The sequence below is a fragment of the Pseudomonas sp. IT-347P genome (assembly GCF_949768005.1).
Classification (GTDB): Bacteria; Pseudomonadota; Gammaproteobacteria; order Pseudomonadales; family Pseudomonadaceae; genus Aquipseudomonas.
This window is the reverse complement of record NZ_CATKPQ010000055.1, coordinates 230,687-287,944: the sequence shown is the minus strand read 5'-3', so window position 1 is coordinate 287,944 and position 57,258 is coordinate 230,687. Positions and strand designations below refer to the sequence as shown.

The 57,258-nt window shown below is 60.3% G+C and carries 53 protein-coding genes and 2 pseudogenes (2 of these 55 only partly in view); 25 read left to right on the top strand and 30 right to left on the bottom strand.

Annotation, left to right across the window (positions count from 1 at the left end; translation table 11 throughout):
* Positions 1–1,563 carry the 3' portion of a penicillin-binding protein 1A gene (locus ACM6IV_RS20955; protein WP_414871692.1) on the top strand. 882 nt of this gene lie to the left of the window's left edge, so the window shows 1,563 of its 2,445 coding nt (coding positions 883–2,445); the start codon falls outside the window, past its left edge; its stop codon occupies positions 1,561–1,563.
* A 320-nt stretch (positions 1,564–1,883) separates the two neighbouring features.
* On the opposite strand, the gene ACM6IV_RS20950 is transcribed toward ACM6IV_RS20955, so the two are convergent.
* The 3 genes from ACM6IV_RS20950 to rpmE form a co-directional block, all read right to left on the bottom strand.
* Entirely contained in the window at positions 1,884–3,152 is a 1,269-nt protein-coding gene (locus ACM6IV_RS20950; RefSeq protein ID WP_129998265.1) for a malic enzyme-like NAD(P)-binding protein, read from the bottom strand.
* A gap of 183 nt (positions 3,153–3,335) precedes the next feature.
* Positions 3,336–4,118 (bottom strand): thermonuclease family protein, encoded by a 783-nt coding sequence (locus ACM6IV_RS20945; RefSeq protein ID WP_414871691.1) that lies wholly within the window; start codon positions 4,116–4,118, stop codon positions 3,336–3,338.
* A gap of 41 nt (positions 4,119–4,159) precedes the next feature.
* The gene (rpmE, locus tag ACM6IV_RS20940; RefSeq protein WP_064585593.1) at positions 4,160–4,381 is read right to left on the bottom strand and encodes a 50S ribosomal protein L31; all 222 of its coding nucleotides are present in this window, start codon (positions 4,379–4,381) and stop codon (positions 4,160–4,162) included.
* A 286-nt stretch (positions 4,382–4,667) separates the two neighbouring features.
* Here rpmE and ACM6IV_RS20935 point away from each other — a divergent pair, with 286 nt between their 5' ends.
* Positions 4,668–6,887: a primosomal protein N' gene (locus tag ACM6IV_RS20935; protein ID WP_414871458.1), complete on the top strand. Its 2,220-nt coding sequence runs from the start codon at positions 4,668–4,670 to the stop codon at positions 6,885–6,887.
* Positions 6,888–6,977: 90 nt separating this feature from the next.
* Here the strand turns inward: ACM6IV_RS20935 and ACM6IV_RS20930 are convergent, their stop codons facing one another.
* Entirely contained in the window at positions 6,978–7,100 is a 123-nt protein-coding gene (locus ACM6IV_RS20930) for a hypothetical protein (protein ID WP_256579857.1), read from the bottom strand.
* Here ACM6IV_RS20930 and argS point away from each other — a divergent pair.
* The 9 genes from argS to ACM6IV_RS20885 all read left to right on the top strand — a co-directional run bounded on the left by argS (position 7,099) and on the right by ACM6IV_RS20885 (position 17,641).
* Positions 7,099–8,835 carry an arginine--tRNA ligase gene (argS, locus tag ACM6IV_RS20925; protein WP_414871457.1) on the top strand — a complete coding sequence of 579 codons (1,737 nt, stop codon included), beginning with the start codon at positions 7,099–7,101 and terminating at the stop codon, positions 8,833–8,835. The genes ACM6IV_RS20930 and argS overlap by 2 nt on opposite strands.
* 1 nt (position 8,836) lies before the next feature.
* The gene (locus ACM6IV_RS20920) at positions 8,837–9,553 is read left to right on the top strand and encodes an SPOR domain-containing protein (protein WP_007909385.1); all 717 of its coding nucleotides are present in this window, start codon (positions 8,837–8,839) and stop codon (positions 9,551–9,553) included.
* Positions 9,554–9,786: 233 nt separating this feature from the next.
* Complete coding sequence (gene hslV / locus ACM6IV_RS20915) at positions 9,787–10,317, top strand: ATP-dependent protease subunit HslV (RefSeq protein ID WP_003186641.1); 531 nt, start codon at positions 9,787–9,789, stop codon at positions 10,315–10,317.
* Between the two features lie 55 nt (positions 10,318–10,372).
* Complete coding sequence (hslU, locus tag ACM6IV_RS20910; protein ID WP_414871456.1) at positions 10,373–11,710, top strand: ATP-dependent protease ATPase subunit HslU; 1,338 nt, start codon at positions 10,373–10,375, stop codon at positions 11,708–11,710.
* A 153-nt stretch (positions 11,711–11,863) separates the two neighbouring features.
* Positions 11,864–12,241, top strand: coding sequence for a gamma-butyrobetaine hydroxylase-like domain-containing protein (locus tag ACM6IV_RS20905; protein ID WP_414871455.1), 378 nt, complete (start codon positions 11,864–11,866; stop codon positions 12,239–12,241).
* Between the two features lie 258 nt (positions 12,242–12,499).
* Positions 12,500–14,179, top strand: coding sequence for a class II poly(R)-hydroxyalkanoic acid synthase (gene phaC / locus ACM6IV_RS20900; RefSeq protein WP_414871454.1), 1,680 nt, complete (start codon positions 12,500–12,502; stop codon positions 14,177–14,179).
* A 137-nt stretch (positions 14,180–14,316) separates the two neighbouring features.
* Entirely contained in the window at positions 14,317–15,171 is an 855-nt protein-coding gene (phaZ, locus tag ACM6IV_RS20895) for a poly(3-hydroxyalkanoate) depolymerase (RefSeq protein WP_034152967.1), read from the top strand.
* 136 nt (positions 15,172–15,307) lie between these two features.
* Positions 15,308–16,990: a class II poly(R)-hydroxyalkanoic acid synthase gene (phaC, locus tag ACM6IV_RS20890; protein WP_414871453.1), complete on the top strand. Its 1,683-nt coding sequence runs from the start codon at positions 15,308–15,310 to the stop codon at positions 16,988–16,990.
* A gap of 30 nt (positions 16,991–17,020) precedes the next feature.
* The gene (locus tag ACM6IV_RS20885; protein ID WP_095187463.1) at positions 17,021–17,641 is read left to right on the top strand and encodes a TetR/AcrR family transcriptional regulator; all 621 of its coding nucleotides are present in this window, start codon (positions 17,021–17,023) and stop codon (positions 17,639–17,641) included.
* 253 nt (positions 17,642–17,894) lie between these two features.
* Here ACM6IV_RS20885 and ACM6IV_RS20880 read toward each other — a convergent pair whose 3' ends face one another.
* The 3 genes from ACM6IV_RS20880 to ACM6IV_RS20870 all read right to left on the bottom strand — a co-directional run bounded on the left by ACM6IV_RS20880 (position 17,895) and on the right by ACM6IV_RS20870 (position 19,755).
* The gene (locus ACM6IV_RS20880) at positions 17,895–18,803 is read right to left on the bottom strand and encodes a phasin family protein (RefSeq protein WP_414871452.1); all 909 of its coding nucleotides are present in this window, start codon (positions 18,801–18,803) and stop codon (positions 17,895–17,897) included.
* Between the two features lie 10 nt (positions 18,804–18,813).
* Positions 18,814–19,236: a phasin family protein gene (locus tag ACM6IV_RS20875; RefSeq protein WP_041074948.1), complete on the bottom strand. Its 423-nt coding sequence runs from the start codon at positions 19,234–19,236 to the stop codon at positions 18,814–18,816.
* Between the two features lie 243 nt (positions 19,237–19,479).
* Complete coding sequence (locus ACM6IV_RS20870) at positions 19,480–19,755, bottom strand: polyhydroxyalkanoic acid system family protein (protein WP_038360037.1); 276 nt, start codon at positions 19,753–19,755, stop codon at positions 19,480–19,482.
* A 154-nt stretch (positions 19,756–19,909) separates the two neighbouring features.
* Between ACM6IV_RS20870 and ubiE the strand changes: the two genes are divergently transcribed.
* The 11 genes and pseudogenes from ubiE to ACM6IV_RS20815 all read left to right on the top strand — a co-directional run bounded on the left by ubiE (position 19,910) and on the right by ACM6IV_RS20815 (position 28,002).
* A complete protein-coding gene (ubiE, locus tag ACM6IV_RS20865; protein ID WP_008080626.1) occupies positions 19,910–20,680 on the top strand; it encodes a bifunctional demethylmenaquinone methyltransferase/2-methoxy-6-polyprenyl-1,4-benzoquinol methylase UbiE in 771 nt (256 codons plus the stop codon).
* Complete coding sequence (locus ACM6IV_RS20860) at positions 20,680–21,303, top strand: SCP2 domain-containing protein (RefSeq protein ID WP_007909360.1); 624 nt, start codon at positions 20,680–20,682, stop codon at positions 21,301–21,303. Before ubiE ends, ACM6IV_RS20860 begins: the two co-directional genes overlap by 1 nt.
* Entirely contained in the window at positions 21,300–22,904 is a 1,605-nt protein-coding gene (ubiB, locus tag ACM6IV_RS20855) for a ubiquinone biosynthesis regulatory protein kinase UbiB (protein WP_414871451.1), read from the top strand. Before ACM6IV_RS20860 ends, ubiB begins: the two co-directional genes overlap by 4 nt.
* Before the next feature lie 81 nt (positions 22,905–22,985).
* The gene (hisI, locus tag ACM6IV_RS20850) at positions 22,986–23,387 is read left to right on the top strand and encodes a phosphoribosyl-AMP cyclohydrolase (RefSeq protein ID WP_414871450.1); all 402 of its coding nucleotides are present in this window, start codon (positions 22,986–22,988) and stop codon (positions 23,385–23,387) included.
* Positions 23,380–23,712 (top strand): phosphoribosyl-ATP diphosphatase, encoded by a 333-nt coding sequence (locus ACM6IV_RS20845; RefSeq protein ID WP_007909355.1) that lies wholly within the window; start codon positions 23,380–23,382, stop codon positions 23,710–23,712. Before hisI ends, ACM6IV_RS20845 begins: the two co-directional genes overlap by 8 nt.
* Positions 23,713–23,737: 25 nt before the next feature.
* Positions 23,738–24,019 carry a twin-arginine translocase TatA/TatE family subunit gene (locus ACM6IV_RS20840; RefSeq protein WP_003220847.1) on the top strand — a complete coding sequence of 94 codons (282 nt, stop codon included), beginning with the start codon at positions 23,738–23,740 and terminating at the stop codon, positions 24,017–24,019.
* 10 nt (positions 24,020–24,029) lie between these two features.
* Complete coding sequence (tatB, locus tag ACM6IV_RS20835) at positions 24,030–24,500, top strand: Sec-independent protein translocase protein TatB (protein WP_414871449.1); 471 nt, start codon at positions 24,030–24,032, stop codon at positions 24,498–24,500.
* A complete protein-coding gene (tatC, locus tag ACM6IV_RS20830) occupies positions 24,497–25,288 on the top strand; it encodes a twin-arginine translocase subunit TatC (protein ID WP_007909342.1) in 792 nt (263 codons plus the stop codon). Before tatB ends, tatC begins: the two co-directional genes overlap by 4 nt.
* Entirely contained in the window at positions 25,285–25,992 is a 708-nt protein-coding gene (locus tag ACM6IV_RS20825) for a 16S rRNA (uracil(1498)-N(3))-methyltransferase (RefSeq protein WP_414871448.1), read from the top strand. Before tatC ends, ACM6IV_RS20825 begins: the two co-directional genes overlap by 4 nt.
* A gap of 93 nt (positions 25,993–26,085) precedes the next feature.
* Positions 26,086–27,147 (top strand): annotated as a pseudogene (locus ACM6IV_RS20820) (methyl-accepting chemotaxis protein); the annotation flags it as partial.
* A complete protein-coding gene (locus tag ACM6IV_RS20815; protein ID WP_371748299.1) occupies positions 27,130–28,002 on the top strand; it encodes a methyl-accepting chemotaxis protein in 873 nt (290 codons plus the stop codon). The pseudogene ACM6IV_RS20820 and the gene ACM6IV_RS20815, both read left to right, overlap by 18 nt.
* A 147-nt stretch (positions 28,003–28,149) precedes the next feature.
* Here ACM6IV_RS20815 and ACM6IV_RS20810 read toward each other — a convergent pair whose 3' ends face one another.
* From ACM6IV_RS20810 to hutC, 19 genes are all read right to left on the bottom strand, one after another.
* The gene (locus ACM6IV_RS20810) at positions 28,150–28,884 is read right to left on the bottom strand and encodes an amino acid ABC transporter ATP-binding protein (protein ID WP_414871447.1); all 735 of its coding nucleotides are present in this window, start codon (positions 28,882–28,884) and stop codon (positions 28,150–28,152) included.
* The gene (locus tag ACM6IV_RS20805) at positions 28,877–29,836 is read right to left on the bottom strand and encodes an amino acid ABC transporter permease (RefSeq protein WP_414871446.1); all 960 of its coding nucleotides are present in this window, start codon (positions 29,834–29,836) and stop codon (positions 28,877–28,879) included. The genes ACM6IV_RS20810 and ACM6IV_RS20805 overlap by 8 nt, the downstream gene beginning before the upstream one ends.
* A gap of 129 nt (positions 29,837–29,965) precedes the next feature.
* On the bottom strand, positions 29,966–30,763 hold the full coding sequence (locus ACM6IV_RS20800) for a transporter substrate-binding domain-containing protein (protein ID WP_414871445.1): 798 nt from the start codon (positions 30,761–30,763) through the stop codon (positions 29,966–29,968).
* 358 nt (positions 30,764–31,121) lie between these two features.
* Positions 31,122–33,692, bottom strand: a complete 2,571-nt coding sequence (gene mdoH / locus ACM6IV_RS20795) for a glucans biosynthesis glucosyltransferase MdoH (protein ID WP_414871444.1) — start codon at positions 33,690–33,692, stop codon at positions 31,122–31,124.
* Positions 33,685–35,466 carry a glucan biosynthesis protein G gene (locus ACM6IV_RS20790; protein ID WP_414871443.1) on the bottom strand — a complete coding sequence of 594 codons (1,782 nt, stop codon included), beginning with the start codon at positions 35,464–35,466 and terminating at the stop codon, positions 33,685–33,687. Before ACM6IV_RS20790 ends, mdoH begins: the two co-directional genes overlap by 8 nt.
* Before the next feature lie 351 nt (positions 35,467–35,817).
* Positions 35,818–36,255, bottom strand: a complete 438-nt coding sequence (gene dtd / locus ACM6IV_RS20785; RefSeq protein WP_007909321.1) for a D-aminoacyl-tRNA deacylase — start codon at positions 36,253–36,255, stop codon at positions 35,818–35,820.
* Entirely contained in the window at positions 36,252–37,223 is a 972-nt protein-coding gene (gene pip / locus ACM6IV_RS20780) for a prolyl aminopeptidase (protein WP_414871442.1), read from the bottom strand. Before pip ends, dtd begins: the two co-directional genes overlap by 4 nt.
* A gap of 209 nt (positions 37,224–37,432) precedes the next feature.
* Positions 37,433–37,900 carry a DUF3757 domain-containing protein gene (locus ACM6IV_RS20775; protein ID WP_414871441.1) on the bottom strand — a complete coding sequence of 156 codons (468 nt, stop codon included), beginning with the start codon at positions 37,898–37,900 and terminating at the stop codon, positions 37,433–37,435.
* Between the two features lie 169 nt (positions 37,901–38,069).
* Complete coding sequence (hutG, locus tag ACM6IV_RS20770) at positions 38,070–38,867, bottom strand: N-formylglutamate deformylase (RefSeq protein WP_414871440.1); 798 nt, start codon at positions 38,865–38,867, stop codon at positions 38,070–38,072.
* Between the two features lie 10 nt (positions 38,868–38,877).
* Entirely contained in the window at positions 38,878–40,083 is a 1,206-nt protein-coding gene (hutI, locus tag ACM6IV_RS20765) for an imidazolonepropionase (protein ID WP_414871439.1), read from the bottom strand.
* 362 nt (positions 40,084–40,445) lie between these two features.
* Entirely contained in the window at positions 40,446–41,978 is a 1,533-nt protein-coding gene (gene hutH / locus ACM6IV_RS20760; RefSeq protein ID WP_414871438.1) for a histidine ammonia-lyase, read from the bottom strand.
* 118 nt (positions 41,979–42,096) lie between these two features.
* On the bottom strand, positions 42,097–43,620 hold the full coding sequence (gene hutH / locus ACM6IV_RS20755) for a histidine ammonia-lyase (protein ID WP_414871437.1): 1,524 nt from the start codon (positions 43,618–43,620) through the stop codon (positions 42,097–42,099).
* A 133-nt stretch (positions 43,621–43,753) separates the two neighbouring features.
* Positions 43,754–44,584: a quaternary amine ABC transporter ATP-binding protein gene (locus ACM6IV_RS20750; RefSeq protein WP_052178219.1), complete on the bottom strand. Its 831-nt coding sequence runs from the start codon at positions 44,582–44,584 to the stop codon at positions 43,754–43,756.
* On the bottom strand, positions 44,581–45,432 hold the full coding sequence (locus ACM6IV_RS20745; RefSeq protein ID WP_007949591.1) for an ABC transporter permease: 852 nt from the start codon (positions 45,430–45,432) through the stop codon (positions 44,581–44,583). Before ACM6IV_RS20745 ends, ACM6IV_RS20750 begins: the two co-directional genes overlap by 4 nt.
* Positions 45,433–45,515: 83 nt before the next feature.
* Positions 45,516–46,484 carry an ABC transporter substrate-binding protein gene (locus ACM6IV_RS20740; RefSeq protein ID WP_414871436.1) on the bottom strand — a complete coding sequence of 323 codons (969 nt, stop codon included), beginning with the start codon at positions 46,482–46,484 and terminating at the stop codon, positions 45,516–45,518.
* Between the two features lie 69 nt (positions 46,485–46,553).
* On the bottom strand, positions 46,554–48,026 hold the full coding sequence (locus ACM6IV_RS20735) for a purine-cytosine permease family protein (protein ID WP_414871435.1): 1,473 nt from the start codon (positions 48,024–48,026) through the stop codon (positions 46,554–46,556).
* A gap of 149 nt (positions 48,027–48,175) precedes the next feature.
* Positions 48,176–49,858 (bottom strand): urocanate hydratase, encoded by a 1,683-nt coding sequence (gene hutU, locus ACM6IV_RS20730; protein ID WP_414871434.1) that lies wholly within the window; start codon positions 49,856–49,858, stop codon positions 48,176–48,178.
* 448 nt (positions 49,859–50,306) lie between these two features.
* Positions 50,307–50,876: a HutD family protein gene (locus ACM6IV_RS20725; protein WP_414871433.1), complete on the bottom strand. Its 570-nt coding sequence runs from the start codon at positions 50,874–50,876 to the stop codon at positions 50,307–50,309.
* A complete protein-coding gene (gene hutC, locus ACM6IV_RS20720; protein ID WP_163013658.1) occupies positions 50,873–51,583 on the bottom strand; it encodes a histidine utilization repressor in 711 nt (236 codons plus the stop codon). The genes ACM6IV_RS20725 and hutC overlap by 4 nt, the downstream gene beginning before the upstream one ends.
* Positions 51,584–51,728: 145 nt before the next feature.
* Here hutC and ACM6IV_RS20715 point away from each other — a divergent pair, with 145 nt between their 5' ends.
* Positions 51,729–53,099 carry a formimidoylglutamate deiminase gene (locus ACM6IV_RS20715; RefSeq protein WP_414871432.1) on the top strand — a complete coding sequence of 457 codons (1,371 nt, stop codon included), beginning with the start codon at positions 51,729–51,731 and terminating at the stop codon, positions 53,097–53,099.
* Between the two features lie 112 nt (positions 53,100–53,211).
* Here ACM6IV_RS20715 and ACM6IV_RS20710 read toward each other — a convergent pair whose 3' ends face one another.
* Positions 53,212–53,781, bottom strand: coding sequence for a lipocalin family protein (locus ACM6IV_RS20710; protein WP_414871431.1), 570 nt, complete (start codon positions 53,779–53,781; stop codon positions 53,212–53,214).
* A 30-nt stretch (positions 53,782–53,811) separates the two neighbouring features.
* Entirely contained in the window at positions 53,812–54,066 is a 255-nt protein-coding gene (locus ACM6IV_RS20705; RefSeq protein WP_003220802.1) for a hypothetical protein, read from the bottom strand.
* A 281-nt stretch (positions 54,067–54,347) separates the two neighbouring features.
* Between ACM6IV_RS20705 and ACM6IV_RS20700 the strand changes: the two are divergent.
* Together ACM6IV_RS20700 and ACM6IV_RS20695 are read left to right on the top strand one after the other, a co-directional pair.
* Positions 54,348–55,382 (top strand): annotated as a pseudogene (locus tag ACM6IV_RS20700) (cache domain-containing protein); the annotation flags it as partial.
* A 93-nt stretch (positions 55,383–55,475) separates the two neighbouring features.
* Positions 55,476–56,240, top strand: a complete 765-nt coding sequence (locus tag ACM6IV_RS20695; RefSeq protein ID WP_371920137.1) for a methyl-accepting chemotaxis protein — start codon at positions 55,476–55,478, stop codon at positions 56,238–56,240.
* Between the two features lie 184 nt (positions 56,241–56,424).
* Here ACM6IV_RS20695 and ACM6IV_RS20690 read toward each other — a convergent pair whose 3' ends face one another.
* Positions 56,425–57,027 carry a DUF924 family protein gene (locus tag ACM6IV_RS20690; RefSeq protein ID WP_414871430.1) on the bottom strand — a complete coding sequence of 201 codons (603 nt, stop codon included), beginning with the start codon at positions 57,025–57,027 and terminating at the stop codon, positions 56,425–56,427.
* A gap of 3 nt (positions 57,028–57,030) precedes the next feature.
* On the bottom strand, positions 57,031–57,258 hold the 3' end of the coding sequence (locus ACM6IV_RS20685; protein WP_039756611.1) for a class 1 fructose-bisphosphatase. The gene runs 783 nt beyond the window's last position; only the last 228 of its 1,011 coding nucleotides appear in the window; the start codon falls outside the window, past its right edge — the gene reads right to left on this strand; the stop codon is at positions 57,031–57,033.

The window sequence follows — 57,258 nt, the reverse complement described above, 5'->3', positions numbered from 1 at the left end:
CTGCAGGAAATGGCCAATACCGCGCTGCACGAAGGCTTGATGACCTACGACCAGCGTCACGGCTACCGTGGTCCCGAATCGCGCCTGCCGGGCAAGACCCGTGAGGCCTGGGCCAACGAACTGACCAAGCAGCGCACCATCAGCAGCCTTGAGCCGGCCATCGTCACTCAGGTCGACAAGAGCGGCCTGCAAGTACTTACCCGCACCGGCGAGGAGCACGTCGCCTGGGACACGATGAAATGGGCGCGACCGTTCCTCAACACCAACAGCATGGGCGCCAACCCGCGCCAGCCGTCGGATGTGGCGCAGGTCGGCGATCTGATCCGCGTGCAGCGTCAGAAAGACAATTCACTGAAATTCAGCCAGATCCCGCAGGCACAAGGTGCGCTGGTGTCGCTGGATCCGCAGAACGGTGCGATTCGCTCGCTGGTCGGCGGTTTCGCCTTCGAGCAGAGCAATTACAACCGCGCCATGCAGGCCAAGCGTCAGCCGGGTTCGAGCTTCAAGCCGTTCGTCTACAGCGCCGCGCTGGATAGCGGTTACACCGCTGCCACGCTGGTCAATGACGCGCCGATCGTGTTCGTCGACGAGTATCTGGACAAGGTCTGGCGTCCGAAGAACGACACCAACACCTTCCTCGGCCCGATCCGCTTGCGTGAAGCGCTGTACAAGTCGCGTAACCTTGTGTCGATCCGCCTGCTGCAAGCCATGGGCGTGGGCAAGACCATCGACTACATCACCCGTTTCGGCTTCAACAAGCAGGATCTGCCGCCTAACCTGTCGCTGGCGCTGGGCACTGCAACGCTGACACCAATGGAGATTGCCACCGGTTGGAGTACGTTCGCCAACGGCGGCTACAAGATCACCCCGTACATCATCGACAAGATCGAAAGCCGTAATGGCGACACGCTGTTCGTCGCCAATCCGCCAACCGTGCCTCAGGGCGGCTCGGCGACGGACGGTATCGCCGCGCCGCACACTGATTCGTTTACGGTCAACGCCACACCGGTTGCAGGCGAAGTGCCGGGCGGCGCGGCCGTGCCGCAAGCACCGGCAGTCGCTGAGCGTATTGTCGATGGTCGCACCACGTACATCCTCAACAGCATGCTGCAGGACGTGATCAAGCTCGGCACCGGACGTCGTGCGCTGGCTATGGGCCGCAGCGATATTGCTGGTAAAACCGGTACCACCAACGAATCGAAAGATGCCTGGTTCTCCGGTTACAACGCCGATTACGTGACCACCGTATGGACTGGCTTCGACCAGCCGGAAAGCCTTGGTCGCCGTGAGTTCGGCGGCACTGTGGCGCTGCCGATCTGGATGAACTACATGTCGGCTGCCCTCAAGGACAAACCGCCACATGTTCAGCCTGAGCCTGAAGGTTTGCTGAGCCTGCGCGTCGATCCGGTCAGCGGCCGTGCCGCGACACCGAGCACGCCGGGCGCGTACTTCGAGCTGTTCAAGTCTGAGGACACGCCGCCGTCGGTGAATGAGCTGGGCAACGGCGCAGTGCCAGGCAGCCCGCTGCCAGCGGATGAGCAAGCGCCGATCGATCTGTTCTGATCCAACGGTATTGAAAAGCCCCGCCTTCGAGAGGAGAGCGGGGCTTTTTATCGGCTGAAGATCAAGGGCCCCTCACCCTAGCCCTCTCCCGGAGGGAGAGGGGACTGATTGGGGGATGCTGGTGAGGGATGCCGACCTGAACGTGCTGTGTTGAATCCATAGGCGCTAATGCACTTTCAGGTCGGTGTATCTCGCGAATATCCCACGGTCAGTCCCCTCTCCCTCTGGGAGAGGGCTAGGGTGAGGGGCTCTTGATCTTCAGCCACAAAAAAGCCCCGACTCTCACGAGCCGGGGCTTTTGTTTGCAGCGCTACAACGACTTAGCCGTTGAACACGTCATCCACGCTTTTCAGCGGGTAGTTCTTCGGATACGGCAGGGTCGCCACACCCGTCTCGATCGCGGCCTTGGCCACAGCGTCGGAGATCAGGGTGATCAGGCGCTTGTCCATTGGCTTCGGAATGATGTACTCACGGCCGAATTCCAGCGGAGCACCGCCGTAGGCATCGCACACGTCCTGCGGAACCGGCAGCTTGGCCAGTTCACGCAGGGCGTTGGCGGCGGCCACTTTCATTTCTTCGTTGATACGCTTGGCGCGAACGTCCAGAGCACCACGGAAGATGAACGGGAAGCCCAGTACGTTGTTGACCTGGTTCGGGTAGTCCGAACGGCCGGTGGCCATGATCACGTCGCTACGGGTGGCGTGCGCCAGCTCCGGGGAGATTTCCGGATCCGGGTTCGAGCAGGCGAACACGATCGGGTTGGCCGCCATCGACAGCAGGCCTTCAGCGCTCAGCAGGTTCGGGCCGGACAGACCGACGAACACGTCAGCGCCTGCCAGTGCGTCAGCCAGAGTGCGCTTGTCGGTGGCGTGAGCGAACACGGCTTTGTATTGGTTCAGGTCGTCACGGCCGGAGTGGATCACGCCGGTACGGTCGACCATGAAGATGTTTTCGATGCGTGCGCCCATGCTCACCAGCAGTTTCATGCAGGAGATGGCGGCAGCGCCAGCGCCCAGGCAGACGATCTTCGCTTCCGGCAAGGTTTTGCCAGCGATTTCCAGGGCGTTGATCATGCCCGCAGCGGTCACGATCGCGGTGCCGTGCTGGTCATCGTGGAACACCGGAATGTCGCACTGCTCGATCAGAGCACGTTCGATCTCAAAGCACTCTGGCGCCTTGATGTCTTCCAGGTTGATGCCACCGAAGGTGATGGAGATACGCTTGACGGTGTCGATGAAGGCTTGCGGGCTTTCCGAGTCGACTTCGATGTCGAAAACGTCGATACCGGCGAAGCGCTTGAACAGTACGCCTTTACCTTCCATGACCGGCTTGGAAGCCAACGGGCCGAGGTTGCCCAGGCCGAGAATCGCGGTGCCATCGGAAATGACTGCAACCAGGTTGCCCTTGCCGGTGTATTTGTAGGCCAGTTCAGGATCGCGAGCGATCTCACGCACTGGTTCAGCTACGCCGGGGCTGTAGGCCAGCGACAAGTCGCGAGCGGTAGCAGTGGCCTTGGTGAGCTCGACACTCAGCTTCCCTGGACGAGGATTGGCATGATATTCGAGAGCGGCAGTTTTCAGATCAGACATTTTGGCATTCCGCTTTTTACTGTTGGACAGACTGGTCAGCGAGGATACGCGCCTCGCAAAGTCCCCACAAGACTGAGCGGTCACCCCTGTCAAGCGCCCTGCCCTACGACTTTGGGCCAAGAGCCACGGCGCACAAGGGCTGGACTGTTCACAATCGACAGAAAAAATGTCTACAATTTTTCTTCAAGGCAGCGTTTGCAACATTGAACGATCCGTCAGCGGTAGCAGCCAACGCGACTGACCGGATTGCAGCCCCCCGCGCCGCGAACGATCGACGATCCAGCCGCGAGCCTCGATCTGCTTGCCTTTCAGGGCCTGCAAACGGGCATTGTCGAATTGTCCGACCAGATTGGGTGCAACGCGCAATACAAGCGTGTCCTGCAACTCGATCCAGATTCCGCCGCGATTGCGCTGAACCTTGCTCACACGCCCACTGATCACGGCAAAACCCGAGCGCTGGATCTGCTCCGCTTTCAGTACAGGCGATTGCCGCCAGAGACCCAGTCCAGCCTTGCGCGCACTGCGTTCGGCAGCTTGCTGGCAGGCGACTAGATCGACATTCGGCGCGACCGCGACCTGGAAACCAAGGCCATCGGCAAGCATTTGCGCTTCGAGATTGGCGCCGCTGGCACTGTAAACATGCGCAAGCGTACGCCCGTACTGGTCTTTGGCTTGCTTGCCGGGCAGCAAACCGACGCGTCCGCCGCAGGCATCGACCAGCGCCTGCAGGCGCTTGCGTGCTGCCACCGCAAAAGGTTCGTCGCTGCGGCCCTGCTTGCCCAGTTCAGGCGTGTTGAGACCGATCATGCGTACGCTGCGACCATCGCCCAGGCGCAGGGTGTCGCCATCGACCACGCGCTGCACGGCGACGCTGGTCAGTCCCGCAGGCGCCGGGCAAAAGGCCTGCGCGCCGGACAGCCAAATTGCAGACACAAAAAAGGCGCCCGCAAGGGACGCCTTTTTCATCAGTCTGGAGAAGTCGACACGACCTTCCAAAATGATCAGCCTCAGGCTTTTTTGCCGACGCCGAAAGTAGCGAAACGGTCTGCGAACTTCTGCACGCGGCCGCCGGTGTCCAGAGTCTTCTGCTTACCGGTGTAGAACGGGTGGCATTCGTTGCAAACGTCGATCGCCAGGGCTTTGCCGAAGGTCGAACGAGTTTCGAACTTGTTACCGCACGAGCAGGTAACAGCGATTTCTGGGTAATTCGGGTGGATATCGGCTTTCATGGTGTATTCCTCAGGCTAGCGTGCCGCCACCCAACACTATTGTTGAATACCGCACGTAATTAGGCCGCGGATTCTACCAGACCTTTTCAATCACGCAAGCTGTCACCGAGACCGACCGTCTGCTAGGCTCCCGGCCCGATACGCGATTCCCTTGTAGGAGTGAGCCTGCTCGCGATAGTGGTATTTCAGACGACATAATGTTGAATGACAGACCGCTATCGCGAGCAGGCTCACTCCTACAAGGTTATGCCCTAGCCATACCGCCCGTTTATAGAGATCCCCCCGCGTGCCCGATGCCATTCTGCGCCTCGCCCTGCCTTCGCCCTTGCGCCGCCTGTTCGACTATCGGGCGCCGGCCGGTGTGCTGCGCGAGCAGTTGCAGCCGGGCATGCGCCTGCGGGTGCCGTTCGGTCGACGCGAGATGATCGGAATTCTGGTCGAGGTCACCGACACCAGCGAAGTGCCGGTGGAGAAACTCAAGCCGGCGCTGGCTCTGCTCGATACTACAGCGCCGCTGCCACCGGCGCTGTTCAAGCTGTGCCTGTGGACGTCGCAGTATTATCAGCACAGCCTCGGCGACACTTTGAGCTGGGCGTTGCCAGTGCTGCTGCGCCAGGGCGAACTGGCTGAAGCCCGGCAAGAACGCTTCTGGTCCGCCGTCCCCGGCGCCAGCCTTGAAGATCCACGCATCGCCCGCGCGCCGCGCCAGCGTGAAGCATTGGCGACGCTGGCCCAGCACCCGCACGGCGTCGCCCATCAGTTGCTGAGCAAACTGATGCTGAGCAAGGACAGTCTCGATTTGCTGCTGGCCAAAGGACTGGTGCAAGTCGAGATCCGCCGTCACGCACCCGGCGCGCGCCACGAACACTGGCTGGCGCAACCGGAGTTGCCGCTGAACACCGAACAGCGTGCCGCCTACGAAGCGATCCGCGCCGGGTTCGACAGTTATCACGCGTTCTTGCTGGCCGGCGTCACCGGCAGCGGCAAGACCGAAGTCTATTTACAGCTGATCCGCGAAACCCTCGAAGCCGGCAAACAGGCGCTGGTGCTGATCCCGGAGATCAACCTCGGCCCGCAGACCCTGGCGCGCTTCGAGCAACGCTTCAATGCGCGCATCGCCCTGCTGCACTCGGCGGTCAATGACCGCGAGCGCCTCGACGCCTGGCTCGCCGCTCGCGATGGCGAGGCCGACATTATTATCGGCACCCGCTCGGCGCTGTTCACGCCGATGAAAAACCCCGGGCTGATCATCATCGATGAAGAGCACGACGGCTCTTATAAACAGCAGGAAGGTTTGCGCTACCACGCCCGCGATCTGGCGCTGGTGCGTGCGCGGCAGGAAAACATCCCGATCGTCCTCGGCTCCGCCACTCCATCACTGGAAAGCCTGCACAATGCCTACACCGGCCGCTACGGCCTGCTGCGCCTGAATGAACGAGCAGGCGGTGCCAAGCAACCACGCTTCCTGCGGCTGGATGTGAAAAGCCGTCCATTGGACAGCGGAATCTCCGGGCCGATGCAGCAAGCCATCGGCCAGACCCTCGCCAACGGCCAGCAGGTGCTGGTGTTCCTCAACCGGCGCGGCTTCGCGCCGACGTTGCTGTGCCACGATTGCGGCTGGATGTCCGAATGCTCGCGCTGCGACGCACGGATGACCGTGCACCAGCGCTACGGCGAACTGCGCTGCCACCACTGTGGCTACGTCGAGCGCACCCCGCGCCAGTGCCCGAAGTGCAACAAGGTCGATCTGCGCCCGGTCGGCGCCGGCACCGAGCGCGCCGAGGAACGCCTGGCGATTCTGTTCCCCGATTACCCGGTGCTGCGTGTCGACCGCGACAGCACTTCGCGCAAGGACGCGATGAATCAACTGTTCGCGACCATCCAGAAAGGCCAGCCGTGCATTCTGGTCGGCACACAGATGTTGGCCAAAGGGCACCATTTTCCGCGAGTGACGCTGGTGTCGATTCTGGATGCCGACGGCGGCCTGTTCTCCGGCGACTTCCGCGCCAGCGAACGGATGGCGCAATTGATCGTGCAAGTCGCTGGCCGTGCCGGGCGGGCGGAAGAGCCGGGCAAAGTGATCATCCAGACCCACCTCGCCGACCATCCTTTATTGGTACAACTCACCGAACAGGGCTATTTCGCCTTCGCCGAACAGGCCTTGAGCGAGCGTCGCGCCGCCGGGCTGCCGCCGTTTGCCCATCTGGCGCTGTTGCGCGCCGAAGCGCACAAGCCGGGGCAGGCGGAAGGTTTTCTCGATGAGGCGTGCAGCGAGGCTGAACGTTTGCTGGCTGAGCAGAATCTGAGCGGGATTGAATTGCTCGGGCCCGTGCCGGCGCCGATGGAGCGCCGCGCCGGGCGGTATCGCGCGCAGTTGTTGTTGCAAGCGACGGCGCGGGCACCGTTGCATCGGTTGCTGGCGAGTTGGTTGCTGGTACTGGAGCAGATGCCGAGTGGGCGGGCGGTGCGCTGGTCGCTGGATGTCGATCCCGTCGATTTGTATTGATAGATAGATCGCCTTCGCGAGCAAGCTCGCTCCCACAGGGACTGCGCTGTACCTGTGGGAGCGAGCCTGCTCGCGAAAACGCTCTATTTGTCACCACATATCCATAAGCTGCCTGCTAAGGTTGGCAAGCCCGTCTTCGCAACGGATAATGCCCAGTTTTTCCACCCGCGCATCGATGCGCCCGCCGCGCTTGCGGTCGAAAGAGAAGACCATGAAAGACACCATTCGCCAGCTGATCCAACAAGCCCTCACCCAACTCGTCAACGAAGGTGTGTTGCCTGAAGGCCTGTCGCCGGCGATTCAGGTGGAGAACGCCCGTGACAAGACTCACGGCGACTTCGCCAGCAACATCGCGATGATGCTGGCCAAGCCTGCGGGCATGAAGCCGCGCGATCTGGCGGAAAAAATCATCGCCGCACTGCCGGCTGACGAGAACGTCACCAAGGCCGAAATCGCTGGCCCGGGCTTCATCAACTTCTTCCAGAACACCCAGGCTTTGGCCTCGCGTCTCGACGCTGCATTGGCTGATGCCCATGTTGGCGTACGCAAGGCCGGCCCGGCGCAACGCACCGTGGTCGACCTGTCGGCACCGAACCTGGCCAAAGAGATGCATGTCGGCCACTTGCGCTCGACCATCATCGGCGACGGCGTGGCCCGCGTACTCGAATTCCTCGGCGACGAAGTGATCCGTCAGAACCACGTGGGCGACTGGGGCACCCAGTTCGGCATGCTGATGGCGTATCTGCAGGAAAACCCGATCACCAGCGACGAGCTGTCCGACCTGGAAAACTTCTACCGCGCCGCCAAGCAACGTTTCGACGAGTCCGCAGAGTTTGCCGACCGCGCCCGTGGCCTGGTGGTCAAGTTGCAGGCCGGCGATGCCGAGTGCCTGGCGCTGTGGACCCGGTTCAAGGACATCTCGCTGTCGCACTGCCAGAAGATCTACGAACTGCTCAACGTCAAACTGACCATGGCCGACGTGATGGGCGAAAGCGCCTACAACGACGACCTGATCAACGTGGTCAACGACCTCAAAGCGGCGGGCATGCTGGTCGAGAGCAACGGCGCCCAGTGCGTGTTCTTCGACGAGTTCAAGAACGCCGACGGCGACCCGCTGCCGGTGATCATCGTCAAGGCTGATGGCGGCTACCTGTACGCCACCACTGACCTCGCCGCCGTGCGCTATCGCAGCGGCAAGCTGAAAGCCGATCGCGCGCTGTACTTCGTCGACCAGCGTCAGGCCCTGCACTTCCAGCAAGTGTTTGCCGTGGCGCGCAAGGCCGGTTTCGTGACCCATCCGATGGAAATGGAGCACATGGGCTTCGGCACCATGAACGGCGCCGATGGCCGTCCGTTCAAGACCCGTGACGGCGGCACCGTGAAGCTGATCGACCTGCTGACCGAAGCGCAGGAGCGCGCCTATAACCTGGTGAAAGAAAAGAACCCGGAACTGGCCGAAGACGAACTGCGCAACATCGCCAAAGTCGTCGGCATCGGCGCAGTGAAATACGCTGACCTGTCGAAGCACCGCACCAGCGACTACAGCTTCAACTTCGACCTGATGCTGAACTTCGAAGGCAACACCGCGCCATACCTGCTCTACGCCTATACCCGTGTCGCCGGTGTGTTCCGCAAACTGGGCAAGGACTTCAGCGAAGTCGATGGCCAGATCGTGCTGGAAGCTGCGCACGAGCAAGAGCTGGCGGCGAAACTGGCGCAGTTCGGCGAAGTGCTGAACAACGTAGCCGACAAAGGCACGCCGCACATTCTCTGCACCTATCTGTATGACGTTGCCGGTCTGTTCTCCAGCTTCTACGAGAACTGCCCGATCCTCGCCGCCGAAACCCCGGCCCGGATGCAGAGCCGTCTGCGCCTGGCCGCACTGACCGGTCGCACCCTCAAGCAAGGCCTGGAGCTGTTGGGTCTGGAAACTCTGGAGCGTATGTAAGTTGGCCGCCAAGAAAAAACCTGCACCCAAGCGTGGCGCCAGCCGTTACCAAGCTCCTGCGAAGCAACCGATTCCGGGCTGGCTGTGGATGGCCATCGGCCTGACGGTCGGCGCGTTCATCGTGTTCCTGATGAAGCTGGAGCCGGGCAAGGGCAGCGACACGGTCAAGCGTGAGAAGGTCGAACAGGCGCAACAGCAGAAAGCGTCGAAGATCGCCGAGGCCAACAAGACCCCGCCGAGCCCGACGCAACCGGTGAAGCCGAAGTACGATTTCTACACCCTGCTGCCGGAATCGGAAGTGATCGTGCCGCCGGACGCGGTGCCGGAGAAGACTCTACCGACGCCACAAGTGCCGGCCATCCCGACCACGCCAGTGACACCGGCAGAAGCGGCGAAGATCGACACCGCGCGCGCGCAGGCCGCGCTGGCCGGGATTACCCCGCCGCCAGCACCACCAGTGAGCAAAGCCGCGCCGGTGACCAAGTTCTTCTTGCAGGCTGGCTCGTTCCGCAAGGAAACCGATGCCGACAAGGTGCGTGCGCAGATCATTCTGCTTGGTCAGGCGGTAGCGGTTGAATCAGGCACGGTGAAAGATGAAACCTGGTATCGCGTTTTGGTTGGTCCGTTCAGCAACCGCGAACAGCTGACCACGGCACAGAAACAACTGGCCGGCGCCGGCTTCAGCAACCTGTTGTTACAACAACGCCAGAGCCGCTGATTTTGTCAGTAGCACCGCGTCATCGTTCTTCGCGAGCAAGCTCGCTCCCACAGGGTCTGCGCTAATCCTGTGGGAGCGAGCTTGCTCGCGAAAGCGTCATTTCCAACTCCACATAGCCCGAACCTATCACCCGCCGTTCGTCCCTCCGCACCCTCCCCGGTTGAAATCCTCTCCAGCACCCCCATATGAATGGGCATAAGGCACTTTCGCCCCGCTGTGTGGAGACTCTTCCCTTGACCACCATCGTTTCAGTCCGCCGTCACGGCAAAGTCGTCATGGGCGGCGACGGCCAGGTTTCTCTCGGCAATACCGTGATGAAAGGCAACGCGAAAAAAGTCCGTCGCCTGTACCACGGTCAGGTCATCGCCGGTTTTGCCGGTGCCACCGCCGACGCCTTTACCCTCTTCGAACGTTTCGAAGGCCAGCTCGAGAAACACCAGGGCCACCTGGTGCGCGCCGCTGTCGAACTCGCCAAAGAATGGCGCACCGACCGTTCCCTGAGCCGCCTCGAAGCGATGCTCGCGGTTGCCAACAAAGACGCTTCCTTGATCATCACCGGCAACGGTGACGTGGTCGAACCCGAAGATGGCCTGATCGCCATGGGTTCCGGCGGCGCCTACGCGCAAGCCGCGGCCAGCGCGCTGCTGAAAAAGACCGACCTGTCGGCCCGTGAAATCGTCGAAACCGCCCTCGGTATCGCCGGCGACATCTGCGTATTCACCAACCACACCCAGACCATTGAGGAGCAGGATCTCGCTGAATAAGCCTGACGCGGCCCCTGTGCCACGGCTTGTTTCTGCTTGAGGACCGTCAATTACTATGTCCATGACTCCCCGCGAAATCGTCCACGAACTCAACCGCCATATCATCGGCCAGGACGATGCCAAGCGCGCCGTCGCGATTGCCCTGCGCAACCGCTGGCGCCGCATGCAGCTGCCTGAAGAGCTGCGCGTTGAGGTGACCCCGAAGAACATCCTGATGATCGGCCCGACCGGTGTCGGTAAAACCGAGATCGCCCGACGCCTGGCAAAACTGGCCAACGCGCCGTTCATCAAGGTCGAAGCGACCAAGTTCACCGAAGTCGGCTACGTTGGCCGTGACGTCGAATCGATCATCCGTGATCTCGCTGACGCTGCGATCAAGATGCTCCGCGAGCAGGAAATGACCCGCGTTCGCCATCGCGCCGAAGACGCTGCCGAGGATCGTATCCTCGACGCGCTGCTGCCGCCGGCGCGCATGGGCTTCAGCAATGAAGAAACGCCAAGCTCCGATTCCAACACCCGTCAGCTGTTCCGCAAGCGCCTGCGCGAAGGTCAGCTGGATGACAAGGAAATCGAGATCGAAGTCGCCGAAGTGTCCGGTATCGAAATCGCCACGCCACCCGGCATGGAAGAGATGACCAACCAGTTGCAGTCGCTGTTTGCCAACATGGGCAAGGGCAAGAAGAAGGCGCGCAAGCTCAAGGTCAAAGAAGCGCTGAAACTCGTGCGCGACGAGGAAGCCGGGCGTCTGGTCAACGAAGAAGAGCTGAAAGCCAAGGCACTGGAAGCCGTTGAACAGCACGGCATCGTGTTCATCGACGAGATCGACAAAGTCGCCAAGCGCGGTAACGTCGGCGGCGCCGATGTGTCCCGCGAAGGCGTGCAGCGCGATCTGCTGCCGTTGATCGAAGGCTGCACCGTCAACACCAAACTGGGCATGGTCAAGACTGATCACATCCTGTTCATTGCATCCGGTGCTTTCCACTTGAGCAAGCCGAGCGATCTGGTGCCGGAGCTGCAAGGTCGTCTGCCGATCCGCGTCGAACTCAAGGCGCTGAGCCCGGAAGACTTCGAGCGCATCCTCAGCGAACCGCACGCTTCGCTCACCGAGCAATACTGCGCGCTGCTGAAAACCGAAGGCCTGAACATCCAGTTCCAGCCGGAAGGCATCAAGCGTCTGGCGGAGATCGCCTGGCAGGTCAACGAGAAGACCGAGAACATCGGCGCCCGTCGCCTGCACACACTCCTTGAGCGTCTGCTTGAAGAGGTGTCGTTCAGCGCCGGCGATCTGGCCAGTACTCACGATGAGAAGCCGATCCTGATCGACGCCGAATACGTCGACAGCCACCTCGGCGAATTGGCGCAGAACGAAGACCTGTCCCGTTATATTCTGTAAGCCATACTTACAGCGGTAGCGGACCCTGTGGGAGCGGGCTTGCTCGCGAAGAGGCCGTGTCAGTCGACATCATTGTTGTCTGATACACCGCTTTCGCGAGCAAGCCCGCTCCCACATTTGAATCAGGGTCACCCACACAACGGACGCCAGGCCATGACCTCAATTCCCACCGACATCAAACTGCACAAAGCCTCGAAAACCCTGACGCTCACCTACGCGTCCGGCGAGGAATACACCCTGCCCGCCGAATTCCTGCGCGTGCATTCCCCCTCCGCCGAGGTCCAGGGCCACGGCAAACCGATCCTGCAATTCGGCAAGCTCCACGTCGGATTGAGCAAGCTGGAACCGGCCGGAAACTATGCACTGAAACTGACCTTCGACGACGGTCACGACAGCGGCTTGTTTACCTGGGACTATCTCTACGAACTCGGCAAACGCCAGAACGAACTCTGGGACGATTATCTGACCGAGCTGCGCGCCGCGGGAAAATCCCGCGACCCGAACGAGTCGTTCGTCAAGCTGATGCTCTAGTCCGTGCGTCTTGCTCTTTAGAGGGCATTTTCTAAATTCATCTGTTTGAATGCTCTGCTGTGTGGCCGAGGATCGGCCTGCTTGCGAAAAAAATTAAACTCGGGTAACCAATGGAGCTGGCAAGTTCCCTGCAATGCTCTACGACTGTAAAGCAGCTATGCAGAATTAACGGTCACCCGAGCAGTAGTACCTGGCATTGGCTGTGGAACTGCACAGCAGAAAACCGGGTACTCGTCTCAGGACAATGGAGCGTCGTAGATGAGTAACAAGAATAACGATGACCTGAAGTACCAAGCCTCGGAAAACACCCTGGGGCTTAATCCCGTCGTTGGGCTGCGCGGAAAGGATCTGCTGGCCTCTGCTCGTATGGTGCTGAAACAGGCCATCAAACAACCGATCCATAGCGTTAAACACGTCACCCATTTCGGCCTCGAACTGAAGAACGTGTTGTTTGGCAAATCCGAACTGCAACCGGCTGGCGATGACCGTCGCTTCGCCGATCCTGCGTGGAGCCAGAACCCGCTCTACAAACGTTATCTGCAAACCTATCTGGCGTGGCGCAAGGAACTTCATGCCTGGATCGACGACAGCAGCCTGTCACCGAAAGACATCGCGCGCGGCCACTTCGTGATCAACCTGATGACCGAAGCCATGGCCCCGACCAACACCGCCGCCAACCCGGCCGCGGTCAAACGCTTCTTCGAAACCGGCGGCAAAAGTCTGCTCGATGGCCTCTCGCATCTGGCCAAGGATCTGGTGCACAACGGCGGCATGCCGAGCCAGGTCAACATGGGCGCGTTCGAAGTCGGCAAGAGCCTCGGCGTCACCGAAGGCGCGGTGGTGTTTCGTAACGACGTGCTGGAACTGATCCAGTACAAGCCGATCACCGAGCAAGTCCACGAACGTCCACTGCTGGTGGTGCCGCCGCAGATCAACAAGTTCTACGTCTTCGATTTAAGCCCGGACAAGAGTCTGGCGCGCTTCTGCCTGCGCAATAACGTGCAGACGTTCATCGTCAGTTGGCGCAACCCGACCAAGGCCCAACGCGAATGGGGCCTGTCGACCTACATCGACGCGCTGAAGGAAGCCGTCGACGTGGTCACCGCAATTACCGGCAGCAAAGACGTGAACATGCTTGGCGCCTGCTCCGGCGGCATCACCTGCACCGCCCTGCTCGGCCACTACGCGGCGATCGGCGAGAAGAAGGTCAATGCCCTCACGTTGCTGGTCAGCGTGCTCGACACGACGCTGGACAGCGACGTCGCCCTGTTCGTCGACGAGCAGACTCTGGAAACCGCCAAGCGTCACTCGTATCAGGCCGGCGTGCTCGAAGGCAAGGACATGGCCAAGGTCTTCGCCTGGATGCGCCCCAATGACCTGATCTGGAACTACTGGGTCAACAACTACCTGCTCGGCAACGAGCCGCCGGTGTTCGACATCCTGTTCTGGAACAACGACACCACACGGTTGCCCGCCGCGTTCCACGGCGACCTGATCGAGATGTTCAAAAACAATCCACTGATCCGCCCGAATGCACTGGAAGTGTGCGGCACGCCAATCGACCTCAAGCAGGTCACGGCCGACATCTTCTCGCTGGCCGGCACCAACGACCACATCACGCCGTGGAAGTCCTGCTACAAGTCGGCGCAGTTGTTTGGCGGCAAGGTCGAATTCGTGCTGTCGAGCAGCGGGCATATCCAGAGCATTCTAAACCCGCCGGGCAACCCGAAATCGCGCTACATGACCGGTGAAGAAATGGCCACCAACGCCGATGAGTGGCAAGAAAACTCGACCAAGCACACCGATTCCTGGTGGCTGTACTGGCAGGCGTGGCAGGCCGAGCGCTCGGGCAATCTGAAGAAGGCCCCGCTGAAACTGGGCAACAAGGCGTACCCGGCCGGTGAAGCCTCGCCGGGCACTTACGTTCACGAGCGGTAAAACCTGTGGGAGCGAGCTTGCTCGCGAAAGCATCGTGTCAGTCACCATCAATGTTGAATGATTGACCGCATTCGCGAGCAAGCTCGCTCCCACAGTTATAAATTTGAGAAACAGACTCCATCCACAGGGCCTGAAGCATGCCGCAACCGTTCATATTCCGTACCGTCGATCTGGATGGCCAGACCCTCCGCACGGCGGTACGCCCCGGCAAGCCTCACTTGACTCCCTTGCTGATTTTCAACGGCATCGGCGCCAACCTGGAGCTGGTGTTTCCGTTTGTCGCGGCGCTGGACCCGGATCTGGAAGTGATCGCCTTCGACGTGCCCGGTGTCGGCGGTTCCTCGACGCCGAACCGGCCGTATCGCTTTCCCGGTCTGGCCAAACTGACGTCGCGGATGCTCGATTACCTCGACTACGGTCAGGTCAACGTCATCGGCGTATCGTGGGGCGGCGCACTGGCGCAGCAGTTCGCCTACGACTACCCCGAGCGCTGCAAGAAACTGGTGCTCGCGGCGACTGCGGCCGGCGCGGTGATGGTGCCAGGCAAGCCGAAAGTGCTGTGGATGATGGCCAGTCCGCGGCGCTACATTCAGCCGTCCCACGTGATTCGCATCGCGCCGCTGATCTACGGCGGCTCGTTCCGTCGCGACCCGACGCTGGCAGCCAGTCACGCGGCGAAAGTGCGTTCGGCGGGCAAGCTCGGTTACTACTGGCAACTGTTCGCCGGCCTCGGCTGGACCAGCATTCACTGGCTGCACAAGATCCATCAACCGACGCTGGTGCTGGCCGGTGACGACGATCCGCTGATCCCGCTGATCAACATGCGCATGCTCGCCTGGCGCATTCCCAACGCCCAACTGCACATCATCGACGACGGGCATCTGTTCCTGATTACTCGCGCCGAAGCGGTGGCGCCAATCATCATGAAGTTTCTCCAGGAGGAACGTCAGCGCGCGGTGATGCATCCACATCCGACACCGTTGGGCGGATAACCCTTCCGGCAGGCTTTATGCAGGCTTTTGTACAGTGCGCGGCAGGACGCCGCGCAGGCAGCAACCCGCAACAGCGTCTATGGTGTTCTGGTTCGGTGAGTTTGTTTTTGACCTGAAGACGAAGGAGTGTTGAGTCATGCGCGACAAACCAGCGACGGGCGTGGTGCCCAGCCCCGCCGTGTTCATCAACGCACAAAGTGCGATCACCGGCCTGCGGGGCCGAGACCTGATCTCGACCTTGCGCAGTGTCGCCGCCCATGGCCTGCGCAACCCGATTCACAGTGCCAGGCACGCGTTGAAACTCGGCGGTCAACTGGGCCGCGTGCTGCTCGGCGAAACCCTGCACCCGACCAACCCGAACGACAGCCGCTTCGCTGATCCGGCGTGGAGCCTCAATCCGTTCTACCGGCGCAGCCTGCAGGCCTATCTGGCCTGGCAAAAACAGGTCAAAAGCTGGATTGACGAAAGCAACATGAGCGATGACGATCGCGCCCGCGCGCACTTCGCTTTTACCTTGCTCAACGACGCTGTGGCGCCGTCCAACACCCTGCTCAACCCGTTGGCGGTCAAGGAGCTGTTCAACTCCGGCGGGCACAGTCTGGTGCGCGGCCTCAGTCATTTGTTCGATGACCTGCTGCACAACGATGGCCTGCCGCGCCAGGTGACCAAACAGGCTTTCGAGGTCGGCAAGACCGTTGCCACCACCACCGGTTCGGTGGTGTTTCGCAACGAGATGCTGGAGCTGATCCAGTACCGGCCGATGAGCGAAAAGCAGTACGCCAAGCCACTGTTGGTGGTGCCGCCGCAAATCAACAAGTACTACATTTTCGACCTGAGCCCAAACAACAGCTTCGTCCAGTACGCGCTGAAAAATGGTCTGCAGACCTTCATGATCAGCTGGCGCAACCCGGATGTACGCCATCGCGAATGGGGCCTGTCGACGTACGTCGAAGCGGTAGAAGAAGCGATGAACATCTGCCGGGCGATCACCGGCGCTCGTGAGGTCAACCTGATGGGCGCCTGCGCCGGCGGCCTGACCATCGCCGCCCTGCAAGGGCATTTGCAGGCCAAGCGGCAACTGCGTCGAGTCTCCAGCGCAACCTACCTGGTCAGCCTGCTCGACAGCCAGATCGAAACCCCGGCCACCCTCTTCGCCGACGAACAGACCCTTGAAGCCGCCAAGCGCCGCTCCTATCAGAAGGGCGTGCTCGACGGTCGCGACATGGCCAAGGTGTTCGCTTGGATGCGTCCCAACGATTTGATCTGGAGCTACTTCGTCAACAATTACCTGCTGGGCAAAGAGCCGCCAGCCTTCGATATCCTCTACTGGAACAACGACAACACCCGTCTGCCGGCGGCGTTTCACGGCGACCTGCTGGACTTCTTCAAGCACAACCCGTTGACCCATCCGGGCGGACTGGAAGTCTGTGGCACGCCGATCGATTTGCAGAAAGTCACCGTCGACAGCTTCAGCGTCGCCGGCATGAACGACCACATCACGCCGTGGGATGCGGTGTATCGCTCGACCCTGCTGCTCGGAGGCGAACGGCGCTTTGTACTGTCCAACAGCGGCCATGTGCAGAGCATCCTCAACCCGCCGAGTAACCCGAAAGCAGCGTACGTCGAGAACGCCAAGATGAGCAGCGACCCGCGAGCCTGGTATTACGACGGCAAGCACGTCGACGGCAGTTGGTGGCCACAGTGGCTGGCGTGGATACAGCAACGCTCCGGGGCGCAGCACGAAACCACGTTTACCCTGGGCAACCCGAACTATCCACCGATGGAGGCAGCGCCCGGTACTTACGTGCGTGTGCGCTGACGCTTAACCGAACTTTTCTAAGAAGACTGGATGAAAACCCGCGACCGGATTCTCGAATGTGCTCTGCAACTGTTCAACGAAAAGGGCGAGCCGAATGTCTCCACCATGGAAGTGGCCAATGAAATGGGGATCAGCCCGGGCAACCTCTACTACCATTTCCACGGCAAGGAACCGCTGATTCTCGGCTTGTTCGAACGCTTCCAGAATGAACTGGCACCACTGCTCGACCCGCCGTCGGATGTGGAACTGGCGCCGGAGGATTACTGGCTTTTTTTGCACCTGATCGTCGAGCGGCTGGCGCAGTACCGCTTTTTGTTCCAGGACCTGTCGAACCTCGCCGGACGGCTACCGAAACTGGCCAAGGGTATTCGTCATCTGCTCAATGCCTTGAAGCGCACACTGGCGTCGTTGCTGGCGCGGTTGAAGGCTTCGGGGCAACTGGTCAGTGATACGCAGGCGTTGGGGCAACTGGTTGAACAGATCACCATGACGTTGCTGTTCTCGCTGGATTATCAGCGGATTCTGGATCGTGAGGGTGAGGTTCGTTTGGTCGTGTACCAGATCATGATGCTGGTGGCGCCGCACTTGCTGCCGCCGGTTAAGGTCGCGACGGAGCGGATGGCTCTTCAGTATCTTGAAGACCATGACTGAATCAAAAGCCCCTCACCCTAACCCTCTCCCAGAGGGAGAGGGGACTGACCTTATGGTCTTACGCGATACGGCGACCTGAAAAATCCAGTCGATTATGGATTCAATCCGACACGTTCAGGTCGGTGTAAGGCTGAAGCATCCCCCAATCGGTCCCCTCTCCCTCTGGGAGAGGGCTAGGGTGAGGGGCTGTTGGAATTCAGATACAAAAACGCCCGACCTTCACAGGCCGGGCGTTTTGTTTTGCCCTGATAAATCAGGACTGACTGGTTGGCGTCGACGGGGTCGATGCAGCAGTCGGGGTGGCCGCCGGAGTCGGTGCTGCGGCGGAGTTGGACGCACTCACCGGAGCTGCCGGGGTGGCCGGTTTGGCTGCAGCAGGTGCGGCCGGTTTCGGCGCGGCCGGTTTTTTCACTGCCGGTTTCTTCGCCGCAGCGGGTTTCGCTGCTGGCTTGGCAGCCGGTTTGGCGGCAGCGGTTTTCGCAGCAGGCTTAGCGGCAGGTTTCGCTGCAGTTTTGGCCGCAGGTTTTGCTGCCGGTTTGGCGGCGGCTTTGGCAGCAACCGGTTTGGCTGCAGCTTTAGCAGCTGGCTTGGCCGCTGCGGTTTTTGCTGCAGGCTTGGCCGCTGCTTTTGCTGCGGGTTTAGCCGCCGCTTTGGCCAGTGGCTTGGCAGCGGATTTTGCCGCTGGTTTGGCCGCCGCAGTTTTCGCTGCCGGTTTTGCCGCAGCGGTTTTCGCCGCCACCGGCTGAGCTTTCAGACCGGTAAGTTTCTCGATCTGCCTGGTCAGTGTGTCGACCTTGCTGTTGAGCGCTTTGACTTCATTGCGGCTCGGTACACCCAGGCGCGAAATCGCGCTGTTCAGGCGCTTGTCGAAAGCCCCTTCCAGCTCGTCCCACTTGCCCAGTGCGCGATCTTTCACGCCGCTGATGCGCGACTTGGCCGAAGAAGCGGAATCCTTGGCGGCATCGACTTTCTTGCCGACTGCGGACTTGGTGAGCTTCTCGGCTTTCTCGCCGTCTTTGACCAATGCATCGAAGAGCTTGCTGCCGTCAGTGTCGATCTTCGAGTACACGCCTAAACCAGCCAGCCAGATTTTGCGGGAGTAGTCTTCGACTTTCCCGATCCACGAGCTGCCTTCTTTATCGGTGTTCTTTTTACCAGCCATCCCGTTCTCCTTAAGATTTACGCGCGACGCGTTCGAGCAATGCCGTCAGCTCATCGAGCTTAGCAGAGAGTGTCTCAACGTCATGTTTAGACGGAATGCCGATACGATTCAAGGCGCTTGCTACACGGGAGTCGAACGCCTTCTCGACCTTGTCGAGCTGAACTTCGACACGACCTTTGAAAGAACTCACTTCGCCCTTGGCTTCATCGATCTCGGCGTTGGCCGCTTCGAGTTTTTCGGTGACGGCTTTTTTGCCTTTCTTTTCAACAGTTTGACCAGCCTTGATCAGCTCTTGAAAGTAATCGCTGCCCTCTTGGCCGACCTTGGCGTAGGCACCCAGGCCTGCCAGCCAGATCTTGCGGGCATAGGATTTGACGTCGCTCAGAGCAGAAGTCGAAGCGTCGATTTTTTTCTTCAAAATAACTTTGGCCATGGTGCACCTCACGCGCAGAAGGTTTGAGGAACTGCCCGCAGGTTTGTCGGGCTCAGGCACAAAGTAGGTAGAAAAATTAGAAACGGCACCCTAACAACTGACATAAACAGCAGGGGCACTACAAGACCAATGTGGGAGCGGGCTTGCTCGCGAATGCGGTGTATCAGTCAATATCTGAGTCGACTGACACACCGCATTCGCGAGCAAGCCCGCTCCCACAAGGGATCGCATTGCAACCAGGAATCAGACCAAGGCTTTATCGAGGGCTTTCTCGATCTCGGCTTTGATCATGCCGCTCATGGCCGACATCATCAGGCCCAGTTCCACGTCGACCTTGATCGAATCGTCCGCCACATGTACCGCGCCTTTCACGCCCGAGCGTTTGAGGTTCAGGGTGTCGCCCGACCACTGCGGCTCCAGGCCGTATTGATCGGAGAGTTTCTGCGCCAGCTTGTCGGCCTTCTCGCGGGCGGCTTCCTTACCCAGGTTATGGGCACGCTCAACTGTGATTTTGGCCATTGCATGACTCCTGATTTATGAATAGGTATCGGTAAATCTTGACCGCCGCTGCGGCAAATCGTCCCGAAGGTTGCCCATCTTACCTTTAGCCATTCCAAGACAAAGCATGGCTTGGGGATTAGAATGTCGCGCATTCTCTTTTGGTGACAGCGATATGACTGATCAGCGCAAAGGCAGCGATGCCGAACCCACCACTCACTTCGGCTTCAAAAACGTTCCGGAAAGCCAGAAAGCGGAAAAAGTCGCTGAGGTTTTCCACTCGGTAGCCGCCAAGTACGACCTGATGAACGACCTTCTGTCGGGCGGCATGCACCGTCTGTGGAAGCGTTTCGCGATCGAACTGTCCGGCGTGCGCAGCGGCAACCGCGTGCTGGACATCGCCGGCGGCACCGGTGACCTGACCAAAAAGTTCTCGCACCTGGTTGGCCCGACCGGCCAAGTGGTGCTGGCCGACATCAACGAATCGATGCTCAAGGTCGGCCGTGACCGTCTGCTCGATCTGGGTGTGGCCGGCAACGTCGAATTCGTTCAGGCGGACGCGGAAAAACTGCCGTTCCCGGACAACCACTTCGACTGCGTGACCATCGCCTTCGGTCTGCGCAACGTGACGCATAAAGAAGACGCCTTGCGTTCGATGCTGCGCGTGCTCAAGCCCGGCGGTCGTTTGCTGGTGCTGGAATTTTCCAAGCCGACCAACGCGCTGATGTCGAAAGCCTACGACGCTTACTCGTTCGCCTTCATGCCGCTGATGGGCAAGCTGATCACCAACGATTCGGAAAGCTATCGCTACCTGGCCGAATCGATCCGCATGCACCCGAATCAGGAAACCCTGAAGTCAATGATGGTCGACGCCGGTTTCGACCGCGTGACCTATCACAACATGACCGCAGGCATCGTCGCCCTGCACCGCGGCATCAAGCCCTGATGTTGCTCACCGGGCTGCTCGCCAGCGTTGAACTCGGCCTCAACCGGGTGCTGCGTCTCGACAGCACGGCGCTGCCGCGACTGGCGCATTTGACCGGCAAGGTGATTGCCGTCGACTGCCGCAGCCCGGCGTTGCAACTGTTCATCCTGCCGAGCGATGAAGGTCTGATGCTGGCGTCCCATTGGGAAACCGGCGTCGACTGCACCCTGCGCGCGCCGGCCTCGAGCCTGATCAAACTGGCCGTGAGCAAAGACAAGACTGCGGTGTTGCACGCCCCGGAAGTCGAACTCGATGGCGACAGCGGCGTGCTGCTGGAGCTGGCCGGTGTGCTGCAGGATCTTGAGCTGGACTGGGAGTACGAACTCTCGCGCTGGCTCGGCCCGGTCGCCACGCAATTGGTCGGTGGCCACCTGCGCAGCCGTGCACGCTGGTATCAACAAGGATTTGCCAGCCTCAACCAGAACCTCGCCGAATACCTCGCCGAAGAATCGCGCACCCTCGTCGGGCAGCGCGAAGCCGAAGCGCGATTCAGCGAACTGGACCGGATCAAACTTGATCTGGAACGTCTCGAGGCGCGTTTCGAGCGCCTTTCCCGATCCCTCGACCCAAGCGATAACGCATGAAGCTGCTTGCCGTCCGCCGTCTGTTGCGCATCCAGCGCGTCGTGATTCGCTACCGCCTCGATGACCTGCTGTTCGATCTGCCGCTGCCCTGGTTCCTCCTGGCATTGCGCTTTGCGCTGCCGTGGCGCTGGCTGCCGCGCAAGCCACTGGAGCTGAACCGCGGTGCGCGCTTGCGTCTGGCGCTGCAGGATCTCGGGCCGATTTTCATCAAGTTCGGACAGATTCTCTCGACCCGCCGCGACTTGCTGCCGGAAGACATCGCCGATGAGCTGATGCTACTGCAGGATCGCGTGCCGCCGTTCGACTCGCAGCTGTCGATCAAGCTGATCGAAGAGCAACTGGGCAAGAAGATCAGCGACGTGTTCAGCCGCTTCGACGTCGAACCGCTGGCCTCGGCTTCGGTGGCGCAGGTGCATGCCGCGCAGCTGAAAACCGGCGAAGAAGTCGTGGTCAAGGTGATCCGCCCGGGCTTGAAACCGATCATCGCGCAGGACCTGGCGTGGCTGTTCATTCTTGCCCGCGCCGCCGAAAAGCTCTCGGCCGACGCGCGCCTGCTGCACCCGGTCGACGTCGTGCAGGACTACGAAAAAACCATCTACGACGAACTCGACCTGCTGCGCGAGGCGGCCAACGCCAGCCAGTTGAAGCGCAACTTCGAAGGTTCGCCGCTGCTCTACGTGCCGCAAGTCTATTGGGACTGGTGCCGGCCGAAAGTGCTGGTGATGGAGCGCATCTACGGCATTCAGGTCACCGATCTGGCCACCCTCGCCGATCAGCGCACCGACATGAAAATGCTCGCCGAGCGCGGTGTGGAAATCTTCTTTACTCAAGTGTTCCGCGACAGTTTTTTCCACGCCGACATGCACCCGGGCAACATCTTCGTCAGCACCGTCAACCCCTGGAGTCCGCAGTACATTGCGATCGACTGCGGCATCGTCGGCAGCCTGACCCCGGAAGACCAGGACTATCTGGCACGCAACCTGTTCGCGTTCTTCAAGCGTGACTACCGTCGCGTGGCGCAACTGCACATCGATTCGGGCTGGGTGCCGGCGGAAACCAAGCTCAATGAATTCGAAGCGGCGATCCGCACAGTCTGCGAACCGATTTTCGAAAAACCGTTAAAAGATATTTCATTTGGCCAGGTGCTGATGCGCCTGTTCCAGACCGCGCGGCGCTTCAACATGGAAGTGCAGCCGCAACTGGTGCTGCTGCAAAAGACCCTGCTGAACATCGAAGGCCTCGGTCGTCAGTTGTATCCGGATCTGGACCTGTGGAACACCGCGCAGCCGTTCCTCGAGCGCTGGATGCGCGAGCGCGTCAGCCCGAAAGCCTTGCTCGGCAACGTGCAGAGCCAGTTTGAACAGTTGCCGCACCTGGCCAACATGGCCCGCGATCTGCTCGAGCGCATGTCCCAGCCGCACGCCTACGATCCGCCACCACCATGGCATAAACGCAAGGACGACTGGTTCCTGCGCCTGCTCGGTTGTGCGCATCTGGCTGGCGGGGTGATCCTCGCTATCGGTGGCCCGCTAAACGAATTGGGGCATTGGCCGGCAGGAATCATGGTGGCCGTGGGCTTGTATCTGGTCGTTCGCCGATAGCCAGTTTCGTGATCGGCTGGCACACTGTTTCAATGCCTGAACCCGACTATTGAAGTGTGGGGTTCGCTGTCGGAGTCGAAAATGAACAACTGGCTGGACGAGATCAAATGGGACGCTGATGGCCTGGTGCCGGCGATTGCCCAGGATCACAAGACCGGACGCGTGCTGATGATGGCCTGGATGAACCGCGAGGCGCTCGAACTGACCGCTGCGGAAAACCGTGCAATCTACTGGTCACGTTCCCGTGGCAGACTGTGGCGCAAGGGCGAAGAGTCCGGCCACGTACAGACCCTGCATGAAATGCGTCTGGACTGTGACGCCGACGTGATCATCCTGATGGTTGAACAGATCGGCGACATCGCCTGCCATACCGGCCGTCAAAGCTGCTTTTACCGCGTTTTCGAAAACGGTGACTGGAAAACGGTCGATCCGATTCTGAAAGACCCGCACGCCATCTATTCCGCAGGACACAAACATGAGTGACACTCTGACCCGCCTGGCCGAAGTGCTCGAAGAGCGCAAAGGCGCAGCCGCCGACAGCTCGTATGTGGCCAGTCTGTATCACAAGGGCTTGAACAAGATTCTGGAGAAAGTCGGCGAAGAGTCGGTCGAAACCATTATTGCCGCCAAAGACGCCGCCATCAGCGGCGACTGCAGCGATGTGATCTACGAAACCGCCGACCTGTGGTTCCACAGCATGGTCATGCTCGCCCAACTGGGGCAGCATCCGCAGGCTGTGCTGGATGAACTGGATCGTCGCTTTGGCCTGTCCGGACACGTCGAGAAAGCCTCGCGTCCGTCCGCCTGAACAATTTCTAGAGAGGAACAGCAACATGGGCATTTTTGACTGGAAACACTGGATCGTCATTCTGGTAGTCGTGGTGCTGGTGTTCGGCACCAAGAAACTGAAAAACCTCGGCACCGACGTTGGCGAATCGATCAAGGGCTTCCGCAAAGCCATGAACGACGACGAAAAGCCCGCCGCTGATCCAACCGTGACGCCTGCACAGCCAGTGCCACCGGTGCAGCCGCAAGCCACCGCTCAGGCCAACCCGCCGCACACCATCGACGTGCAGGCGCAGAAAGTCGAAGAGCCGATCCGCAAAGACGTGTGAGCACTGACTAATGTTTGGTATCAGCTTCTCTGAACTGCTGCTCGTCGGCCTCGTCGCCCTGCTGGTGCTGGGCCCCGAGCGTCTGCCGGGCGCTGCGCGTACCGCCGGCCTTTGGGTCGGACGGCTGAAGCGCAGCTTCAACGCGATCAAACAGGAAGTTGAACGTGAAATCGGTGCCGACGAAATTCGTCGGCAACTGCACAACGAGCACATTCTGTCGCTTGAGCAGGAGGCGCGGAAGATTTTCAGCCCGGTTCAGCAAGAGCCGACGCCGGTTGAAGTCGAACATGTCGGGCAGCAGACGATTCATGCGCCGACTACACCTGTTGCGCCTGCTCCGACACCTGCACCTGCTGCCGCTGTAGCGCCGGCAGAACCAGTGCCAGCGCCTGCAGAAGCCTCGGTCGAACACGTAGCCCCAACCGCCGCGCCGATCCAACCAGCGCCTCACGACCCAACATTGCCGCCGCGAGCCCCATGAGCGATCTCCCCGAAAACGACCAGCACATGCCGCTGGTTTCGCACCTCACCGAGTTGCGCACCCGCCTGCTGCGTTGCGTGGCGGCGATCTTCATCATCTTCGCCGGGCTGTTCGCCTTCACCCAGCAGATCTACACCTTCGTCTCGACGCCGCTGCGCCAGTACCTGCCGGTCGGCGCGACGATGATCGCCACCGATGTGTCGTCGCCGTTCCTGACACCGCTGAAGCTGACGATGATGGTCTCGCTGTTCCTCGCGATCCCGGTGATCCTGCATCAGATCTGGGGCTTTATCGCACCGGGTCTGTACAAACATGAGAAACGCATTGCGGTGCCGCTGCTGGTATCCAGCATCCTGTTGTTCTACACCGGCATGGCGTTCGCCTATTACTTCGTGTTCCCGCTGATCTTCAAGTTCTTCGCTGCGGCCACCCCGGCCGGCGTGGAAATGATGACCGACATCGCCAGTTACCTCGATTTCGTCATGACGCTGTTCTTCGCCTTCGGCGTAGCGTTCGAGATCCCGGTGGCCGTGGTGCTGCTGGTGTGGATTGGCGTGGTCGACGTGGCTTACCTGAAGAAGATCCGCCCGTACGTGATCATCGGCTGCTTCGTGGTTGGCATGATCCTCACCCCGCCGGACATCTTCTCGCAGACCCTGCTGGCCGTGCCGATGTGGATGCTGTTTGAAATCGGCATTCTGTTCGGTGGCTTGATCAGCAAGCGCGAACGCCCGGACGAGAACCCGGCCGACGACCACAACGACCAGCCGCCAGCGACCCAGGCATGAACCTGCTGTTGCTTGAAGAAGCCGATTTCATCGCGGCCGACCGCGTGATCCTGCGTGATCGACGCCTGACGCACATGCAGGAAGTCCACCGCTCGGAAGTCGGTGACAGCCTGCGCGTCGGCCGCATCAATGGGCTGATGGGTTCGGCCGAGCTGCTGCGCCTCGAAGCGGGTGAAGCCGAGCTGCGCGTCAGCCTCGATCAGCCGCCTCCGGCCAAATTGCCGTTGACCCTTGTGCTTGCGCTGCCGCGTCCGAAAATGCTCCGCCGGGTGTTTCAGACTGTGGCAACCATGGGCGTGTCGAAGGTGATCCTGGTCAACAGCTATCGGGTCGAGAAGAGTTTCTGGCAGACGCCGTTTCTTGAGCCTGGCGCGATTCGCGAAAACCTGATCCTCGGCCTCGAACAGGCTCGCGATACCGTGCTGCCGGAAGTCATCATCGAAAAGCGCTTCAAGCCATTCGTTGAAGACCGGCTGCCGGCGATTACCGACGGCACCCTCGGACTGGTTGGCCACCCCGGCAACTTCCCACCGTGCCCGCGCGCACTCAGCGAACCGGTGACGCTGGCCATTGGTCCCGAAGGCGGCTGGATTCCTTACGAAATCGATCTGCTGGCCAAGTCCGGCCTGCAACCGGTGCAACTCGGCGAGCGCATCCTGCGTGTCGAAACCGCCGTCACCGCCCTCCTCGCCCGGCTCTTCTGATTCCGCGCACCAGATAAATGGCGTTACAGATTGCCATCACCCGGCCGATACCCTCCCCATAAGTCCAATTAGTGGTCCGAAGGGAGTGGTCGCATGTACCGTTGGTTAGCCGAGAGTCTTGGAAACGTCAGCGTCAAACGCAAGCTGGGCATCGGTTTCGGCCTGGTGCTGTTGCTGACACTGTTGATCACCTTCACCGGCTGGACCGGCATGAGCGGTATTATCAGCCGCGGTGACAAACTCGGCTTTATCTCCAGCCTCAACGAGCTGACCAAGGACTTGCGCCTGGCGCGCATGGACTACGACATGCGTCGCGGCGAACAAGGCCCGGGCGCGGTCAATGAACTCCTGAGCAAACTCGACAGCGGCCTGCAGTCGGCACGCGGCATGATCGAGCAGCCGGCCGATGTGGCGATGGTCGATCAGCAATTGGCCGCCGTGGCCGAATACAAGCGTGCCTTCGGCGAAATGACCCAGGCCACCGTGCAGCGTGAGGACGCACGCAGCAAGCTTGGCGCGAACGCCGACAATGCCGTGGCCAAAGTCGCTGACGTCGAGAGCGCCCTCCTGCAAGGCGAGAGCGTCGCGCAATACAACGCCGTGATCGAACTGAGCAAACTGCTGCAGCAAGCGCGTTATCAAGTGCGCGGCTACACCTACAGCGGCAAGGCCGATGCCGAGCAACCTGCCCTGACCGCGATCGACAATGCCCTGAAAAACCTCGAAAGCCTGCCGTCCCGCGTTCCGGAGCAGCACATCGCCAACCTGCAGCAAGCCACCGACTCGCTCAAGGCCTACCGTGCAGCCGTGGCGCAATTCCGTGATTCTCAAGTAAAAAACGCTGCAGCACTGGCCAACATGTCTGCTCAGGGCGACATTTTGATCGCTGTCAGCAAGAAACTGACCGAATCGCAGACCGTGGTTCGCGACACTGACGCAGCACGAGCCAAGAACCTGCTGCTGATCGCCACCGCGCTCGCCGTCGCGTTCGGCCTGCTGGCCGCCTGGGCGATTACCCGGCAGATCATCATCCCCCTGAACCAGACCCTGAAAGTCGCCGAGCGCGTAGCCGCTGGCGACCTGACCCACAACCTGGTCTCGCTGCGTCGGGACGAACTCGGTCAACTGCAACGCTCGATGCAAAGCATGACCCAAGGCCTGCGTGAACTGGTCGGCGGGATCAGCGATGGCGTCACCCAAATTGCCAGCGCCGCCGAAGAACTCTCGGCGGTGACCGAGCAGACCAGCGCCGGGGTCAACAATCAGAAAATCGAGACCGATCAGGTCGCGACCGCCATGAACGAAATGGCCGCCACTGTGCAGGAAGTCGCGCGTAACGCCGAGGAAGCTTCCGAAGCCGCCGTCGCTGCCGACCAGCAAGCCCGCGAAGGCGACAAAGTGGTGGGCGAAGCGATCGCGCAGATCGAGCGTCTGGCCGCTGAAGTCGGTCACTCCACCGAAGCCATGGGCGAACTCAAGCGCGAAAGCGACAAGATCGGCAGCGTCCTCGACGTGATCAAATCCGTGGCCCAGCAAACCAACCTGCTGGCCCTCAACGCCGCCATCGAGGCCGCGCGCGCCGGTGAAGCCGGGCGTGGTTTTGCCGTGGTCGCCGATGAAGTGCGCAGCCTCGCGCAACGTACGCAGAAGTCCACCGAAGAAATCGAAGAGCTGATCGTCGGCCTGCAGAACGGCACCCAACAAGTGGCGACGATCATGGACAACAGCCGCACCCTGACCGACAGCAGCGTCGAGTTGACCCGTCGGGCCGGTGGCTCACTGGAAAGCATCACCCGCACCGTGTCTGCGATTCAAGCAATGAACCAGCAGATCGCCGCAGCGGCCGAACAGCAGAGCGCGGTGGCGGAAGAGATCAACCGCAGCGTGCTGAATGTGCGGGATGTGTCGGATCAGACGTCGGCGGCAAGTGAAGAGACGGCGGCTTCCAGCGTTGAGCTGGCGCGGCTGGGCACGCATCTGCAGATGCTGGTCGGTCGATTCAAGGTTTGAGGTGATTGATCTGCCTCGGTTCGCTGTGGACCGAGGTGATGCATTTCGCGAGCAAGCCCGCTCCCACAGTTGACCGAGTTGTCCAAGCGGACACGGTCTAATGTGGGAGCGGGCTTGCTCGCGAAAGCGGCAGGTCAGACGCTGAAATTACAAGACCTGACGCAGAAAGGCCTGCGCACGCGGATCCTTCGGTGCATCGAAAAACTCGGCCGGCGCAGCATCTTCCAGCAACTTGCCGTGATCGAAGAACAACACCCGATCCGCCACTTCCCGGGCGAAACCCATTTCGTGGGTGACGCAAACCATGGTCATGCCTTCCACGGCGAGGTTCTTCATCACGTCCAGTACTTCGCCGACCATTTCCGGGTCGAGGGCCGAGGTCGGCTCATCGAACAACATCACCTTCGGCTCCATCGCCAACGCCCGGGCAATCGCCACGCGCTGTTGCTGACCGCCGGACAGGCGCGACGGAAATTCGTTGGCCTTCTGTGCAATGCCGACCTTCTGCAGCAATTCCATCGCCTTGGCTTCGCGCTCTTTCTTGCCGCGCTTGCGCACGACTTTCTGCGCCAGACAAAGGTTTTCCAGCACGGTCATGTGCGGGAACAGGTTGAAATGCTGGAACACCATGCCGACTTCGCGGCGGTAGGCGTTGACGTCGGTTTTCGGGTCGGCCAGTTGCAGGCCGTCGATGCTCACCGAGCCGGAATCGAATTCTTCCAGGCCATTGAGGCAACGCAGGAAGGTCGACTTGCCGGAACCCGACGGCCCGATCACCACCAGCACTTCGCCCCTGGCCACCGTGGTGCTGACGCTATCCACCGCGCGCACCACTTGCCCACGGGTGTCGAAGACTTTTACCAGATCGCGGACTTCAATCACTTTGCGCGAGCCTCCGCTCAAGCCGGCCGGCGATTTTCGACAGCGGCAGGTTGATCAACAGGTACAGGCCGGCAACGCAGAACAGGATCTCGAACGGCGAGAACGAGGTAGTGATGACTTCACGGCCGCTTTTCAGCAACTCGGTGATGGCGATCACCGACACCAGCGAGGTGTCCTTGACCAGACTGATGAACTGCCCGGCCAGCGGCGGCAGCACGCGTTTGAACGCTTGTGGCAGCACCACATGGCGCATCGACTGACCGGCACTCAGACCGAGCGAGCGCGCCGCCTCGTTCTGGCCACGGGCGATCGATTGCACGCCGGAGCGGATGATCTCCGCCACGTAGGCGCCGGTGAACAGCGACAGTGCGGCGATCCCGGCAAATTCACGGGACAGGTTCATCACCGTGCCGATGAAGAAGTAGAAAATGAAGATCTGCACCAGCAACGGCGTACCGCGCACCAGTTCGACGTAGATGGTCGAGAGGTCACGCAGGGTCGGGTTGCTCGACAAACGGCACAGGCCGGTAACCAGACCGATCAGCAACCCCAGAATCCCGGACACTACTGACAGCCAAAGCGTCGTCCACAGGCCCCACAACAGCGGTCCTGCCGCCCAATGGCGAGTGACGCCCACGACGTCGCCTTCGGCCACATCGTCGCCCTGAGCGAATTGCAGGCTGTTCTCGTCGACGGTCAGATGCTGTTCGTCACCGGCGTCGTTGCGCAGGGTGACTTGTGCGCTGCTGCCCTTGCGCACGAGTTCTGTGACGGTGGAGATGTCCGTGGCACGCTGGGTTTCCTCGGCCTGATAGGCAAAGTACTGCGGCACGCGGTTCCAGCGCCATTCGTAGGACATCAGCGACGTCGCGTAATACAACGCGCCCGCCAGGCCGACCAGCACCAGCACGGTGAGGACGTGCCAGGGCCATTGGGCTTTTTTCTGTTTCATTGCAGGTTCCGGATTTTGTGTTGCTCTGGAGGGCCCCTTCGCGAGCAAGCTCGCTCCCACATTGGAATGCATTCCTCTGTGGGAGCGAGCTTGCTCGCGAATGGGGCGACTCGGTCTATATGACCGGGCTTATTCCATGTCCTTGAGCCACTCGGTGCTCTTGAACCACTTGTCATGGATGCGATCGTAAGTGCCGTCTTCGTGGATCTGGTGCAAGAAGTTGTTGATGAAGTTCAGGCTGTCGTAATCGCCCTTCTTCAGACCGAACGCCAGCGGCTCGTAAGTGAACGGCTTGTCGAGGAATACCAGTTTGCCGGCGCCGACCTTGTTTACCGCAACGACGTTGTACGGCGCGTCGTAAATGAACGCGTCGGCCTTGCCGTTGACCACGTCGAGCACGGCTTCCTGCTCGTTGTCGTAGCCGTGGTACTTGGCTTTGGAGATCAGCTTTTTGGCAACCATCTCGCCGGTGGTGCCAAGCTTGGAAGTAATGCGGTAGTCGGCAGTGTTCAGGTCTTTATAGGACTTGATGGTGCCTTCCAGCTCCTTGCGTATCAGCAGGGTCTGGCCAACGACGATGAACGGTTCGCTGAAGTTCAGGCGCAGGTTGCGTTCCTGGGTCAGAGTCATGCCACTGCCGATCATGTCGAACTTGTCAGTCATCAGCGCCGGGATGATACCGTCGTAAGCGGTGGAAACCAGTTCCAGCTTGACGCCCATGGCCTTGGACATGGCTTTGAGAATGTCGACTTCGAAGCCGATGATTTCGCCGCGCTTGTTGGTCATTTCGAACGGCATGTAGGTCGGATCCATACCGACTTTCAACGTGCCGCGCTTGACCGCGTCATCGATTGCGCCAGCCTGTGCCGCATTGACTGCAACCAGTGCCGTGACGCCGACCAGCAGCATCGACAGATACTTCTTCATCTTCAAGTCCCCAAAACCATTGCGTGTGCGGCGCGAAAACCAACAATGACGGGCAAAAAAGCCCGGGTGCGCCAATTCGGGGACGGATGCTAACGCACTCGTTTTTTTGCACAAGGTTTAATGGACGATTTGTTTAACAATCAAGAGCTACCCCCTCACCCCAACCCTCTCCCCCAAGGGGGCGAGGGGGAAAGGGAGCAGATCGGGGAATATTCAAAACTTGAGTTCGACTCGATATCTCAGGTCGGTGTAACTCGAACATCCAACTCGGTCGGTCCCCTCTCCCTCGGGGAGAGGGCTAGGGTGAGGGGCTTTTCAGCAGGCAAAAAAAACCCCGCAACATCGCGGGGTTTCTTTATCAGGCCGGCTGAGTCTGCAGACTCACCGGTCGCAGCGGCAGCAACGGCGCATGCGGATCAGCTTTCACCGAAGCCCGCCAGGCATCCAGCCACTCGGCGTGACCTTCGGCCCAGACCTGCTCATGCAAACGTGCCAACGCCACAGGGTCGCTCAGCAGTTGCAGGCGATCATGGTTGTTCAGCCCGCCCGGGCCAACCTTGATCGCGTGACGTACACGCTCCTGACGCAGCCACTCGATCGGCTCGGCCTGACCATGACGCGAAGTCGCCAGCGAACACGCCAAAGCGTTCTGCTGTGGATCGACCACGGCGCGGACGAAGCCGTCGTTCAGCGCGTGATAACGGTTTTCGTGAGTGTACTGATCGGTCGCCAGCAGCGCCTGCGGCGGATTGTATTCCTCAGGGATGAGGAACAGGCTCTCGTCACGGGATTTGAGGCCCAGACCGACACGACTGGAGATCACCGACACCGGGATCGACAGCATCAGCGAACCGACGATCGGCACCAGCCACCAGAGAAAGCTCGGGTTGAGCCAGATCACCAGCAGCGCCCAGCAGAAGCCCAGCAGGGTCTGCGGACCGTGGCGTTTGACCGCCTCGCTCCATGGCGTCGAGTCGTCGTCACGCTGCGGCGAGTTCCAGGTCGCGGCCCAGCCGAGGAACGCGGCGAGGACGAAACGGGTGTGGAAAATCATCCGCACCGGCGCCAGCAGCATGGAGAACAACATCTCCAGCAGCATCGACAGGGTCACCTTGAACTTGCCGCCGAACTCTTTCGCGCCCTTGGCCCAAATCAGGATGATGCTCAACAGCTTCGGCAGGAACAGCAGCACGATGGTGGTGGAAAACAGCGCAATCGCCTTGTCCGGGTGCCATTGTGGCCACAGCGGATAGAGCTGACGCGGTTCCAGGAAGTACTGCGGCTCCATCAGCGTGTTCACCGCCAGCAGCGCGGTCGACAGCACCAGGAAGAAGAACCACAACGGCGCCGACAGGTACGACATCACGCCGGTGAGGAACACCGCACGGTGCACCGGGTGCATGCCTTTGACCAGGAACAGACGGAAGTTCATCAGGTTACCGTGGCACCAGCGACGGTCACGCTTGAGTTCGTCGAGCAGGTTCGGCGGCAGTTCTTCGTAGCTGCCCGGCAGGTCGTAGGCAATCCACACGCCCCAACCGGCACGGCGCATCAGCGCGGCTTCAACGAAGTCGTGGGACAGGATCGCACCGGAAAATGCACCTTTACCCGGCAACGGCGCCAGGGCGCAGTGGTCGATGAACGGCTTCATGCGGATGATCGCGTTGTGACCCCAGTAGTGGGATTCACCCAACTGCCAGAAGTGCAGACCGGCGGTAAACAGCGGGCCGTACACGCGGGTGGCAAACTGCTGCATGCGCGCATACAGGGTGTCCATGCCCGACGCACGCGGCGCGGTCTGGATGATCCCGGCGTCCGGCGTGGCTTCCATCAAGCGCACCAGACTGGTCAGGCACTCGCCGCTCATCACCGAGTCAGCGTCGAGCACGACCATGTACTTGTAGTCACCGCCCCAGCGACGGCAGAAGTCGTCGAGGTTACCGCTCTTGCGCTTCACGCGACGGCGTCGACGGCGGTAGAAGATCTTGCCGAAGCCTTTGGCTTCGCGGCAGACGTCCAGCCAGGCCTGTTGCTCGGCCACGCAAATGTCGGTGTCGTTACTGTCGCTGAGGACGAAGAAGTCAAAGCGATCCAGATCACCGGTGGCCGCAACCGATTCGAACGTCGCCCGCAGACCGGCGAATACGCGCGGTACGTCTTCGTTGCAGATCGGCATCACCAGCGCGGTACGCGCGTCTTTGGCAATCGGCTCGTTGCCGGCGCTTTTGCCGGAGATACGGTATTTATCATGACCGGTGAGCAACTCGAGGAAGCCCATCAACGCGGTCCAGAAACCGGCCGAAACCCAGCAGAACAGAATCCCGAACAGAATCAGGATGCTGGTTTGCAGCGCATACGGCAGCACTTGCGTGGCGGTTTGCAGCAGCGGCTGATGCAGGACTTCTTCGAGATCGACGAACGACCAGCCCTGATACGGCATGATGCCCTTCATGTACCAGCCGGCGACGATGGTCTGGCCGAGCATCAACAGCAACAGAATGTAGCGACGGATCGAACCGACGGTGCGCCAGCGCGCGGCCGGCAAGACATTTTCGTCCTTCGGCGGCTGCGGCGGGTTGGTGCGCCCGGTCATACGGCGCCAGCCACGCACCAGAATATTGGTGCGCCATGGCTCCGGCACGACTTTGGTCCGACGGATCGGTGGCGTCGCCTTCATGCTGACGCGGCCGCTGGCGTCGAGCACCAGCATCTCCGCGTCTTCAAGCTCTTCAGCGGTGCTGAGGATCAGACGCTTGCCCACCGAAGCCTGGGCGGCTTCGGCAGGGGCGTCGAATGTCGGCGACGACAGGCGTTGATGCAGCTCGCTGAACGACTGGCAGCCCGCGAGTTCCGCGCGCTGCTCGTCGGTCATCGGCAGATGCGCCAGATACTCGGACAGAGTTTCTGGCTGTACTTGAGAGTTACTCATCGGCAGGCAACTGATAGCTCCAGGTCTCGGTCAGGACTTCTTCAGTCGGTGCCGATTCCGGTGTGGCTGGGGCCGCGTCCGCAGCAACTGGCTGCTTGGCGTCTTTGTTGGCCTTGTCCTTGGCATCTGCAGCTGGCTTGGCGTCGGCCTGTTTGGCCTCGGCGGCCTTGGCTTCCTTGTCGACTTTCTCTTGTTGCTTGGCGGCAACCTTGTCGGCCTTGGCAACGGACGAGTTGGACGCCGGCACCGATTTCGCCAGATCAGCAGTGACCACAGGCTGTACCAGCGCAGCACGCATCTCGGTCGACTTGCTCGCGTCTTTGATTTTCATGCGCAAGGTCAAGCGCCAGCCTTTGGTTTCCGGGTTGTAGCGCACGCTGTTTTCAACCAGTTCGGCGTTGTCGCCAACACTGACCTGACTGCGCACGTCGGCATCCGGGGTCAGCGCGGCCAGCGATGGACCTTCGAAGTCGACGAGATAGGCAACACTGCCGTCCGGCTGACGGATCAGGTTCGATTGCTTGACGTCACCGGTCGAACGCAGAGTCTGCGAAACCCAGGCGCTGTCCGGCGCGTGAATCGCCGCTTCGTCCATGGTCCAGTGCATGCGGTAGGCGAAGTCCAGTGGCTGGCCCGGCTCCGGCATTTTTTCCGGGCTCCAGAACGCAACGATGTTGTCGTTGGTTTCGTCGGCGGTCGGAATCTCTACCAGATCAACGGTGCCCTTGCCCCACTCGCCCTTCGGCTCGATCCAGGCGCTTGGGCGCTTGTCGTAGCGGTCGTCGAGGTCTTCATAGTGGCTGAAGTCGCGGCCACGTTGCAGCAGACCGAAACCACGCGGGTTCTCGACGCTGAAGTTGCTCACGGCCAGGTGTTTCGGGTTGTTCAGTGGACGCCAGATCCACTCGCCATTGCCGGCATGGATCGACAGACCGCTGGAGTCGTGCAGTTCACGACGGTAGTTGAGGACTTTCGACGGCTGGTTGGCGCCGAACAGGAACATGCTGGTCAGCGGCGCGATGCCCAGTTTGCCGACCTTGTCACGCAAGAACATCTGCGCCTTGACGTCGACGATGGTATCGCTACCCGGACGCAGGATCAGACGGTAAGCACCGGTAGCGCGCGGCGAATCCAGCAAGGCGAAGATCACCAGGTGCTTGTCGCCCGGTTTCGGCTGTTGAATCCAGAACTCGCGGAAACGCGGGAATTCTTCGCCCGACGGCAGCGCGGTATCAATCGCCAGACCACGCGCCGAGAGGCCGTAGGTGTGGCCCTTGCCGACAACGCGGAAGTAACTCGCGCCGAGCATGGTCATGATTTCGTCTTGCTTGTCGGCCTTGTTGATCGGGTACAGCACACGGAAACCGGCATAACCCAGTTGTTCGGTGGCTTTCGGATCGAATTTCAGGTCGCCGAAATCGAAGCGGGTCGGATCGTATTTGATCTCTTCGACGGTGTTCGCCGTGATTTCGTTGATTTTCACCGGTGTATCGAAGTGCATACCCTGGTGATAGAAAGACAGTTTGAACGGAGTCTTCTGATCAGCCCACTCAGCCTTTTCGGTGAGGAAGCGGATTTTCTGATAGTCCGCGAACTTCATGTCGCGGAATTCGTTCGGCAGGTTGCTGCGCGGGGCTTCGAACTTCTGCCCGGCCAGTTCTTTAGCCTTCGCCGATACATCGTCAAGATTGAACGCCCAAAGCTGACCGGCGCTGAGCAGGCACAGGAGCGCCGAACCCGCTACCAGGGCACTTCGCATGCGTTTGGCAGACATTTTTGCTGCATTACAGGGACTAACAATCACGAGCAACCCTCGCCGAAAACAGATCAAAAAACCAACGGCCAGATGAAGTGCCTGTGAGGCTTTCGGCAGTGAAAAACCGACCTTCCAGAGCACCCTTGCCAAGTTGGCGAGCATTGTTCCGACTCCGCTGGGGCAAAATGATTCCCCAATCGGATCCAGACAAGTCTCTACCTAAGTCAAAAATGAATCAGCGAACGCTGATCCCAGTGCGCGCGATTATCTAGTAGCCCGCATGACAACGCATCAGGGGTAACAAAGTATTTATCGCGAAAACACCCTAAAAACGCTCGAAATTTCCCAAAAAAGGTGTTTCAAGCGCTTTCAGGTCTGTAACAAAAAGGTAACCGGGCCATCGTTGACCAAATGCACCTGCATATCGGCGCCGAATCTACCTGATGCCACAGTGCCATGCACCTGTTTCGCACTGCTCAATAGATAGTCGAACAATTCCTCGCCCAAGGCTGGCGGCGCGGCCGTCGAAAAGCTCGGGCGCAACCCGCTTTTGGTGTCGGCCGCGAGGGTGAACTGCGAGACCAGCAGCAACCCACCGCCGACATCGGCGAGGGACAAGTTCATCTTGCCCTCCGCGTCACTGAATACCCGATAGTTAAGCAGTTTATGCAGAAGTTTGTCGGCGCTGGTACGCGTGTCGTCGGGTTCTACTGCCACCAGCACCAGCAAACCGTGATCGACCGCGCCTACCACCTCGCCCGCAACTTCAACCCGCGCACCGCGTACGCGCTGTAACAGCCCCTTCATGCTTCTTCAGGCGGCAGGTCGAGCAAGCGCCGGGCCATTTTGCCCGCTGCGCGCACCAAGGCATCGGTGATGCCCGGTTCAGACGCGGCGTGGCCGGCATCGCGAATCACCTGCAGTTCGCTGTTCGGCCAGGCCTGGTGCAGTTCCCAAGCGTTGTCGAGCGGGCAGATCACGTCGTAACGACCGTGAATGATCACACCCGGCAAATGGGCGATCTTGCCCATGTCGCGAATCAGCTGGTTCGGTTCGAGGAAGGCATTGTTGGTGAAGTAATGGCATTCGATCCGCGCAATCGACAGTGCGCGCTGTGGTTCGGAGAAGCGATCGACCACCAACGGGTTCGGCCGCAGCGTCGCGGTGCGCCCTTCCCAGGTCGACCAGGCTTTCGCCGCGTGCATCTGGGCGATCTGGTCGTTGCCGGTCAGGCGTTTGTGGAAAGCGCTGAGCAGGTCGTCGCGCTCGTCCAGCGGAATCGGCGCGATGTAGTCCTGCCAGTAATCAGGAAACAGACGGCTGGCGCCAGCCTGATAGAACCACTCGATCTCCTGCGGGCGGCAGAGAAAGATCCCGCGCAGGATCAAACCGTGAACACGCTCAGGGTGGGTTTGCGCGTAAGCCAGCGCCAGAGTCGAGCCCCACGACCCGCCGAACAGCACCCATTTGTCGATACCCAGGTGTTTGCGGATGCGCTCAAGGTCGGCGACCAGATCCCAGGTGGTGTTGTTTTCCAGGCTGGCGTGCGGTGTGGAGCGACCGCAGCCACGCTGGTCGAAGGTGACGATGCGGTACAGGTTCGGATCGAAGTAGCGACGGCTCTGCGCGTCGCAACCGGCGCCGGGGCCGCCGTGGATGAACACAACCGGCAAACCCTCCGGTGAACCGCTCTCGTCGACGTACAGCGTATGGGTGTCATCGACAGCCAGATCGTGCCGGGCGTGAGGTTTGATCTGCGGAAACAAAGTCTGCATTGCGCGCTCCGTAAGGGGTCGAGGTCATCCCTGGGGGGACTTGTATTATTCTGCCGTTGGGCATCATAAACCCGATTTACGTCAATGAGCATGCTCGCTCGCTGTCACAGCTTGTCAGACACGGACCTCAGCGAGCGTTCGCAGGTTTATCAGCTTGTAGTGCAGAGACTGCGCGGCGCCTTGCCCCAGCATCAGCCCTCCCTGAAGAGCTATTCGAGGATCGCGAAAACGCAGCCACCCTGACTTTTGTTGCGGCAAATATAAGTCTGCAAGCCAGTACCGGACGCTGGCTGAAGCTTCCAGTTTTGCAGATCGAGCAATTTCACTGCCAGATCGGGACGAACCTCCGGCCGGTAATACAAGTCAAGTTTCTCTCCGGAGCGGGTGGAATACATGCAGCGCCCCAGGACACCACGATTGACCCCTTCAGCCTCTGCCGAATAAAAAACAGCACCATTGAAAGATTTCGCCGGTTCGACAGAAAAACCGTCCGCCCCCTTCGATCTGACAGCCGAAGCAGTGCCCACCCATTGCCCTTGGTGGCTGACCGTTGTGGCTGAGTAGACTCCGCGGGCGTTCTTGATATTTTCGGGCCTTGGGCAGTGATCGATTTCAAGTGCCAGGACGTTTACCGTCAGTAGACATAGGGGCAGGGCTAGCGCAAATCGCAACTTCATTATCAGTTCTCCAAAAATCAATCTGCCGGAAGAGGCAGGTTTCGAAGAGACGATAATTCTTTGGTGGTTGCGGAAGTGGTAGTAAGGGTCGGCGTTTGCTGTAGTCCCGTTCCTCATTTAGCAGTTGAATAATGACCGCGTTACTACACGCGATCATTACGCATTTGGATCAGTAGGTGCCTTTCCCCCAATTTAGCAGGCCTTGCAGCAGCTCTTTAAGCACCACCTGCGTAGGCTCCGCCAGATCCGCGCGATAGCGGAACGGTTCGAACTCTTCCATGTAGGTGCACTGGCCCAGTTCCAGTTGCACGGCGTGAATGTTCTCGGCCGGGTTGCCGTAATGGCGGGTGATATGGCCGCCCTTGAAACGTCCGTTCAGCACATGGCTGTAATTGGCATGACCGGCGCAGATCGCTTCCAGTTGCCCCGCCAGTTGCGGATCACAACTGGCACCGTTGAAGGTGCCAAGGTTGAAGTCCGGCAGCTTGCCGTCGAACAGGTGCGGAATGATCGAGCGGATCGAGTGCGCGTCGAACAGCAACGCGTAACCGAACTCGGCCTTCAACCGTGCCAACTCTTCCTGAAGCGTGCGGTGGTAAGGCGTCCAGATCTGTTGCAGGTAAGTTGCGCGTTCTTCTTTCGACGGCTCATGGCCTTCGCGGAACAACGGGATGCCATCGAACAGCGTTGCCGGATACAGCCCGGTGGTGGCGCCGGCGTACAGCGGTTTGTCGTCGGACGGACGATTCAGGTCGATCACAAAACGCGAGTACTCGGCCGCCAAGGTGCTGGCACCGAGGTCTTCAGCAAAATCGTAGAGCTGCGGGATGTGCCAATCGGTGTCCGGCAGGCTTTTCGCGTCGGGAATCAACCCGGCTTCCACCGCTGGGGTCAGGCGCACGCCGGCGTGGGGCATGCTGATCAGCAGCGGTACGCGACCTTGTTTGAAACTCAGAACCTTATCCACAACCGCTCTCCTACAGACTTGATTCGACGCCGTGACGCACGACGCGTTTATCCAGATCACCACCGAGCCAATAGGCCAGATCTGCTGGGCGATCGATGTGCCAGGCAACGAAATCGGCGACCTTGCCGACTTCGAGCGAACCGTGGGTGTCGGCCATGCCCAGCGCCTGCGCGGCGTGAATCGTCGCACCGGCCAGGGCCTCTTCGGGGGTCATGCGGAAGCAGGTGCAGGCCATGTTCAGCATCAGCCGCAACGACAGCGCCGGCGAGGTGCCGGGGTTGAGGTCGCTGGCGATGGCGATTTTCACTTTGTGCTTGCGCAGGGCGCCCATCGGCGGCAACTGGGTTTCGCGCAGGAAGTAAAAGGCGCCCGGCAGCAGCACCGCGACGGTGTCGGCTGCGGCCATGGCGATGGCGTCGGCCTCGTCCATGAATTCCAGGTGATCGGCGGACAATGCCCTATAGCGCGCAGCGAGGCTGGAGCCGTGCAGCGACGACAGCTGTTCGGCGTGCAGCTTCACTGGCAGGCCGAGTTTTTGCGCGGCGATGAACACACGCTCGACCTGCTCCGGCGAGAACGCCAGGTATTCGCAGAAGGCATCCACGGCGTCGACCAGGCCTTCGGCGGCCAGCGCTGGCAGCATCTGAGTGCAAATCAGATCGATGTAATCGTCGGCGCGATCCTTGTATTCCGGTGGCAACGCGTGTGCAGCAAGGCAGGTGCTGCGCACACTGATCGGCAGCTCTTTCTGCAGACGGCGGATGACTCGAAGGATCTTGCGCTCGCTGGTCAGATCGAGACCGTAACCGGACTTCATTTCGACCGTGGTCACGCCGTCGCGCATCAGGCTTTTCAGGCGTTTCGCGGCGCTGGCGAACAACTCGTCCTCAGTGGCCTCGCGAGTGGCGCGCACGGTGCTGGCGATGCCGCCGCCCTGCGCAGCGATCTCGGCGTAGCTGACGCCTTGCAGGCGTTTTTCGAATTCGCCACTGCGGTTGCCACCGAACACGGTGTGGGTGTGGCAATCGATCAGGCCGGGAGTGACCCATGCGCCTTGCAGGTCATTGACCGCCGGATATTCGCCGGACGGCAATTGAGTGCGCGGGCCGATCCACTCGATGTGCGCACCGGACGTCACGATGGCCGCATCCTCGATGATCGAGTAGACGCCTTGCGCCATGGTTGCGACGTGGCAGTGTTGCCAGAGGGTTTTCACTGTTGGCCTCCGTTTGGGCTGGTTTGGTGGTTGGCCTTCAAAAGCCCCTCACCCTAGCCCTCTCCCGGAGGGAGAGGGGACTGACCGGGTTGTTCTGTCGAGGTACATCGACCTGAACGTCTTGAGCTGAACTCAAGTTTCGGAAAACACCGAGATCGGGCTCCCTTCCCCTCTCTCTCACAGAAAAGAAAAAGGACTGACCGGATTGTTCTGCCGAGGTACATCGACCTGAAAGTTGTGAGCCGGACTCAGGCTCTGAAAACCATGAAGATCGGCTCCCTTCCCCCTCTCCCCTCTGGGGGAGAGGGTTGGGGTGAGGGGGATCGGTTTCAGCAACTACAAAGCCCCCCCTGAAAACACACTTACAAACTCGGCAAAAGCTTCGCCGGGATCAGCTCGGTCAGACACCGCGAAGCCAACAACTCAGTCGCCGCATTGATGTCGGGAGCAAAGAAGCGGTCCTTTTCATAGAACGGCACTTCCTTGCGCAGAATCGCCCGCGCCTGTTCCAGCTTCGCTGAAGTCTTCAGACCGTTACGCAGGTCCAGTCCTTGCACCGCCGCCAGCCATTCCACCGCGAGAATCCCGCGGGTGTTCTCGGCCATTTCCCACAGACGCTTGCCGGCCGCCGGGGCCATCGACACGTGATCTTCCTGGTTGGCCGAAGTCGGCAGGCTGTCGACCGAATGCGGATGCGACAGCGCCTTGTTTTCGCTGGCCAGTGCCGCAGCGGTCACCTGAGCAATCATGAAACCGGAGTTCACGCCGCCATTGGCAACGAGGAACGGCGGCAGTTGCGACATGTGCTTGTCCATCATCAGCGAGATGCGGCGTTCGCTCAGCGAGCCGATTTCGGCAATGGCCAGTGCCATGTTGTCAGCGGCCATGGCCACGGGTTCGGCGTGGAAGTTACCGCCAGAAATCACATCACCTTCAGCGGCGAAGACCAACGGGTTGTCGGACACAGCGTTGGCTTCAACGGCCAGCACTTCAGCGGCCTGACGGAACTGGGTCAGACAAGCGCCCATGACTTGCGGCTGGCAACGCAGCGAATACGGGTCCTGAACCTTCTCGCAGTTCTGGTGCGAGTCGGAGACTTCGCTGCGCTCACCGAGCAGATCGCGGTAAGCGGCAGCAGCGTCGATCTGACCTTTCTGGCCGCGAGCCGCATGAATGCGTGCGTCGAACGGCGAGCGTGAACCCAATACGGCTTCGACCGTCAGACCACCGAGCGCCAGTGCACCGGCAAACAGGTCTTCGCCTTCAAACAGACCGCGCAGCGCGAACGCCGTGGAAACCTGAGTCCCGTTGAGCAGCGCCAGACCTTCTTTCGCCGCCAGCGTCAGCGGCGTCAGGCCGGCGACTTTCAGCGCTTCGGTGGCTTCCATCCACTCGCCCTTGTAGCGCGCCTTGCCCTCGCCCAGCAGCACCAGCGACATGTGCGCCAACGGCGCCAGATCGCCCGAAGCGCCCACCGAACCTTTCAGCGGAATGTGCGGATACACCTCGGCGTTGATCAGCGCGATCAGCGCATCGATCACCACGCGACGAATGCCGGAGAAACCACGGCTGAGGCTGTTGACCTTGAGCACCATGATCAGTCGCACCAGCTCATCGCTGATCGGCTGGCCGACGCCAGCGGCGTGAGACAGCACCAGCGAACGCTGCAGGTTTTCCAGGTCTTCGCTGGCGATGCGGGTCGACGCCAGCAGGCCGAAACCGGTGTTGATGCCGTAGGCAGTGCGATTCTCGGCGAGGATCTGCTCGACGCAGGCGACGCTGGCTTCGATCTGCTCGGAAGCACTGTTGTCGAGGCTCAGCTTGACCGGGTTCTGGTAGACGTCACGCAGTTGGGCCAGGCTCAGTTGGCCGGGAATCAGGTTCAGCGCAGTCATTTAAATGCTCCTTTTGAGAGTTTGTTATTAACTTGCCATTCGCTCCGGAGCATTCCGTTATCCGTCGCTTTCAGCCTTGTGGGCATCCGGCGCCTTGGCACGCTGGCAGGGTAGTTTTTCAGTGCAAATTCGATAGAACGTTGTGCAGCAGATTCGGATTTTTCAAAACGTTTGCGGCGGCGGCGATATCCGGCGCCAGCCAGCGATCCTGATCGTAGGCCGGAACCGTTTCGCGCAGCAGTCGCCACGCACGGTCAGTGCCCACGCCAAAGCGCTGTTCCTTGAGGAATTCAAACGCCTGCGCCGCCAGCAAGTATTCGATCGCAAGGATCTGCGTGCAGTTTTCCAGTGCGCGATGCAGCTTCAGCGCGGCGTTGGTGCCCATGCTCAAATGGTCTTCCTGCAGGCCCGAGGTGATGTAGTTGTCGAGCACCGCCGGTTGCGCCAATTGGCGGTTTTCCGCGCACAGCGACGCGGCGACGTATTGGACGATCATCATCCCCGAGTTCACTCCCGGGTTGGCCACCAGAAACGCCGGCAGACCGCTGACGTGCGGGTTGACCAGGCGATCGAGACGGCGCTCGGCAATCGAGCCGATTTCGGCCATGGCAATCGCCAGCAAATCCGCCGCCATCGCCACCGATTGGCCGTGCGGGTTGGCTTGCGACATCACCCGGAAGTTGTCCGGTGTGCCGAGCAACAGTGGGTTATCGGTGCAGCCATTGAGTTCGGCTTCGACTTGTTTGATCGCATGTTCCAGTTGATCCCGCGCAGCGCCGTGTACTTGCGGGATCGATCGAATGCTCAACGCATCCTGAGTACGAATGCCTTTGCTCGACGCAATCACTTCACTGCCGTCGAGCAATGCACGCAAATTGATCCCGACTCGCTGCATGCCCGGGTGTGGTTTCAGCGCGATGATCTCGGCATCGAACGCGTCGACCTGACCGCGCTGGGCTTCAAAACTCATCGCGCCGATGACGTCGGCCCACTGCACCAGCCGCGTCGCATCGGCAATCGCCAGGCAACTGAGGCCGGTCATGCACGGCGTGCCATTGACCAGGCACAAGCCGTCCTTCGCACCGAGTTGCACCGGTTGCAGACCTTCCTCGACCAACGCCTGTTGCGCCGAGGTGATCTGGCCGCGATAGCTGACGTTGCCGACACCGAGCAACGCGATGCCGATGTGCGCCATGTGCGTCAGATAACCCACCGAACCTTGCGACGGCACTTGCGGAGTAATGCCGCGATTGATCAGCGCCAGGAGCGCCTCGACGACCCGGCGATGGATACCGGATTTGCCATGGCTGTAGTTGTGGATCGCCGCGCAGAGGATCGCGCGGGTCTGTTCGTCAGCGAGTACCGGGCCGACGCCGCAGGCGTGGCTGAGCAAGGTATTGCGCGAGAGCTGGCTGAGTTGTTCGTCCTGCAGCGAAACATTCGACAAACCGCCCAGGCCGGTGTTGACGCCATAGGCCCGTTCGCCGCTGGCGACGATGCGCTGGACAATGCCTTGGGCGTTTTCGATGCGCGCCCAGGTTTCGCTGGACAGCTCAAGTTGAGCGCCGTGACGGGCGACAGCGACCACGTCCTGCCAACGCAAAGGCGCGCCGGTGATAACGATTTTTTCAGCCTGGGACATCTAAAACCTCAACCGTAATATTGATGCAGCTCTGCCGGCCCCTTCGCGAGCAAGCTCGCTCCCACAGGAGACCGCATTCCAATGTGGGAGCGAGCTTGCTCGCGAAGGGGCCGGCAGCCTCACCGCAAGTCTGTTAAACCACCGCCGCCCGCCGCTGCACGAACCGGTCAACGTACTCATCCGCCGGCGAATGCAGAATCTCGCGCGGCGTACCCACCTGGATCAAACGCCCATCCTTGAGAATCGCAATGCGATTGCCGATGCGTACGGCCTCGTCGAGATCGTGGGTAATGAAAACGATGGTCTTGTGCAGGGTTTTCTGCAGCTCCAACAATTGGTCCTGCATCTCGGCGCGGATTAGCGGATCCAGCGCGCTGAACGCCTCATCCATGAGGATGATGTCGGTGTCCGCCGCCAAGGCGCGGGCCAGGCCGACACGCTGACGCATGCCGCCGGAGAGCTGGTGCGGGTATTTGTTTTCGTAGCCTTTGAGGCCCACGGTGTTGATCCAGTGCAGCGCGCGCTCCGAGCACATCTGCTTGCTTTCGCCACGCACTTTCAGGCCGTAAGCGACGTTGTCGAGCACCGTCTTGTGCGGCAACAGGCCGAAGCTCTGGAACACCATGCTGATCTTGTGCCGGCGAAATTCGCGCAGGGCGTCCATGTCGTACTGCAGGATGTCCACGCCGTCGACGAGGATCGCGCCGCTGGTCGGGTCGATCAGGCGATTGAAGTGGCGCACCAGCGTCGATTTGCCCGAGCCGGACAGGCCCATGATCACGAAGATCTCGCCAGTGCCGATGCTCAGCGACAAGTCGTTGACCCCGACCACGCAACCGGTCTCGTTCAGCACCTGATCCTTGGTCTTGCCCTGGCCGACCATGGCCAAAGCATCCTTGGCGCGGTTGCCGAAAATCTTGAAGACGTTTTTGACTTCGATCTTGCTCACGGTTGCGTTGCTCATTTGCTCACCTCATGCCGTGGCCGACCGTACGCCTGAGTAATGCGGTCGATGACCACTGCGAGAATCACGATCGCCAGACCGGCTTCGAGGCCGCGTCCGACGTTGAGGGTCTGAATCCCCACCAGCACATCTTCACCCAGACCTCGGGCGCCGATCATCGAGGCGATCACCACCATCGACAGGGCCATCATGGTGGTCTGGTTGATCCCGGCCATGATGCTTGGCAGGGCCAGCGGCAGTTGCACGCCGAACAGTTGCTGCCAGCGATTGGCGCCGAAAGCATTGATCGCCTCCATGACTTCGCCGTCGACCTGGCGAATGCCCAGATCGGTCAGGCGAATCAGCGGCGGCGCGGCGTAGATCACCGTGGCGAAAATCGCCGGGACCTTGCCCAGACCGAACAGCATCAGCACCGGGATCAGGTACACGAAACTCGGCATGGTCTGCATGATGTCGAGCAGCGGCATCAACACCGAACGCAGGCGATTGCTGCGCGCCGAGAGAATCCCCAGCGGAATGCCGATCAGCACCGAAATGATCGTCGCAACCATCATCAGCGCCAGCGTCTGCATAAGCTTGTCCCACAGGCCAACGGCGCCGACGAGGAATAGCAGACCGACGATTACAGCGGTGGTCACGACTTTGCGCGTGGCGTGCCAGGCAACCACACCCACGATGGCCAGCATCAACCACCACGGCGCCGCACGCAGCAGGCCTTCTAGGTTGACGATGGCCCACAACAGGGTGTCGGAGATGTGGCGGAACACATCACCGTAGTTGGTGACCAGCGAATCGACCCAACCGTTGACCCAGTCGGCGATGGAAAAGGTAAAGCTTTCGGGAAACATAAGCGGCTCTCAATCAGCAATCTCAATCAAGCGTTTACGGCATATCTCCCGGCCAGCCTCACGGTTGACCGGGAGGTATCGACCTACAGCGCCGCGTCGATTTTCCTGGCTGCGTCTGCACTGACCCACGCATGCCAGACTTCAGGATGTTCCTTGAGGAAGATTTTCGCCAGTTTTGGCGACTCGATACGCTCCTTCGCCATGCGGCCCAGGTTCTGGTTCAGCAGATCGATCGGCAGGTTGACCTTTTCCAGCACGGCCACCAGCTCCGGGGCTTCGTCGTGGAAGGTTTTCGACAGGCCGACCTTGATGCTCACCGACTTGTCGACGCCCGGTTTCTCTTCCAGTTTCACTGCGTCGATCTGGCCCATCAGCGGGGTTGGCGACCAGTAGTAGAACAGGATCGGCTCGCCACGCTTGTAGCTCGACAGCACCGCCGCATCCAGCGCCGGGCCGGTGCCTGGACGGAAGTTGGTGTAGCTGTTTTCCAGACCGTAGCTTTTCAGCATTTCGCTGTTATCCAGCTCGCACGTCCAGCCGGCCGGGCAGTTGTAGAAACGGCCCTTGGACGGCTCTTCAGCATCCTTGAACACGGCGGCGTATTTACCCAGGTCGGCGATGTTTTTCAGGTCCGGGGCTTTCGGCTCAAGCTTGCGCTTGGCGTCGCCTTCGATCACGTAACGCGGCACGTACCAGCCTTCCACCGCGCCGACTACCGGAGCGCCGACACCGACGACCTTGCCGGCCTTCTCGGCCTTGTTCCAGACCTCGCTGCGGCCGACCCACTCTTCGGCGAACACTTGAATATCGTTGCTGCTCAGGGCGTTCTCCATGGTGATGGAGTTGCCCGGCAGGCTGTCGGTCTTGCAGTCGTAACCTTTTTCCAGCACCACTTGCAGAACATCGGTCAGCAGCATGCCGCTTTCCCAGTTCAGGCCGGCGAACTTCACCGGTTTGCCCGATTCGCACCAGCCGGCGGCTTGCGTTGCACCGGCACTGGCCAACAGGCCCATGGACAGCAATGTGGTCAGCAGGGTCTTGTTCGATTTCATTGTTGTGACGCTCCTAATCATGAATTGGCTTACGGCAGTCAAGAGGCATCCAGCCCTGTCCACGTCCAATCAGGCCTGCGCCGCAGCGCGGCCGGCCCCACTTGTTTTAGGTTGTACAACGCTGTTCTGCTCGACCGGCAGAATCAGCTGATCGGGCACTGAGCCGTGCCATTTTTTTGCGCACACGAAATACAGCGCAGCCGGCAGCACCAGACCGATGATCCAGGAAATATCCACGTCACCGAGGGCGGCCACCAAGGGACCGGTATAGAACTTGGTAGAGATGAACGGCAGCTGCACCAGCACGCCGAACACATAGATGCTGATACCCAGGAGGTTCCAGCGACCGTAGCGACCGTTCGGATCGGCCAGGGCCGGAACGTCATAACGCTCACGGGTGATGCAGTAGTAATCCACCAGGTTGATCGCGCTCCATGGTGTGAAGAACGCCAGCAGGAACAGGATGAACGACTTGAATGCACCGAGGAACGAGTGCTGACCGAGCAGCGCGATCAGGGTCGCCGCGCCGACGATCACCAGCACGAACACCAGACGCTGCATCCGGGTCACCGTCAGGTGCCCCTTGAAGCCACTGATGATGGTCGCGATGCACATGAAGCTGCCGTAGGAGTTCAGCGTCGAGATGGTCACCTTGCCGAACGCGATACTGAAGTACAGCAGCGCGGCGGTGGCACCGGTGCCGCCGAGACCGACGATGTAGGCGACCTCGTGACCGGCGAATTGGCCATTGGCCGAAGCCGCAGCGAACACACCAAGCACCATCGCCACCTGCGCACCGATGACCGAACCCGCACCCGCGGCAAAGAAGGTTTTCACCGAGGAAATCTTGCTTGGCAGGTAGCGCGAATAGTCCGCCACATACGGGCCAAACGCGATCTGCCAAGACGCTGCGAGCGATACCGCCAACAGGAAACTGCTCCAGCTGAAGTGGCGAATCTGCAACAGTGCGCCCACATCAACCTGGCTCATCAAACGGCTGAACAGATACACGAAGGCAATCACGCCAATCACGCTGGCGACCCGGCCGATCCAGTGAATGACCCGATAACCGAGCACAGTGACCACCACAATGACACTGGCGAACAGCAGGATGCCAACGGTGTCGCTGACCCCGAACAACTGGCCCAGTGCCTGGCCGGACAGCACGGTGCCTGTGGCGGTGAAGCCCAGGTACATCAGGCACACCAGCACGATCGGGATCGCCGCACCATAAACGCCAAACTGCACGCGGCTGGAGATCATTTGCGGCAGGCCCAGTTTCGGCCCTTGCGCGGCATGCAGCGCCATCACCCCGCCGCCGAGCAGTTGACCGATCAACAGACCGATCAGCGACCAGAACACATCACCACCCAGCACCACGGCCAGGGCCCCGGTGACAATCGCGGTGATTTGTAGGTTGGCGCCCATCCACAGGGTGAACTGGCTCAACAGACGACCGTGTCTTTCCGCTTCCGGGATGTAGTCGATCGAACGCCTCTCGATCAACGGTTTGTTGCCTGCACGATCGGTGTTAACAGCCATGACTCAACCTCTGTGGATTGTTCTGGGAAGTTGTACTTGTTTTGGCTTCTGTGGGAGCGAGCCTGCTCGCGATTGCGGTGGGTCAGTCAGCACATTTGCTGAATGTGCCGGCCTTATCGCGAGCAGGCTCGCTCCTACAGGGGAAAGCATTACTTTCCGGTAATCATCGGCAGGTTCAGGCCCTGTTCCTTGGCGCAGTCGATGGCGATCTGGTAACCGGCATCGGCGTGACGCATGACACCGGTCGCCGGGTCGTTGTGCAGCACCCGCGCAATACGCTCAGCCGCTTCGTCAGTACCGTCGCAGACAATCACCATGCCCGAGTGCTGCGAGAAGCCCATGCCGACGCCGCCGCCGTGGTGCAGGGAAACCCAGGTCGCGCCGCTCGCGGTGTTGAGCAGTGCGTTGAGCAGCGGCCAGTCGGACACGGCGTCGGAACCGTCCTGCATCGATTCGGTTTCGCGGTTCGGGCTGGACACCGAACCGGAGTCGAGGTGGTCGCGACCGATCACGATCGGCGCCGACAGCTCGCCGCTGCGCACCATTTCGTTGAACGCCAGACCGAGCTTGGCGCGCAGGCCCAGACCGACCCAGCAGATACGTGCCGGCAGACCCTGGAAGCTGATGCGCTCGCGGGCCATGTCTAGCCAGTTGTGCAGGTGGGCGTCGTCCGGGATCAGCTCTTTGACCTTGGCGTCGGTTTTGTAGATGTCTTGCGGATCGCCCGAGAGTGCCGCCCAACGGAACGGGCCGATGCCACGGCAGAACAGCGGACGGATGTAGGCCGGTACGAAACCCGGGAAGTCGAATGCGTTTTCGACGCCTTCTTCCTGGGCCATCTGACGGATGTTGTTGCCATAGTCGAAGGTCGGAATGCCTTGCTTCTGGAATTCCAGCATCGCTTTGACGTGCACGGCCATCGACTGCTTGGCGGCTTTGATTACAGCCGCAGGTTCGGTCTTGGCACGGGCGCGGTATTCGTCCCAGGTCCAGCCGGCCGGCAGGTAGCCGTTGAGCGGGTCGTGGGCGCTGGTCTGGTCGGTGACCATGTCCGGGCGGACGCCGCGCTTGACCAGTTCCGGGAGGATTTCTGCGGCGTTACCCAGCAGGGCGATGGAGATCGCTTTGCCTTCTTTGGTGTATTTGTCGATGCGTGCCAGCGCGTCGTCGAGGTCGTTGGCTTGCTCGTCGACGTAACGGCTTTTCAGGCGGAAGTCGATGCTCACCTGCTGGCATTCGATGTTCAGCGAGCAGGCGCCGGCCAGGGTTGCCGCCAGCGGTTGTGCGCCACCCATGCCGCCCAGACCGGCGGTCAACACCCACTTGCCGGTGAGGTTGTCGTTGTAGTGCTGGCGACCGGCTTCAACAAAGGTTTCGTAGGTGCCTTGCACGATGCCCTGGCTGCCGATGTAGATCCAGCTGCCGGCGGTCATCTGGCCGTACATGGCCAGGCCTTTGGCATCGAGTTCGTTGAAGTGTTCCCAACTGGCCCAGTGCGGCACCAGGTTGGAGTTGGCGATCAGTACACGCGGGGCATTGGCGTGGGTTTTGAACACGCCGACCGGCTTGCCGGATTGCACTAGCAGGGTCTCGTCGTCGTTCAGATTGGTCAGGCTTTCGACGATCTTGTCGTAGCACTCCCAGTTACGCGCGGCGCGCCCGATACCACCGTAAACCACCAGCTCTTTCGGGTTCTCGGCGACTTCCGGGTCGAGGTTGTTCATCAGCATGCGCAGCGGCGCTTCAGTCAGCCAGCTCTTGGCGGTCAGCTTGTTGCCGCGGGCAGCGCGGATCTCAACGTTGCGAAACTTTGTAGGTTTATTGTCAGTCACGAAAAAGACTCCTCAGCGATCAATTCAAACCAACCCTGGCGGTGGGCAAGCAGCCTGTGCGCTTCAATGCGCGACAAGCGAATCAGTGGACGCTGCGGAGAGTCTCGAGCGACTCATACGCATACGTCTTTACTTGTACATACAAGCATATGCAATCAAGCGGCCAACTTGTTGGAGAGACATTCAAGAAAAATCGCGGACAGGGCTGGAGAGCGCCTGAATCAAGGGTTCAGGTGTGAATGAATTTTTTCGCGGGGATGATTTCGGGAGACGGAGTTGTGTTACATGAGCGTGGTTTTGCGCCACGCTGGGGCGTTCGGTAACAAGTTGGTGCGTGGGTTGGGAACACCCAAAAGCAAAAGATCGCAGCCTTCGTCAGCACCTGTATTGGGTTTGATGTACACCCTGTAAGAGCTGCCAAAGGCTGCGATCTTTTAAGATTTCTGAATCAGCGTGCAGTCAGCTCAATGACGCAGCAACCCGCATTGACGGAGACTTCGACCAACCCGGCGTTACCGTCCAGTTGCAGGCAATCATGGCGACCGAGTTGCGATGCAGTGTCACCGACCTGCACTTTCAGCAGCTCACTGACACTGAACACCAACACCGTCCCCGCCGAACTGAAGAACCGTTGCTCGCCACCCAGCCACTGCAAGCGCGCGCTGTAACGCTGCGGCGCGTAGATCAGATTGAAGTCGCGAATCGCGCCGCCGAGCAGCGTGCACGACACCTGACTCTCGCCACTGAAGGCAAACGGGTCGAGCGGTAACAACGGCCGCGTATCGTCGCCGTCAACGCACAATGTCATACCGTCACCCTGCAACACGGTGATCACCCGCTGATAACCGGCGAATGTTGAAAAACCACCCGACTCGGCAATGTCGGCAATCGACAGGCGCCAGCCGAAACCGTCCAGACCGGCGCCCGCGTCACGGGTGATTTCTTCAGTGCTGCCGCCGCCGTTTTTCCACGGCATGCGCGGGTAGCCTTCGGCGCGTAAAACCTTAAGTGCATTCATTTATGGAACCGCCCTTCCAAGCGATGACGAGAACCCGGGTGAATCAGACGAGCCGCCGTCACCGGCTGACGCCCCGACCACGTACGACGACGGATCAGCAGGCACGGCTCGCCCTTTTCGATCTGCAGCAACTTGCATTCGGACGGTTCGGCAAGGATCGCTTCAACCACGTGCTCACCCTCGGTCAGCGGCGCGACCTGATTGAGATAGGCGTAAGGCGTCTGCAGGGTGAAGTCCTGCTTGAGGTATTCCGGAGCGACCAGTGCGTTGACGAATCGGTCTTCGATTTGCACCGGAATGTCGTTTTCGTAATGCACGATCAGCGAGTGGAATACCTTCTGCCCTTCGCGCATGTCCAGCGCCAGTGCGCGCTCGGAACCGGCGGCCTCTTCTTCGAGGGTGATCACCTGGCAGGTGTGGCGATGGCCACGGGAGGCGATTTCGTCGGCAATGTTGTGCACTTCGAACAGCGCGGACTGGCTCTTCGGTTCGGCGACGAAGGTGCCGACGCCTTGCATGCGCACCAACAATCCGTCGGCAGTCATCTCGCGCAATGCGCGATTAATGGTCATGCGGCTGAAACCGAGTTGATTGACCAGCTCGCTCTCGGACGGCACGCGGTAGTGCGGCGGCCAGTTTCCGCTGTCGATCTGCTGAGTAATCATCTGTTTGACGCGGGCGTACAAGGGCGCCGGACTGTCGCCCATGTTCGCGGCCAACGGGGAGACTGGAGGCGGAGTCGGCACGGTTGATCCCTGTTCATTGATGAAAGTGGCTAGCTTGCCGGAGTTTACCGGGCAGGCAAACGTCTGTATATGTATATACAAATAACACACGATGGGGTGCTGAACCATGTCCGCCTTCTTTGCCGAACGCGCGCTGCTGCCTAACGGATGGGCCAACCATGTACGTCTTGAGGTCAGCGCCGATGGCGTATTGACCCGAATCCAGGCCGATTCCACCGCAGACGGCGCCGAACGGCTGAGCGGCCCGCTGCTGCCGGGCATGCCGAATCTGCACTCCCACGCCTTCCAGCGAGCGATGGCGGGACTGGCCGAAGTGGCCGGCAATCCGAACGACAGTTTCTGGACCTGGCGTGATCTGATGTATCGGCTCGTCGGAAAAATCAGCCCGGATCAGCTCGGTGTCATTGCGCGTCAGCTGTACATCGAAATGCTCAAGGCCGGTTACACCTCCGTCGCTGAATTTCACTATGTGCACCACGACAGCAATGGTCAGCCTTACGCCGATCCGGCTGAGCTGGCCTTGCGCATCAGTCAGGCCGCCAGTGAAAGCGGCATCGGTCTGACCCTGTTACCGGTGCTCTACAGCCACTCCGGTTTTGGCGGGCAGACGCCGAATGACGGCCAGCGTCGCTTCATCAACAGCACCGAAAACTACCTGAACCTGCAATCGCGTTTGCAGCCAATGCTGGCGCAGCAAAAGGCACAATCGCTAGGCTTGTGCTTCCACTCGTTGCGCGCGGTCACGCCACAACAAATCAGCGAAGTGCTGGCTGCCAGCGACCAGCAATGCCCGGTGCACATTCACATCGCCGAGCAGCAGAAGGAAGTCGATGACTGCCTGAGCTGGAGCGGTCGTCGCCCGCTGCAATGGCTCTATGAAAATACCCAAGTCGATCAGCGCTGGTGTCTGGTCCATGCGACCCACGCCAACCCGGAAGAAGTCACGCTGATGGCCAACAGTCGCGCCATCGCCGGGCTGTGCCTGACCACCGAAGCAAACCTGGGCGACGGGATTTTCCCGGCGGTGGATTTCCTCGCCCAGGGCGGACGCATGGGCATCGGCTCCGATAGTCATGTGTCACTGAGCGTGGTGGAAGAGTTGCGCTGGCTGGAATACGGCCAGCGTCTGCGCGATCAGCGGCGCAATCGCTTGTATGGCGCGAATCAGCCGATGGTCGGGCGCACGCTGTATGACGCGGCGCTGGACGGTGGCGCTCAGGCGCTGGGGCAACCGATTGGTGCGCTGGAAGTGGGCAAGCGTGCCGACTGGATTGTGCTAGATGGCAGTGATCCGTATCTGGCGACGGCCAATGGTGACGGGATTTTGAATCGCTGGTTGTTTGCCGGCGGCGATCGTCAGGTGCGCGATGTACTGGTCAATGGCCAGTGGGTGGTGCGCGATGGCCGGCATGCTGGCGAAGAAGACAGTGCACGCGCGTTCACCCAAGTCCTGCGCGACCTCTTGGGCGACGCATAACCAAATGTAGGAGTGAGCCTGCTCGCGATAACAGTGTGTCAGTCACTTATTTGTGCTCTGACACAACGCTATCGCGAGCAGGCTCACTCCTACATTGGTTTTGTGCTGTTCTTTAGTTTGAGGTCTTGGCCATCTGCCGATCCGACGCGCGCCAGATCAATCGCGTGGTGTCATACCCCTGCTGACGTGCCTTGCTCAGCAGTTCTTCACGCACTACACCGTTGACGGTCGGCGTGCGCGACAGCAACCACATGTACTTGCGACTCGGGTCGCCGACGATGGCGGTCTTGTAGTCATCGCTGACGTACAGCACCCAGTATTCACCTTTCGCCACACCCGGAATCAGCCGCGAGAACCAGGTATCAAATTCGACCCAAAGCTTGTCGGTCTTGCCCGGCACCTGTGGATAAGCCGTGCCCTTGACCTCTTCCCATTGCCATTGCGGGGTCAGGCAGCGATTGAGCACTGCGACGTTGCCGTCAGGCTTGAGGGTGTAATGGGCTTCGGACTGCGCGCAATGGCGCTGGAAGTACATCGGCAAACGGGCCAGTTCATACCAGGTGCCCTGATAGCGCTTGAGGTTGACGCTGCTGGCGGTTTTCGGCGCCAACGGGTCGACGCCGGAAGTGGCGCAGCCGGCCAGTACCAGGCCGGCAAAAAGGATCAGCAATAACCGCTTCATTTTTCTTCTCCGTGGGCGCGAAGCCCCGGTTTACTTCAGGCCTTGGCCGGAAAACATCAGCACTTTGTCACCGGCGTACTGCACGCTGATAAAGCTGTTCTTGTCGCCCCAGGTGCAACTGGACATGCCGAGCGCGCCCGAACAATCGGTGGGCTTGCCGAGCAGAGTCTCGACTTCGGCCTTGGCCATGCCGGCCGAGAGCTTCGAATAGTTTTCCTGATTGACCTTGCTGCATGCGGCCAGCAGCACGCAAAACGTCAGAAGGGCGATAGATCGCAGCGACATGGTGTAACTCCTGGAACGAGGGGGGATGGCATGGTGCCAACCAGAAGCTTAGAAGAGAAAACCCTCATCTGGTTCCGTGGCTAGACGGCTATTTATTCGCCCGCTCGTCTGGCATTTGCCGATAAATCAGCGACTTTGTAACGCTATTGAGCATTTCGTCGCATTTCGCCAAAGACGCCTAATCTTTGGCGCGACGCAGTCGACATAAAAGCAGCGCAAAGTCCCCAAGTGTGGCAAATTGCCGCCCTTTCTTGACCAGCCCCTTCGCGGTAGTTCATTCGATGACCAGAAACATGAAATTCAGCCACAAGATCTTGTTGGCTGCCGCCCTCGTGGTGGCCGTTGCGTTCGCCTGTTTCATTTTCTTCAACGACTATCGGCAGCGCGAAGCCTTGAGCAGCAGCACCGAAGCCTCGATGCAGGAGCTGGGCAGCCTGACCACCAGCAATATCCAGACCTGGCTGGAAAGCCGCATCCAATTGTTGCAATCGCTGTCGCAGCAAGTCGCCGTCGACGGTAATGCCCCCGCCAGCCTGAAACGCATCATCGACCTGCCCGCCTACACCGGCAATTTCCAGCTCAGCTATTTCGGCGGCGCCGACGGCGTGATGTTCTCTGTACCGGCCGGCAATCGCGCACCGGATTACGATCCGCGCTCCCGTGGCTGGTACAAAGCGGCCAACAGCGCGCAGCAGACCATTGTCACCGAACCGTACATCGCCGCCTCGTCGGGCAAACTGGTGATCACCGTGGCTACGCCCGTGCAACGCCAGGGCCAGATGCTCGGCGTCGCCGGTGCCGATATCGACCTGACCAGCGTCAGCGCGATCATCAATTCGCTGAACTTCGGCGGCCACGGCCACGCGTTCATCGTCAGCGCCGACGGCAAAATCCTGGTTCACCCGGACAGCAAACTGGTGCTCAAGACCCTCGCCGACGCCTATCCGAACGGTGCGCCGAAAGTCAGCGCCGGTCTGAAAGAAGTCGAGTTCAACGGCAAGACCCAATTGATCTCCTTCACCCACGTCAACGGCGTGCCATCGGCCGACTGGTACGTGGCGCTGGTGCTGGATAAAGACACCGCGTTCTCGATGCTCAGCGAATTCCGCACCTCGGCGCTGATCGCCATGGTCATTGCCGTGGTGATCATTATCGCCCTGCTCGGCATGCTGATCCGCGTGCTGATGCAACCACTGCTGACCATGGGCCGCGCCATGCACGACATCGCTGAAGGCGAAGGTGACCTGACCAAACGCCTGGTGATCCACGGCAACGACGAATTCGGCGCGCTGGGCACCTCGTTCAACCGTTTCGTCGAGCGCATCCACACCTCGATCCGCGAAGTGTCCTCGGCCACCGGCCAGGTCAACGAAGTCGCCCTGCGCGTGGTCGCGGCATCGAACTCGTCGATGTACAACTCCGACCAGCAGGCCAGTCGCACCAATAGCGTGGCTGCGGCGATCAACCAGCTCGGTGCCGCCGCTCAGGAAATCGCGCAGAACGCCGCCCTCGCTTCGCAGCATTCCAGCGATGCGCGCAGCCTCGCGGTCGACGGCCAGCAGGTGGTGGATAAAACCATCCAGGCCATGCAGCAGTTGTCGGCGAAGATCAGCGATTCGTGCGGCAACATCGAAACCCTGAACAGCAACACGGTGAACATCGGCCAGATTCTCGAAGTCATCACCAGCATTTCCCAGCAGACCAACCTGCTCGCGCTCAACGCCGCGATCGAAGCGGCGCGTGCCGGTGAAGCAGGTCGTGGTTTTGCCGTGGTCGCCGATGAAGTGCGTAATCTGGCGCACCGCACTCAGGACTCGGCGCAGCAAGTGCAAAAAATGATCGAAGAGTTGCAGGTCGGCGCGCGTCAGGCAGTCAGCATCATGACCGAGAGCCAGCGCGAGAGCGAAAGCAGCGTCGGCATCGCCAACCAGGCCGGTGAGCGTCTGGGCAGCGTGACTCAGCGCATCGGCGAGATCGATGGAATGAACCAGTCGGTGGCCACCGCCACGGAAGAACAGACGGCTGTGGTCGAGTCGATCAATGTCGATATCAACGAGATCAACACACTGAATCAGGAAGGTGTGGAGAACTTGCAGGCAACGTTGCGTGCGTGTTCGGATCTGGAGCAGCAGGCGGCGCGGTTGAAGCAGTTGGTTGGTAGTTTCAGGATTTAAAGATCAAGGGCTTTACCCCCTCACCCCAGCCCTCTCCCCCAGGGGGGCGAGGGGGAAAGGGAGCCGATCTTCAGGCCTTTCAAAACCTGAGTTCGACTCAGGTCTCTCAAGTCGATGTACCTCCAACATCCACCTCGGTCAGTCCCCTCTCCCTCCGGGAGAGGGCTAGGGTGAGGGTAAGCCCTTAAAACCTTGACCCAGGTTCGGAAAGAAACACCAACTCCTCCGCCGTAGATTCCCGCCCCAACACCGCATTGCGATGCGGAAACCGGCCAAACCGCGCAATCACCTTTTGATGCCGCTCGGCATAATCCAGATTGTCGGCAAACACCGCCCGCTCCGCTTCCGGCTGTTCAGCCACCAGTTCGATAAACCTGGAAACCGCTTCGTTCTGCACCGCAAGATTCTCGCAGTGCTCAAACACCAGATAAATAAACACACGCTGAATCGGTTTCAACTGCCGATCAAAATCCGCCGCAATGCCTTGGGCGACGAGCTTCTGCGCGCGCAGATCACCGGAAAACGCTTTAGGGGTATCACGAAAGATCATTCGCGGCAGTTGATCGAGCAACAGCACCAGCGCCAGCCAACCTTCGGGACGTTGCGTCCACTCGGTCAATTCGCCGGCCAGGGCCTGATCGACAAAGACCCCGAAACGCTCACGCGCTTCGAGGTCCTGGCTGTCTCGCTTACCGAACCACAACTTGCCCTTGTCAGCCGCTATCTCGTCGGGGGATTCGGCTTGTCCGAACCACCAGTCGAGCAACGGCTGCCAGGGCGCGGTCATGTTTTATTCCTTGTGGTAGGCGGTAGCGCGGGCGACTTCTTCTTTCGAGCCGAGGAACACCGCTACGCGCTGGTGCAGGCCTTCCGGCTGGATGTCGAGGATGCGCTGGTGACCGTCGGTGGACGCACCGCCCGCCTGTTCCACGAGGAACGACATCGGGTTGGCTTCGTACATCAGACGCAGTTTGCCTGGTTTGGAAGGCTCACGGCTGTCACGCGGGTACATGAACAG

Bases quoted from the DNA above. Each gene is read 5' to 3' on its own strand.
- ACM6IV_RS20715 (WP_414871432.1), top strand. From the start codon at position 51,729: ATGTCCGCCTTCTTTGCCGAACGCGCGCTGCTGCCTAACGGATGGGCC.
- ACM6IV_RS20740 (WP_414871436.1), bottom strand. From the start codon at position 46,484: ATGAAATCGAACAAGACCCTGCTGACCACATTGCTGTCCATGGGCCTG.
- ubiB (WP_414871451.1), top strand. From the start codon at position 21,300: ATGAAGCTGCTTGCCGTCCGCCGTCTGTTGCGCATCCAGCGCGTCGTG.
- ACM6IV_RS20705 (WP_003220802.1), bottom strand. From the start codon at position 54,066: ATGTCGCTGCGATCTATCGCCCTTCTGACGTTTTGCGTGCTGCTGGCC.
- dtd (WP_007909321.1), bottom strand. From the start codon at position 36,255: ATGAAGGGGCTGTTACAGCGCGTACGCGGTGCGCGGGTTGAAGTTGCG.
- hslU (WP_414871456.1), top strand. From the start codon at position 10,373: ATGTCCATGACTCCCCGCGAAATCGTCCACGAACTCAACCGCCATATC.
- ACM6IV_RS20945 (WP_414871691.1), bottom strand. From the start codon at position 4,118: ATGAAAAAGGCGTCCCTTGCGGGCGCCTTTTTTGTGTCTGCAATTTGG.
- ubiE (WP_008080626.1), top strand. From the start codon at position 19,910: ATGACTGATCAGCGCAAAGGCAGCGATGCCGAACCCACCACTCACTTC.
- ACM6IV_RS20870 (WP_038360037.1), bottom strand. From the start codon at position 19,755: ATGGCCAAAATCACAGTTGAGCGTGCCCATAACCTGGGTAAGGAAGCC.
- hutC (WP_163013658.1), bottom strand. From the start codon at position 51,583: ATGGGCGACAGTCCGGCGCCCTTGTACGCCCGCGTCAAACAGATGATT.
- ACM6IV_RS20875 (WP_041074948.1), bottom strand. From the start codon at position 19,236: ATGGCCAAAGTTATTTTGAAGAAAAAAATCGACGCTTCGACTTCTGCT.
- ACM6IV_RS20735 (WP_414871435.1), bottom strand. From the start codon at position 48,026: ATGGCTGTTAACACCGATCGTGCAGGCAACAAACCGTTGATCGAGAGG.
- tatB (WP_414871449.1), top strand. From the start codon at position 24,030: ATGTTTGGTATCAGCTTCTCTGAACTGCTGCTCGTCGGCCTCGTCGCC.
- ACM6IV_RS20800 (WP_414871445.1), bottom strand. From the start codon at position 30,763: ATGAAGAAGTATCTGTCGATGCTGCTGGTCGGCGTCACGGCACTGGTT.
- mdoH (WP_414871444.1), bottom strand. From the start codon at position 33,692: ATGAGTAACTCTCAAGTACAGCCAGAAACTCTGTCCGAGTATCTGGCG.
- ACM6IV_RS20950 (WP_129998265.1), bottom strand. From the start codon at position 3,152: ATGTCTGATCTGAAAACTGCCGCTCTCGAATATCATGCCAATCCTCGT.
- tatC (WP_007909342.1), top strand. From the start codon at position 24,497: ATGAGCGATCTCCCCGAAAACGACCAGCACATGCCGCTGGTTTCGCAC.
- ACM6IV_RS20860 (WP_007909360.1), top strand. From the start codon at position 20,680: ATGTTGCTCACCGGGCTGCTCGCCAGCGTTGAACTCGGCCTCAACCGG.
- ACM6IV_RS20790 (WP_414871443.1), bottom strand. From the start codon at position 35,466: ATGTCTGCCAAACGCATGCGAAGTGCCCTGGTAGCGGGTTCGGCGCTC.
- ACM6IV_RS20815 (WP_371748299.1), top strand. From the start codon at position 27,130: ATGCAAAGCATGACCCAAGGCCTGCGTGAACTGGTCGGCGGGATCAGC.
- ACM6IV_RS20690 (WP_414871430.1), bottom strand. From the start codon at position 57,027: ATGACCGCGCCCTGGCAGCCGTTGCTCGACTGGTGGTTCGGACAAGCC.
- ACM6IV_RS20745 (WP_007949591.1), bottom strand. From the start codon at position 45,432: ATGTTTCCCGAAAGCTTTACCTTTTCCATCGCCGACTGGGTCAACGGT.
- ACM6IV_RS20880 (WP_414871452.1), bottom strand. From the start codon at position 18,803: ATGGCTGGTAAAAAGAACACCGATAAAGAAGGCAGCTCGTGGATCGGG.
- phaC (WP_414871454.1), top strand. From the start codon at position 12,500: ATGAGTAACAAGAATAACGATGACCTGAAGTACCAAGCCTCGGAAAAC.
- ACM6IV_RS20825 (WP_414871448.1), top strand. From the start codon at position 25,285: ATGAACCTGCTGTTGCTTGAAGAAGCCGATTTCATCGCGGCCGACCGC.
- ACM6IV_RS20775 (WP_414871441.1), bottom strand. From the start codon at position 37,900: ATGAAGTTGCGATTTGCGCTAGCCCTGCCCCTATGTCTACTGACGGTA.
- phaC (WP_414871453.1), top strand. From the start codon at position 15,308: ATGCGCGACAAACCAGCGACGGGCGTGGTGCCCAGCCCCGCCGTGTTC.
- hutH (WP_414871438.1), bottom strand. From the start codon at position 41,978: ATGACTGCGCTGAACCTGATTCCCGGCCAACTGAGCCTGGCCCAACTG.
- ACM6IV_RS20905 (WP_414871455.1), top strand. From the start codon at position 11,864: ATGACCTCAATTCCCACCGACATCAAACTGCACAAAGCCTCGAAAACC.
- argS (WP_414871457.1), top strand. From the start codon at position 7,099: ATGAAAGACACCATTCGCCAGCTGATCCAACAAGCCCTCACCCAACTC.
- ACM6IV_RS20750 (WP_052178219.1), bottom strand. From the start codon at position 44,584: ATGAGCAACGCAACCGTGAGCAAGATCGAAGTCAAAAACGTCTTCAAG.
- ACM6IV_RS20840 (WP_003220847.1), top strand. From the start codon at position 23,738: ATGGGCATTTTTGACTGGAAACACTGGATCGTCATTCTGGTAGTCGTG.
- ACM6IV_RS20725 (WP_414871433.1), bottom strand. From the start codon at position 50,876: ATGAATGCACTTAAGGTTTTACGCGCCGAAGGCTACCCGCGCATGCCG.
- ACM6IV_RS20805 (WP_414871446.1), bottom strand. From the start codon at position 29,836: ATGAAACAGAAAAAAGCCCAATGGCCCTGGCACGTCCTCACCGTGCTG.
- ACM6IV_RS20930 (WP_256579857.1), bottom strand. From the start codon at position 7,100: ATGGTCTTCTCTTTCGACCGCAAGCGCGGCGGGCGCATCGATGCGCGG.
- ACM6IV_RS20695 (WP_371920137.1), top strand. From the start codon at position 55,476: ATGTACAACTCCGACCAGCAGGCCAGTCGCACCAATAGCGTGGCTGCG.
- pip (WP_414871442.1), bottom strand. From the start codon at position 37,223: ATGCAGACTTTGTTTCCGCAGATCAAACCTCACGCCCGGCACGATCTG.
- ACM6IV_RS20845 (WP_007909355.1), top strand. From the start codon at position 23,380: ATGAGTGACACTCTGACCCGCCTGGCCGAAGTGCTCGAAGAGCGCAAA.
- ACM6IV_RS20885 (WP_095187463.1), top strand. From the start codon at position 17,021: ATGAAAACCCGCGACCGGATTCTCGAATGTGCTCTGCAACTGTTCAAC.
- hisI (WP_414871450.1), top strand. From the start codon at position 22,986: ATGAACAACTGGCTGGACGAGATCAAATGGGACGCTGATGGCCTGGTG.
- phaZ (WP_034152967.1), top strand. From the start codon at position 14,317: ATGCCGCAACCGTTCATATTCCGTACCGTCGATCTGGATGGCCAGACC.
- hutH (WP_414871437.1), bottom strand. From the start codon at position 43,620: ATGTCCCAGGCTGAAAAAATCGTTATCACCGGCGCGCCTTTGCGTTGG.
- rpmE (WP_064585593.1), bottom strand. From the start codon at position 4,381: ATGAAAGCCGATATCCACCCGAATTACCCAGAAATCGCTGTTACCTGC.
- ACM6IV_RS20710 (WP_414871431.1), bottom strand. From the start codon at position 53,781: ATGAAGCGGTTATTGCTGATCCTTTTTGCCGGCCTGGTACTGGCCGGC.